Source organism: Ruegeria sp. CL3, from assembly GCF_056536505.1.
This window is the reverse complement of sequence record NZ_JBQFPT010000001.1, coordinates 335651-391364: the sequence shown is the minus strand read 5'-3', so window position 1 is coordinate 391364 and position 55714 is coordinate 335651. Positions and strand designations below refer to the sequence as shown.

Below are 55714 nucleotides of genomic sequence, written 5' to 3'. Positions count from 1 at the left end.
TTCGATGCGACCGATCTGGCCAAGATCGTGATGGGCGATTCGATCTACTCCAACATGATGGTCTTTGGCGCGGCATGGCAGCGCGGCACTTTGCCTGTCAGTCATGAGGCGATCATGACCGCGATAGAGCTGAACGGAACCGCAGTCGAGCGCAACAAGCGGGCCTTTGACGTGGGTCGCTGGGCGGTTCTGCACCCGGAGGAGGCGCAGGCGATGCTGGCCCCTTCGGTCTCGGAATTGCCGAAAACACTGGATCAAATGATCGACTTCCGGGCGCAGCACCTGACCGATTATCAGTCGGCCCGACTGGCGAAACGCTACCGCAAGCTGGTGGACGGTATTGCAGATGAAGCGCTGCGCGAGGCTGTGGCAAAAGGCTACCACAAGCTGTTGTCCTACAAGGATGAATACGAAGTTGCGCGCCTGCTGCTGACCAGCCGGGAAAAGGCTGCTGCCAAGTTCGACGGCGATTTCAACATGACCTTCCATTTGGCCCCGCCGATTTTTGGTGGGAAGGGTAGCAATGGCAGACCGCGTAAGCGCGCCTTTGGGGAATGGATGCTTGGTCCTCTGAAGCTGTTGACCAAGTTGAAGAGTTTACGCGGCACGCCTTTGGATATCTTCGGCTACTCGGCCGAGCGGCGGATGGAACGCGCGCTGATCAAACAGTACGAACAGGACCTGACAGAGGTACTGCCTCTGGCAACGGAAGACACGCGGGATGCGATCGTTGCACTGGCCCGTTTGCCACTGGATATCCGCGGTTTCGGCCCAGTTTTGATGCAAAACGAAGCCAAAGCGGCCAAACGGCGCGAAGAGCTGCTGTCGACGATCCGCAGCGGAGGACCCGAGATGCGCGCTGCGGCGGAATGAGGCGTCACAAACCTGTCACCTTCGCTAGGCAAAATCTCCGCTTAACGTATAATGCAGGCAGTTAGTTCCGGAGTCCTCAGATGCCCTCGCGCCGTCATGTCGTTCGAGACATTTCTTATGCCCATTCCGCCGAAACCAAGGGCGGTCGGATGGTCATCAAGCTGATGGAAAACACCACAGGCCGCATGCGACTGATCAAGCGTGCGGACGGGTACGAACAAGACGTCGCCAAGGGGCGCGATTTCTGGGATGTCATGGTCGAACGCTACGGTTTGACGCTGGATGTTGTAGGTGGGGCGCTGTCTAATATCCCGAAGGACGGCCCTCTGATCCTGATTGCCAATCACCCTTACGGCATTCTGGACGGATTGATGATGGGGCATATCCTGTCTGAAACGCGCGGCGATTTCCGGATTCTGGCCCATCGCGTGTTCCGCAAAGCAGAAGATCTGAACCGCATCATCCTGCCGATCTCTTTTGATGAGACGAAAGAGGCGATGAAGCTGAACCTTGAAACCCGCAAGACCGCCTTGAACTATCTCGGCGACGGTGGGGCGATCGGGATTTTTCCGGGTGGAACCGTCAGCACTGCCCTCACGCCGTTCGACCACCCAATGGACCCCGGTTGGCGGGGCTTTACCGCTCGGATGGTTGCCAAATCGAACGCGACCGTGGTGCCGGTTTTCTTTGACGGCCACACCTCGCGTTTATTCCAGATCGCAAGCCATTTGCACAACACCCTGCGGATGGGTTTGCTGATCAAGGAGTTCAAGAAACGCGTCGATACACCTGTGAGAGTGGTGATCGGCGAGCCGATTACCCGTGATGTTCTGGACCCACTCAGCAAGGATACGCGCAAGATGATGGATTTCCTGCGCAAAGCCACGTATGAGCTGTCTCCGACACCGCTGAAGTCCTATGACTACGGCTATGAATTTGAGGAACGGCATCGCGCCTGAAGGGCTAATGGCAGTAGGTATCTTTGATTCCGGTTTGGGCGGTCTGACCGTCCTGAACGCCGCGCAGCAACGGCTGCCCGACGTGGATTTCCTGTATTACGCGGACAGTGCGCATGCGCCTTATGGCGTGCGCGATGCCGAGGATATCTATCAGCTGACCCGCAAGGCGGTCTACGACCTGTGGGATCGCGGCTGCAATCTGGTGATTCTGGCCTGCAATACTGCCAGCGCCGCAGCCCTGCGGCGAATGCAGGAAGAAGGCGTGCCCGAAGGCAAACGGGTTCTGGGAGTCTTTGTCCCCTTGATCGAGGCGCTGACCGAGCGGCAATGGGGTGACAACTCGCCTCCACGGGAAGTGGCGGTCAAGCATGTGGCCTTGTTTGCAACGCCCGCCACAGTCTCCAGCCGCGCCTTCCAGCGGGAACTGGCGTTCCGGGCGATTGGTGTGGATGTCGAGGCACAGGCCTGTGGCGGCGTGGTCGATGCCATTGAAGACGGCGATTTGATTCTGGCCGAGGCACTGGTGCGCAGCCATGTGGACGCGTTGAAGCGCAAGATGCCCGAACCTCAGGCGGCGATTCTGGGCTGCACGCATTACCCCTTGATGGCCGAGACGTTTCAGGCTGCTCTGGGCGCGGATGTTCAGGTGTTCAGCCAGGGCGATCTGGTGGCTGAAAGCCTGGCCGACTATCTGCAACGCCACCCGACCATGCTGGGTGAGGGAGAAGGTGGCTATCTGACCACCGGCAAGCCCGGTTTTGTCAGCGATCGGGCGACGCAGTTCCTCCGACGACAAATCTCGTTTGAGGCGGCCTGATTTAGGTCAAGGACGCCACCCCTCCGATTTTCTAAATCCAAGACCGTCACAGTGGCGGTCATGATATGTGACACATGCAAAGAAGAGGTCTGACATGACCCATAAAATCGCAATTCTGGGCGCCTCGGGCTATACTGGCGCTGAACTGGTGCGGCTGATCGCCGAGCACCCAAACTTGGAGATCGTGGCTCTGGCGGCGGAACGTAAGGCGGGCCTGTCGATGGCTCAGGTCTTCCCGCATCTGCGCCATATGGACCTGCCAGATCTGTGCAAGATTTCTGAGATCGACTTTTCGCAGATCGACCTGTGTTTCTGCGCGTTACCGCATAAAACCAGTCAGGAAGTGATCCGCGACCTGCCGAAGAACCTGAAAATCATCGACCTTTCTGCCGATTTCCGGCTGGAGGACGCCGATGAGTACGAAAAATGGTACGGCAACCCGCATAGCGCATTGGAGCAGCAGGAAGAGGCGGTTTATGGCCTTACCGAGTTCTATCGTGACGACATCCGGACCGCACGGCTTGTGGCCGGTACAGGCTGCAACGCGGCGACCGGACAGTATGTGTTGCGGCCGTTGATTTCAACCGGTGTGATTGATCTGGATGACATCATCCTCGATCTGAAATGCGCCGTGTCGGGCGCTGGCCGGTCGTTGAAAGAAAACCTGCTGCATGCCGAGCTGAGCGAAGGCGCGAATGCCTATGCCATAGGTGGTACGCACCGCCATTTGGGTGAGTTCGATCAGGAGTTCTCTAAACTGGCTGGGCGCACGGTGCATATCCAATTCACACCGCACTTGATCCCGGCGAACAGGGGTATTCTGGCAACCTCCTACGTGAAGGGCGACCCGCAGAGCGTTTACGAAACGCTGGCGAAAGCCTATGCGGACGAGCCTTTCATTGAGATTCTGCCGATGGGCGAAGCGCCCTCGACTCACCATGTGCGGGGATCGAATTTCTGCCATATCGGTGTTGTTGCGGATCGGATTGAACGGCGTGCTATTGTGATCGCCGCTTTGGATAACCTGACAAAAGGTAGCAGCGGGCAGGCCTTGCAGAATGCCAACCTGATGTTAGGTGAGGATGAAACGCGAGGGCTGATGATGGCCCCCTTGTTCCCGTGAGGACGGTATGAAAACGCTCAAGAAACGTCGTCGAGTTCAGATCATTCTGGTGGCCGTAGCGGCCCTGGCGGTGTCGACGGCGTTGATTGGGTATGCGATGCGCGATGGCATCAACTTCTTCCGCTCGCCCAGCCAGGTGATCGCTGAGCCGCCTGCGCCGACCGAGGTGTTTCGCATTGGTGGTCTGGTCGAAGAGGGCTCGATCGTCCGGGGGCAGGGTGAAACGGTGCGCTTTGTGATCACCGATGGCGGAGAAAGTGTTCCGGTGGCGTTTACCGGGGTTCTGCCGGATCTGTTTTCGGAAAATGAGGGTATGGTTGGGACGGGTCGCTATGTGAACGGTGTGTTTGAAGCGACTGAAATTCTTGCAAAACACGATGAGACCTATATGCCGAAAGAGGTCATGGATGCCTTGAAGGAACAGGGCGTTTACAAGGATCCTGGCGAAAGCTGAACGCAGCTGCGCTGCGTGCCTCCGGCGGAGGTATTTTTGAACAAAAGAAGCAGGGGCGTTGCGCGCGGATGGCAGGCGGCGCTCTGTTTCGTTTGGGGTTGTTAAGGAGTTTGCAGGATCGTGCCCTCGACTGATGCAGGTGGGGGTCGTGATGCAGACGGTTCGACAGATTGCCGAAGAGATCGTGCAGCGGGAAGGCGGGTTTGTAGATGATCCGGATGACCTGGGTGGAGCCACCAATTTCGGCGTGACCATTCACACGATGCGGCGCCTGGGGTTGGATTTGACGCGGGACGGGGTGGTCAATGCCGCCGACGTGCGGGCGCTCAGTCGAGCGCAGGCGGTTGATATCTTTGTGCAGCATTATTTCGAGAAACCGAGAATCGCCGCTTTGCCCGAGGCGCTGCAGGCTAGCGTGTTCGACATGTATGTAAATGCGGGCGCGCAGGCAGTGCGCATTTTGCAATCGCTGTTGGTGAAGATGGGTTTTAACGTTGTAGTAGACGGGGTTATCGGCTCTCAGACCATAGGCACCAGTCAGGACGCGGCGCGCCCGAATCCGGTTCAGTTGCGGGACGCCTATGGGGTGGCGCGGCGGAATTATTACTTTCGGCTCGCAGATCGGCGGCCCGCTTCGCGAAAGTATGCGCGCACCCGTGCGGGCGGAAAAGGCGGTTGGATCCGACGGGCGGAAGAGTTCCTGTCTGATCGCTATCACCTGAGCGATGAGGCGTTTCAGAGGAGGGTTGCGGGATGGGATTGATCTCGGGCGTTTTGGGTTTCTTGTTCGGTGGCGGGCGCAACGTGGTGCGCGAAACCGTAGAGGTCTTTCGGGAAAACGTCGATGCGGGTGCCCAGCGCCGAATGGTGGCGCAGACTCAGGCCATGACCCAGTTCGGAGCTGAGTTTCAAAGACCGCCCAAAGGCATGTTCGACCGGTTTATGGACGGGTTGAACCGGCTTCCGCGTCCGGCCTTGGCGCTGGGAACACTGGGTCTGTTCGCTGCCGCCATGATCGATCCGATCTGGTTTTCGGCGCGAATGCAGGGGATCGCGCTCGTGCCCGAGCCTTTGTGGTGGTTGCTGGGTGTGATTGTCTCGTTCTATTTCGGGGCTCGGCACCAGGCGAAATCGCAGGATTTGCAACGCGAGATCTCGGCCGTGATGGCGCGGACTCCGACGGTTCTAGCTAACCTTGATGCGCTTGGAAATATGCGCAGCGACCGACCCGGTGTGGCAGATACGGGGCCGGATGCGCGCTTGGCGCAAGAGAGCCTGCTGGCTGATGCGAACCCGGCGTTAGAGGATTGGCGACGCGAAAGGGGCTGAGTTGCGACACTATGTGCCCCGAAATCAAACGAAAGTGGTTGGCGATTGCCGTACCTCCGGCATATATCCTGCCCTATGGTTACAGAGCTAGGTCACTTCGCGCTAATCCTCGCCTTCTTCGTCGCTATCGTGCAAAGCGTGGTGCCCCTGATCGGGGCATCGAAACGCTGGGCTGGATGGATGGCGTTTGCGGAACCGGCGGCAATCTCACAATTCCTGCTGACGGCATTTTCCTTTGGAGCGCTGGTTTGGGCGTTCACTACATCTGATTTCTCGCTGAGGATCGTGGTTGAGAACAGCCATTCGGCGAAACCGATGATCTACAAGATCAGTGGGACTTGGGGGAACCACGAAGGCTCGATGCTGTTGTGGGTGCTGATCGTGACCCTGTTCGGCGCAATGGCCGCGTTTTTTGGCGCAGGCCTGCCGCCCACGTTGAAAGCGCGCGTGTTGGCTGTGCAGTCGGCTGTGGCCGTAGCGTTCTTCGCTTTTATCCTGTTTACCTCGAACCCGTTTGATCGGCTGGCGATTGCTCCGTTCGATGGGCGCGATCTGAACCCGCTGCTGCAAGACCCGGGCTTGGCGTTCCACCCGCCGTTTCTGTATTTGGGCTATGTCGGCCTGAGCATGGCGTTCAGCTTTGCCGTGGCCGCATTGATCGAGGGCCGTATTGATGCGGCCTGGGGCCGGTGGGTACGGCCGTGGACGCTTGCCGCCTGGGTGTTTCTGACCATTGGGATCGCTCTGGGGTCGTGGTGGGCCTATTATGAGTTGGGCTGGGGCGGTTTCTGGTTCTGGGATCCGGTCGAGAATGCCTCGTTCATGCCATGGTTGTTGGCGGCGGCGCTATTGCACTCGGCCATTGTCGTGGAGAAGCGCGAGGCGCTGAAGAGCTGGACAATCCTGCTGGCGATCATTGCCTTCGGGTTCTCGCTGATTGGGACATTTATTGTGCGCTCGGGGCTTCTGACCTCGGTACATGCCTTCGCGACAGATCCAGAGCGGGGCGTGTTCATTCTGTTGATCCTTGTGTTCTTTATCGGCGGTGCGCTGACGCTGTTTGCGGCGCGGGCGCAGGCGATGGAGGCGAAAGGCGTCTTTGGCATGGTCAGCCGTGAGAGCGCGCTGGTCGTGAATAACGTTCTGCTGGCCGTTAGCTGTTTCGTGGTGTTCGTAGGCACCATGTGGCCGATGGTTGCCGAGATGATGTTTGACCGGAAGCTCTCGGTCGGACCGCCGTTCTTTAACTCGGCCTTCACGCCATTCATGGTGCTGTTGGGGCTGGTCCTGCCAATTGGCGCGATGTTGCCGTGGAAGCGCGGAAAGCTGGGCAAGACAGCGTGGTCTCTGCGTTATGCGTTTGTGTTGGCTGTCGCCCTTGGCGTGCTGATCTGGGCGATGCAAACGGGACGCAGTGCTTTAGGACCTGTGGGTCTGTTTCTGGGCGCGTGGATCACCTTCGGCGCCGTTCTAGATTTGTGGAGCCGGACGGGACGCAACGGTAGTCTGAAACGCCTGTTCCGCCTGCCAGGGGCCGATTGGGGCAAAGCGGTTGCCCATACGGGGTTGGGTGTGACCATCTTCGCCATCGCCGGTCTGACCGCGTGGGAGGTTGAGGATATCCGCGTCGCCCAACCGGGGCAGCCTTTTGAGGTTGGTCAATTCACCCTGACGCTTGAGGATGTCAATCGCGTGCAAGGGCCGAATTATTTCTCGACCATGGCGGATGTGAAGGTGGAGACCAACGGGCGCATGATCGGGACGCTGCATCCCGAAAAACGTGACTATCCGGTTGCGCGTATGCCCACCACCGAGGCGGCGATTGACTACCGGGTGATGCGCGATCTCTATGTGGTGATCGGGGATCAACAGGCGGATGGGGGCTGGGTCTTGCGGACCTATATCAAACCCTTCGCCAACTGGATCTGGGCCGGATGTCTCATGATGGCGTTGGGCGGCGTCCTCAGCCTCTGCGACCGACGTTTCCGAGTTGCGGCTGGCGCACGCAAAGCCCCCTCTGCCGGAGTACCCGCAGAATGAAACGTCTGATCCTGATCCTTATGCTTTTGGCGGCACCGGGATTTGCTGTGCAACCGGATGAAGTGCTGGACGATCCGGTGCTGGAACAACGGGCCCGCGACCTCAGCACCGGGTTGCGCTGTCTTGTATGTCGAAACGAGAGTATCGATGAAAGCAACGCCGATCTAGCGCGCGACCTGCGCTTGCTGGTACGCGAAAGGCTGGTGGCCGGGGATACGGATGAAGAGGCGATCGCCTTCATCGTCGACCGCTATGGTGAATATGTGCTGCTGAAGCCGACGGTTACGGGCTCGAACCTGATGCTGTGGCTGGCCGGGCCGATCATGTTGCTGATTGCGGCCGGTGTCGGCTTGGTCTTTCTGCGCAACCGGGCCAAGGCGCAAGCATTGGGCGAAAGCGACGGGCTGAGCGACGCCGAAAAAGAACGCCTGCGCCAAATTCTGAAAGACTGACGCGTGGTTCCGCTTTTCCTCGGCCTGTGAATACGGCAGTGTCCGCTCACGCACAGGCGCGAGGGAGAGCTTTAATGGACTACGAAACGATCCTGCTGGACATCACGGACGGGCTGGCGGTGCTGACGCTGAACCGCCCCGACAAGATGAACGCGCTGACCACGCAGATGCGGGCTGAGATCACCCATGCGATGAAGCACGCAGCCCGAAATGCGCGGTGCATCGTGTTGACCGGGGCCGGACCGGCCTTTTGTTCCGGGCAGGATCTTGGTGATGCGTCCTCAACCGGAAAGATCGATCTGGAACGCTCTTTGCGCGATGAATACGAGCCGATGCTCGAGACCATCCATGACAGCCCGGTACCTACCATTGCCGCCGTCAATGGACCGGCAGCCGGGGCAGGGGCCAACCTTGCGCTCTGTGCAGATGTGGTGATCGCGACCGAGAGCGCCTATTTCCTGCAGGCCTTTTCCCGCATCGGCTTACTGCCAGATGCTGGTGGCACATGGTTCATGCCGCGCCAAATGGGGCTGGCCAAGGCCATGGGTGCCGCGTTGTTTGCCGACAAGATTACCGCGCGTCAGGCCGATGATTGGGGGCTGATCTGGGAAGCGGTCGCCGATGATGCGTTTGATGGCCATTGGCGCAGCCGAGCCGCGCATCTGGCCCAAGGTCCGACGGCGGCCTATGGCGCGATCAAACAGGCGCTCCGCGGTACCTACGAAAAGACCTTGCCGCAGCAATTGGCGACCGAGGCGCATTTGCAGGGTGAATGTGGACGCTCGCGCGATTTTGCCGAAGGCGTGGTGGCCTTCATGGAAAAACGCCCCCCGAAATTCGAGGGGCGCTAACTCAGGCGCGGCGGCGGCGTCGGGTGCGCCGCTCGGGCGCGGCGTCGTCGCCGGTGCCATCCGAGGCGGATGAGAACGGTCCAAGCGCATCGGTGATCTGATCAAGAGTCGGGCGCGCGCCACGTTCTGTGCTGTCCAGCGCTGCACGCATTTTCTCAAGATGTGCAGGCATGGTGCCACAGCAACCACCGATGATCTTTGCGCCAGCATCGCGGGCCATCACGGCATAGTCGGCCATCAGATCGGGCGTGCCGTCATAGTGGATGTGACCGTCGACATATTTGGGGATCCCCGCATTGCCTTTCGAGATCAAGGGCCGCTCGGTTCCTTGCGCGGTGAACCCAAGTACAGTGCGTAAGATATCCGACGCTCCGGTGCCGCAATTCGCGCCAAACGCAATCGGAGGGTTGGGCAGTGTTTCGACCAACAGAGCCAGATCAGCCGAGGTGACGCCCATCATGGTGCGCCCGGCAGTGTCAAAGCTCATGGTGCCGCACCAAGGCATATCGGCCAGAGCGAAGGCCTCGGCCGCGGCGCGGAACTCTTCGGGGGCGCTGATCGTCTCGACCCACAGAACATCGACGCCGCCCACTTTGAGGGCTTCGGCCTGTTCGTGGAACATCTCGACCGCCTCGGAATGCGACAGGCTGCCGACCGGCTCCATGATCTCACCGGTTGGACCAACCGAGCCAGCAACCACGATGGTGCGTCCGGATTTGTCCGCGACCTCACGCCCGAGTTCAGCGCCAATGCGGTTCAGCTCACCCACGCGGTTTTGCGCGTCATGCAGCTTGAGCCGGGCCGAGGTGCCGCCGAAGGTGTTGGTTAGAAACAGATCGCTGCCCGCATCGACCGAGCCCTGATAAAGCGCGCGGATCTTATCTGGCGCATCCACATTCCAAAGCTCAGGCGCATCGCCGGATTGTAGACCCATGTTGAACAGATTGGTTCCGGTCGCACCATCGGCTAGAATGGCCTCTTTGGTCTCTAGAAGCTGAGTCAACGCGTTTGTCATGGGCTTGGTCCGACGTGTTTGGCGCAAAGCGCCAGTATGAATATGAGACGCCCCGTGTCTCATGACCGGGGCGTCAAATCAAATTCATATTACTCATGAAGATCATGAGGTGACCGGTGGCTTAGTCAGTCTCGCTCATGACCTGAGCTTTGGCTTCGGGCAGAAGCTCGGCCATTTTGGCGCGAATTTCGTCATCCGAGGACAGACCGCCCAGATCGGCAGAAACCTTGCGCACGACATCTTCGTGGCCTGCCTCTTCCATATCGGCGATCACGACGGTTTTGGCGTAGTCGTCCGCGTCAGAGCCGGTTTTCCCAAGCTTTGCCGCCGCCCAAAGGCCCAGCAGTTTGTTGCAGCGGGCCTGGGCCTTGAACTGCATTTCTTCGTCATGGGCAAACTTGGCTTCAAAGGCGTTTTCGCGTTCGTCGAACGTGGTCATTTTATTGGGACCTCATAGCGTGGACATTCCTCATCTAGATAAGAAACGAATTTCGGAATGTATAGCGAAAATGGGCTTTGCGCGACCAAATGCGCTGTGTTGCTGCACGCAGGCTGTTCGGACAGGTTCTGAGGGGGCGCAATACAGTGTGGGGAGCTATTCAAAAGCGCAGGCTCTAATGGAAAGCAACCAGACAACTTGCGGGTTGAGGCGGGCTGCTCTATGAGGGCCGCAGCCGCGCGATCTGCGCGTGTTGCCGATATGGAAGGGGCCCCGATGGCGCGTCGCAAGAAAATCTACGAAGGCAAAGCCAAGATTCTGTATGAAGGCCCCGAACCGGGCACAATCGTGCAGTACTTCAAGGATGACGCAACCGCGTTCAACGCGGAAAAGAAAGACGTGATCGACGGCAAAGGCGTTCTGAACAACCGCCTGTCCGAGTTTTTCATGAACGGCCTGACCCAGATCGGTGTTCCAAACCACTTCATCCGCCGCCTGAACATGCGCGAGCAGCTGGTGCGGAATTGCGAGATTGTCCCTCTGGAAGTGATCGTGCGCAACTATGCCGCCGGTACGATGTCCAAGCGTCTGGGCATTGCCGAGGGCACGCAGTTGCCGCGTCCGATTGTCGAATACTGCTACAAAGACGACTCTCTGGGTGATCCGCTGGTCACCGAAGAGCATATCGCAGCCTTTGGCTGGGCCAGTCAGCAGGATATGGATGATATCCTGAGCCTCGCACTGCGGGTGAATGACTTTATGAGCGGCGTGATGCTGGCCGTGGGCATTCGACTGGTTGATTTCAAAATCGAGATCGGCCGCGTATTCGACGGTGACTACCAGCGTCTGATCGTGGCTGATGAGATCAGTCCCGACAGCTGCCGCCTGTGGGATATCGAAACCGGTCAGAAGCTGGATAAGGATGTCTTTCGCCGCGATCTGGGCAACCTGACCGACGCTTACTCCGAGGTCGCGCGCCGCTTGGGCGTTCTGCCGCAAAGCAATGTGACCAAGCCGACGCTGATCAACTGATCTCGGCGTCTGCCTGATAGAATTGCAAAGCGCCGCCCCCATCTGGGCGGCGTTTTTCGCACGAGGGCAGGGTATGTCGTTCGACCCGCAACACCCGCCCGGTCCGATTTGAGACACGCCCCTTCACACCTTTTCAATCTTCGCCTCAAACAGGGTTGTCCCAAAGGCACAACCGCGCTATCCCCCGCGCAACGAAATGGGCCTGCGATTGTGGCCCTCAGGTGGAGTTGCGAAGATGAAGGCACGGGTGCATGTGATGCTCAAGAACGGGGTGCTGGACCCTCAGGGTGAGGCGGTCCGCCACGCATTGGGTGCCATGGGCTTTGATCAGGTCGAAGGTGTGCGCCAGGGCAAGGTCATTGATCTGGAACTCGCCGAAGGCGCGACCGAGGCAGACGTGACCGAGATGTGCGAAAAGCTGTTGGCCAACACCGTCATCGAACGCTACGAGATCGAACTGGTCTGATTGGATGCGGGCAGCGCGTCTGATCACCTATCGCCAGCCGCTGGAGCTGACCACCATTCCCGACCCTGAACCGGCCGAGGATGGCGTCGTCGTCCGGGTGCTGGCCTGCGGCGTCTGCCGGTCAGATTGGCACGCTTGGTCGGGTTCGGACCCGGATGTGATCCTTCCGATGACTCCCGGTCACGAATATTGCGGCGAGGTGGTTGCGGTGGGCAGCCGCGTCCACCGCTGGAAAATCGGTGATCGGGTGATTGCGCCTTTCATTCTGGCCTGTGGTCATTGCCAGGACTGCGCCCAAGGCAATCAAACCACCTGCGCCGACCAGGTCGTGCCGGGGTTTACCTGTGATGGTGCGTTCGCCGAGTACATCGCGGTTGCGCATGCGGATGCCAATCTGACGGAACTGCCCGAGACACTCGCGCCCGAGATCGCGGCGGCGCTGGGATGTCGGGTTACGACCGCGTGGCAGGCGCTGGTTGGTCGCGCTCAACTGCAGGGCGGAGAATGGCTTGCCGTGTTCGGTGGGGGCGGAGTAGGGATCTCGACCCTGTTGTTGGGCAAAGCGCTTGGCGCACGGGTGGTGGTCGTCGATATTTCGGACGACAAATTGAGTTACGCCAAATCTCTGGGCGCGGATGCGGTTGTGAACGCTGCAACATGTGACGCGTCTGAGGCGGTGAAAGATATCACCGGCGGTGGTGCCCATGTGGCGATCGAGGCGCTGGGGATTGAATCCACGACCGTAGCGTCGATGCGGTCCCTGCGCAAACTGGGCCGGATGGTTCAGATCGGCATGCCTGCGGGCGATCATGCGGCTATGACGCTGCCGATGGATGTGCTCTATTCCGGCCAGCTTTCTGTATATGGAACACGAGGGATGCCCAGTTGGCGCTATCCATCGCTTCTGTCGTTGATCACGGGATCGGATCTTGATCTCAGCCCGCTTGTGACACGACACGTATCTTTGAACCAGGTGAGTGAAGAACTTGCCGCTTTCGACGCTCCTGCACCTCCCGGTGTGGCGGTGGTCACTGATTTTACTTGCTAGGAGGGTCCGCCATGCGCGCAGCCGTCATCGTATTCCCCGGATCGAACTGCGACCGGGACCTTGCCGTAGCCTTTGAACAGGCCGGCTTCGCCGTTGACATGGTCTGGCACAAGGATGCCGCGCTGCCCGAGGGTATCGACATTGTCGGCGTTCCCGGTGGCTTCTCTTATGGCGACTACCTGCGCTGTGGGGCCATCGCGGCGCAATCTCCGATCTGCAAGGCCGTGGTCGATCATACCGAGCGTGGCGGCTATGCCGTTGGTATCTGTAACGGTTTCCAGATCCTGACTGAGACCGGGATTCTGCCCGGCGCGCTGCTGCGCAATGCCGGTCTGAAATACATCTGCAAGACGGTTGGCCTGAAGGTCGAAACCAGCGACAGCGCGTTTACTCAGGGCTACAATGCAGGCGACGTGATCGGCATTCCGATTGCCCACCATGACGGAAACTATTTCGCCGATGACGCCACCTTGTCCGCACTGAAGGATCAGGACCGGATCGCGTTCACCTATACCGAGAATCCAAATGGCTCGGTCGGGAATATCGCAGGCATCTTGTCGGAAAACCGTCGCGTTCTTGGCATGATGCCGCACCCCGAACGCGCAGCGGATGAGGGGCATGGCGGCACCGACGGGACGGCATTGTTCCGCGCATTGTCCGGCGTTCTGGCCCCGGCGTGACTTGAGGTCGCCGCTCAGCCCGCGTAACTTTCGGGAATGAGTTCAGGCCTTCACTCGATCAAGGACAAGATGACCCGTCCATTTCGCGGCGCCCCCTTGGGGTGGCGTCTGCGTGTGGCTGTTATTCTGGTCCTTCTGACCGCCGTTGCGACGATCTGGGTGACCAACCGGTTACTGACTGACCGGTTCACCGAGTCGACCCGCAACCGCGCCGAGCTGCGCCTTGCCTTGTATTCCGGCAACCTCCTTAGCGAATTGCGGCGTAACGCGATTGTGCCGCAGCTTCTGTCGCGCGACCCGACGCTGATCTCGGCGCTGCAATCCAGCGACTACCTGTTGTCTAGCCAGCGTCTGATCTCTTTCGTTGAAGAGATCGGGGCCGCGTCCTTGATGCTGATGGACGGCGATGGCGTGACGGTGGCGGCTACTGATCGTAACCGCCTTCTCGAAGGGCATCGCAATGCGCCCTATTTTGTGGACGCAATCCGCTCGAACGCGACGATTTTTACGGTCAGCCCGCGCGAAACCGGCGACTACAGCTTTATCTACTCGCGCAGGATTGAAGCGAATTCCGAGATTCTCGGCGTGATCGTGGTTGAGGTCGACCTGCAGAAATTCGAACGCGCTTGGGCCGGAATTTCCGACGCCGTGCTGGTGCGAGACAGCACCGGCAACATCATCCTTTCGACCGAGCCGCAATGGCGTGGGCTGGACGAAAGCTCGGCCATGCTTCGGCAGACGCCGGAAAGCGCGATCCAGCGCGCGCTGCGGGCGACGGCCGATTGGTCCGCGTTGCCGCCGGATGGCTATCTGGAAGGTGAGGCCGTCATACGGCTTGAGACTCGCATACCGTTCCGCGGCTGGCAAATGGCCTCGTTCACCACCTATGACTCCATCCGCGAAAAGGTGAACAGCGTACTGGCGCTGGAAATCATGGGCTTTGCGATTCTCCTGGCGGCGGCGTTCTATCTGCTGAGCCGTCGTGCGGCCTCGCGCGTGGTTCTGTTCCAGCGCGAGTCGGCAGAGCTTCGCGCATTGAACGCAAGGCTGCAGCGAGAAATCGCTGAGCGCGAACGGGTTGAAAAGACGTTGGATTTGGCGGAACAGACGCTTGCGCAAAGCTCGAAACTGGCGGCCTTGGGTGAGATGTCGGCGGCGGTAAGCCACGAGCTTAATCAACCTCTGGCTGCAATGAAAACCTACCTTGCCGGGGCGCGTCTGCTGCTGCGCAGAAACCGACCGGAAGAGGCCCTTGCCAGCTTTGGTCGTATTGATGGTCTGATCGAGCGGATGGGCGCGATTACCCGGCAGCTAAAGTCTTACGCGCGTAAGGGGGCGGATGCGTTTTCGCCAGTAAACCTTGGCGAAGCGCTGGCCTCGTCGCTGTCGATGATGGAGCCTCAGTTGCGGCAGCGCCATGTTAAGATCACGCAGATCCTCCCCGAAGACCCTGTCATTGTTATGGGCGACCGGATGCGGATCGAGCAGGTGATGGTCAACCTCTTGCGCAATGCGCTGGACGCCACCAAATCTGTAGCAGAGCCAGATGTCGAGATCATCCTGGCGGCGGGCGATATGGCGGTGCTGACCGTGCGCGACAACGGGTATGGTATCAAGGATATCGAAAGCCTGTTTGAGCCCTTCTACACCACCAAGCAGCCCGGTGACGGGGTCGGGCTGGGGCTTGCTATATCGTCGGGGATCGTAAACGACCATGGTGGACGGCTCACCGCACGCAACGGCCAGAAGGGTGGCGCGGTCTTCGAGATGCAACTGCCACTGGGAAGCGACGGCCTCCAGGCCGCTGAATAACACGAGGGAATACTATGGCACAGGCCATGAAAATCGCCATTGTCGATGACGAACAGGACATGCGCCAGTCGATCAGCCAATGGCTGGCACTGTCGGGATATGACACCGAGACCTTTGCCAGCGCCGAAGACGCGCTCAAGGTTCTGGGGCCGGATTATCCGGGGATCGTGATCTCGGATATCAAGATGCCGGGTATGGACGGCATTCAATTGCTGAAAAAACTGATGGGGGCGGATAGCACGCTGCCCGTTATCATGATCACCGGCCACGGCGATGTGCCGATGGCGGTTGAGGCGATGCGCGTTGGCGCGTTTGATTTCCTCGAAAAACCCTTCAACCCCGACCGCATGTCAGAACTGGCCAAACGCGCCAGCAACGCACGGCGGCTGACGCTGGACAACCGCGCCCTGCGGCGCGAGCTGTCGGGTGGTACTCAGATCATGAACAAGCTGATTGGCGCCAGCCCGGTGATGGAGCGTCTGCGCGAAGATATCCTCGATCTGGGGCAGGCGGACGGCCATGTGCTGATCGACGGAGAAACGGGCACCGGCAAGACGCTTGTCGCACATGCTCTGCACGCGGTGGGCAGCCGAGCGGGTAAGAAATTCGTTCTGGTGTCCTGCGCGGCGTTGGAAGAAGAAGTGCTGTCGAAACGCCTGTTCGGCCCGATGATGCCCGAGGATGCGCAGCTTCCCGCGATTGAAGAGGCGCGTGGCGGGACCCTGGTTTTGGAAGACGTTGAAGCGTTGAGCGACACGTTGCAGGCCCGGTTGCTAAGCGTGATGAACGAGCAGGGCACCCCTGCGGAAACGCGGATTGTCGCGATCTCGAACTTGCAAGAGGCTGGTAAGACCTCCGAGGACGTGCTGCGCCCGGACCTGTTCTATCGTCTCGCTGCCCTGCGGATCACCATGCCACCGCTGCGACAGCGAGGAGAAGATATCCTGACGCTGTTCACGCGTCTCAGTGAGCAATTCGCCGAGGAATATGGCTGTGATGCGCCTCAGGTCAGTGCGCAGGAAGCGGCGCAGCTGTTGCAGGCCCCTTGGCCGGGCAATGTCCGCCAGTTGATCAACATCGCCGAACGCGCGGTGCTGCAATCGCGGCGTGGCTCGGGGACGATTGCGTCCTTGCTGATGTCCGATCACGAGGAAATGCAGCCGGTGATGACCACCGAGGGCAAGCCTCTAAAGGAATACGTGGAAGCGTTCGAGCGGATGTTGATCGACAACACCATGCGTCGCCACAAGGGCTCAATCGCGTCGGTGATGGATGAGCTTTGCCTGCCGCGCCGGACACTGAACGAGAAGATGGCCAAATACGGTCTGCAGCGGTCCGACTATCTTTAAGAACCATTTAGGCGCTTATTCAACGCTCCGATCACTCAGTTGGTCGGGGCGTTTTTTATGTTGAAAAGGCCCGTGCTGGGTTTTTGAACGTATCTTAAAGAGATTTTAACCCGTTATAGGGGAAATCTGTTATACTGCATTCACTTATCGTTGATGCGGATTTGAATTTAGCAGTGGCGTTCCTAGGTTAAACACTCAAATACGTGGGTGTTTGTTTGGCAAAAACCCGGCGGTTCGCCTTATTTGGAGACGTGTATGAAGCCCCTCTCGGCCCTTATTGTCGCTGCGACGATAGCGATGACCAGCCCGGCCTCGGCCGAGGACTGGACGGGGGCCTATGCGGGGTTCAGCTTTGGCTATGCGGATGCGGACGGGTCCGGCGGCGCGGGTGGCAACGATACCGTTTTCGGACCTCATGTCGGGTATGACCGCGATTTCGGCGCCTTCGTTCTGGGCGGTGAGCTGGAGTATAACCGGCTTTCTCTCAACCTTGGTCAGGATCAGGGCAGCGTAGACAGTATAACCCGGCTGAAGTTTCGCGGCGGGTATGATTTTGGCGCGGCAATGGGTTATGTCGTGGTCGGCGCTGCTCGTGTTGAAACCTCGGAAGAAAACGACACAGCGGCGGTTTATGGAATCGGCATTGCCTATCCCATCGGCGACAACTTCGTGATCAGTGGCGAAGCGTTGCGGCAGGATTTTGACGATGTCACACGCTCGGGCGGTGGGTTGGACACGAATATCTTCAACCTGCGGACAACGTTCCGGTTCTAAGCGCCTTCACTCAGCGGCTTGCTGACCTGCCACTTCGGATGCGAAGGCACAGATCGTCTTCAGAGCCGTTTCGAAACGATCGTCATCGACAGTCATGGCAACGCGGACGTGTCCTGCAGCGGCTGTACCGAAGCTCTCTCCGGGCATAACGGCAATCGCGTGTTTATCGAGAAGGGCATTTGCAAACCCCTCACCGGTCAGACCGGTCGCGCGGATATCCAACATCAGGTACATCGCGCCATCCGCAGGGACGAGGCTGATGGTATTCTGTTCGGCCAGCACCTCTAACGCGCGCGCGCGGCGGCGACGGAAGGGGGCCGCGATCTTGTATTCGAGCGTTGTGCCCGCGTTCAGGGCAAAGCTTACGGCATCCTGAATGAAGCCTGGGACGCCATAGGTGGTGTGGGTGGCAAGGTTGATGAGGTGGCTGATGACCTCTTCTGGGCCAATGATCCAGCCGCAGCGTGATCCGGTCATGGCGTGCGATTTGGACATGGAACCGACGACCAGAGTGCGATCGGCCATACCGGGCAGCGCGCGCGGAGACAGATGCGCGCCATTCCATATCTGTGTGTCGTAAACCTCATCCGAGATCAGCCACAGGTCGCGCCTCTGGCAAAGATCGGCGATGGACTTCAGTGTCTCGGGTGAATAAACAACTCCGGTCGGGTTGTTCGGCGTGTTGATCAGCAAGGACACAGCGCCATCGGCCATGGCCTCGATCTGTTCGGCACGCGGTTGAAAGGCATCTTCAGCCGAGGTCTGAACCGCCCGCGCCACAGCGCCGGTTCCGCGAATGGTGCCGGGATAGGTGGCGTAGTAGGGGTCAAGGAACAGCCCGACGTCGCCGGGGTTGCACACGGCCATATGAACCGCAAACAACCCCGCCTGTCCGCCTGGAGTGATCAGGACATTGTTTCGGGTGGTTGGTACTCCGGTCCGGGTCTGAACCCGTGCGGCGACCGTGTCGCGCAGCAGATCGGTGCCCGGCACCATGGCATAACCGGTATGGCCGTCGCGGGCCGATCGGTTCATCGCATCCAGGATCGAGGCATCGGTGCCGATGTCATGTTCGCCGATTGTCAGCTGCGTCACGGCGTGGCCTTCGGCGACCATGCGACGCGCGCGATAGAACACATCCCACCCGTCGCTGCCGCCTCCGGTGATCTGCGTGATGCGATCTGACAGTTTCATGATCTTGCCTCGGTTTGTATTTGTGGCGACAGGGACAGAGCGATCCGAAATTGTCAATCAGCTTCGCGCAGGAAGGGTGGCCTGAACCTTTTTCGTGAGCGATGCCCGTACCAGATCGTAAGAGGCGGCAAGGCGGTACCGCATTTCGTCCTCATCCGCGTCAAAGGGCAGGCGAACCCAGCTGCGGTGGAAATAGGGGGCTTTCACACCGACACCCGCATCGATCAGCATCTGCGCGGTTTCGATATCGGGTGTTTTGACCGAAACGCCATCATTTGCGGTCCCGATACAGGCGAACATCTTATCGCCGACCTTCCACGCATCATGCCCGCCGCCCCAGGGGTCAGACCATTCGGCCCCCGGCAGGTCGCGGCAGATTGAGTTGACGAAATCCCTGCTCATGCGCGCAGAGTGCTGGAGAAGACGCGCGAACTCAAGCCTTGGCTTGGCGCATGACGCATGATATGCCGAGCAAATGAACCGGATGATCTGCACCATTATTTGCTGCATTACCTGCTGAATTCTCACGCGGGCCGGTTTCTTTCGTTTTCATCCCTGAGACAAGTTGCTAAGCCCGCGCCAACGCGCAAGCTTTAGGAGCCCGAGTGATGACGACAATCAAGCTGCACAATACACGGACGCGGACGAAGGAAGACTTCGTTCCGATCGATTCCGACAACGTGCGGATGTATGTCTGTGGACCCACCGTCTATGACCGGGCCCATCTGGGCAATGCGCGGCCCGTGGTGGTTTTCGATGTCCTGTATCGGTTGCTGCGCCATGTCTACGGTGCGGATCAGGTCACTTATGTTCGTAATTTCACCGACGTGGATGACAAGATCAACGCCACAGCTCTAGCCCGCAAACAGGCCGGGGCCGAGGGATCATTGGAGCAGTTGGTGCAAGAACGGTCTGATGAGACTATCGGCTGGTATCTGCATGACATGGGCGCGCTTGGGGCGTTGGAACCAAGCGCGATGCCGCGCGCGACCGAGTATATCGCGCAGATGATCGAGATGATCGACGGGCTGATCGCGAAGGGTCATGCCTATGCCGCTGAAGGCCATGTGTTGTTTGCTGTCGATAGCTGGAAATCGGGGTATGGCAAGCTTTCCGGTCGCTCGGTCGATGACATGATTGCCGGAGCGCGGGTTGAGGTTGCGCCTTACAAAAAGAACCCGATGGATTTTGTGCTGTGGAAGCCCTCGACCGATGAGCTTCCGGGGTGGGATTCGCCTTGGGGTCGGGGCCGTCCGGGGTGGCATATCGAATGCTCGGCCATGAGCTACGAACTGCTTGGGGCAAGTTTTGACATTCACGGCGGCGGTAATGATCTGATGTTCCCCCACCATGAGAATGAGATCGCCCAGAGCTGCTGCGCCCATCCAGAGGGTGAGTTTGCGCGTGTCTGGTTGCACAACGAGATGCTGCAGGTCGAAGGCAAAAAGATGTCCAAATCGCTGGGCAATTTCTTCACAGTGCATGATCTCTTGGAACAGGGCGTGCCGGGTGAGGTGATCCGCTTTGTTTTCCTGCAGACCCACTATCGCAAGCCAATGGACTGGACCGAGAAAAAGGCGCGTGAAGCCGAGGCCACCTTGCGCAAGTGGCGGGCGCTGACAGCGGGCATGGAGCCCGCCGCCACCGCGGCCCCCTCGATCATCGAGGCGCTGGCGGACGACCTGAACACTGCGGGTGCCATCGCGGAACTGCACCGTTTGGCTGCGGATGGAGATACGGCGGCTCTGCTGGCCAGCGCACAAGTTCTCGGGCTTTTGGGCGACGATATGGGCGCTTGGGCCGAAGCAGTGGATCTGAGCACTTTCGCTGCCAGATTGGCAGAGGCGCGGGCTGAAGCGATGCAAAGCAAAGACTTCTCAGAAGTGGACCGTTTGAAATCCGCGTTTGTCGCCGCAGGTCTGGAGGTGCGTATGAGCAAAGAAGGCGTTGAACTGGTTCCGGCTGCGGGATTTGATGCCTCGAAACTGGATGATGTTTGAAGGAAATCCGCGCGCCACGTGGAAAGATCGACTACTCTGGGCCAGCGGGAGCAAGCCATGACCAAGGAACGCCTCTATCTCTATGACACGACCCTGCGTGACGGGCAACAGACGCAGGGTGTGCAGTTCTCGACGGCGGAGAAAGTGCAGATCGCGCAGGCTTTAGACACGCTAGGGGTGGACTATATCGAAGGCGGTTGGCCCGGTGCGAACCCCACGGACAGCGCGTTTTTCGAGGTCGCTCCGAAGACCTCTGCCCGGTTGACAGCCTTCGGCATGACCAAACGCTCCGGACGGTCGGCCGAGAACGACGATGTCCTGGCGGCCGTTATGAACGCCGGGACGCAGGCTGTCTGTTTAGTGGGTAAATCCCATGACTACCACGTGACCCATGCGCTTGGCATTTCGCTGGAGGAGAATCTCGAGAACGTCCGCGCCTCTGTTGCGCATCTTGTGGCGCGGGGGCGTGAGGCGCTGTTCGATGCGGAGCATTTCTTTGACGGCTACAAGGACAACCCGACCTATGCGACCGAGGTGTGCCGGGCCGCTTTGGACGCCGGCGCGCGTTGGGTAGTTTTGTGTGACACGAATGGCGGTGCTTTGCCCTCCGAAGTCGGGCGCATTGTGTCCGAGTTGATCGCCGCAGGTCTGCCTGGGGATCGGCTGGGTATTCACACCCATAACGACACGGAAAACGCCGTGGCGTGTTCACTGGCGGCTGTCGACGCAGGCGCGCGCCAGATTCAGGGAACTCTGAACGGGTTGGGAGAGCGCTGTGGCAATGCCAATCTGACCGCTCTGATCCCGACATTGCTGTTGAAGGAGCCTTATGCCTCAGGGTTCGAGATCGGTGTCGATCCGAAGGCTCTGGCCGGTTTGACGCGGGTGAGCAGGATGTTGGACGATATCCTGAACCGGGTGCCGAGCAAGCAAGCGGCTTACGTAGGGGCCTCGGCTTTTGCGCACAAGGCGGGGCTTCATGCGAGTGCGATTCTCAAGGACCCATCGACCTACGAACATATCGACCCGGCGACGGTAGGGAACACGCGGATCATCCCGATGTCGAACCAGGCCGGGCAATCGAACCTGCTCAAACGGCTGACCGACGCAGGCCTGATGGTTGAAAAGGGCGATCCCGCCCTTGGCCGTATCCTCGACCGGATCAAACAGCGCGAGGCTGAGGGGTATTCCTACGATACCGCTCAGGCGAGTTTTGAGCTGCTGGCGCGTGATGAGCTGGGGCAGATGCCCGAGTTCTTTGAGGTCAAACGCTACAAGGTCACCGTTGAACGCCGCAAGAACAAATACAACAAAATGGTCAGCCTGTCCGAGGCCGTGGTTGTGGTGAAAGTGGACGGTGAAAAGAAGCTCTCGGTCAGTGAATCAGTGGATGATCAAGGCAGCGACCGAGGTCCGGTGAACGCGCTCTCCAAGGCGCTGGCAAAGGACCTGGGGCAGTATTCGCAGGTGCTGTCGGATATGCGTCTGGTCGATTTCAAGGTGCGGATCACCCAAGGCGGGACCGAGGCAGTCACGCGCGTCATCATCGACAGCGAAGACGGGCAGGGGCGGCATTGGTCGACCGTAGGTGTAAGTGCCAACATAGTCGACGCCTCGTTCGAAGCGCTGCTGGAGGCGATCCAGTGGAAACTGGTCCGCGATAGTGTGCATCGGAAAGCGGCGGCCGAGTGACCGCCGTCTTTGACGAAGACGTAAAGGCTTGTGCGGCCCTTGTGCAAAAGGCCGATCCGGACCGATTTCTTGCCGCCATGGCCTCGCCCGTCGAAGCGCGGGCCGTTCTGTTTCCGATTTATGCGCTGAATGCCGAAATCGCGCGCGCACCGTGGGTTACGCAAGAGACGATGATTGCCGAAATGCGCTTGCAATGGTGGCGCGACGCTTTGCAAGAGATTGCCGAAGGGCAACAGGTGCGGCGGCATGAGGTGGTGACCCCTCTGTCCAGGGTGTTGTCGCCACATCTGGCCGGTTTGCTGGATGAATACGTGGCTGTCAGGCGGTGGGATATCTACCGCGATCCGTTCGAAGATACCGAGCATTTCGAGAATTACATCGATCAAAGCGCTGGCACATTGATGGTAGTAGCTGCGCAATCTCTCGGGGCAGCGGATGAGGGCGTTTTGCGCGATTTCGGCTACGCAGTCGGTGTGACAAACTGGTTTCGGGCCATTCCGGAGTTGGAGGCCCGAGGGCGGATTCCCTTGCTCGACGGCACTGAAGACGGAGTACGCGCGTTGGCAGACACTGCGTTGAGGCGGTTGAAGTCCGCGCGCAGCAGGCGATCTGAGGTTTCCCGCGCCGCTCGCCCGGCGCTTTATGCCGGATGGCAGGCCGAGTGGGCTTTGCGGAAGATTCTGGCCAATCCCGCACGGGTCGCACGCGGGGATCTGGCGCAGGGGGAACTCGGGCGCAGGATCTCTCTGATTTGGACGGCCAGCACGGGCCGTTGGTGATCAGGCGGTGTCCGGCTCGGCCGGGCGCATGACCAGCCACAACAGTGCGCCTCCGGCCAATGTGAGCAGGGGAACCATGGCAAGGTTCACAGCCGTCCATCCCTCGACCGGGGACCCACCTGAACAGTTCATCAACCCGCCCGAGGCCAGCGAGGCAAAGGTCACGCCGCCAAACACCAGAAGGTCGTTCATACCCTGCATCCGGCCACGCTCGCTGACGTCATGAGAGTCGGCCAACATCGAGGTCGCGCCGATGAAGCCGAAATTCCAGCCGATTCCCAGCAGGATCAGCGCGACGAAAAAGTTGCCAAGCTCCACCCCTTGAAGGGCGACAACGCCTGCGGCGCCGAGAATGGCAAGGCCGAGCGCTACGATCTTTTCAACGCCGAAACGGGCGATCAGGTGGCCGGTGAAAAAGCTGGGAATATACATGGCAAGCACGTGGCCGGTCACTACATCTGCGGCATCATTGGCCGTGTATCCGCACCCGACCACAGCCAAAGGGGTCGAGGTCATCACCAGGTTCATCAGAGCGTAGGACACCATGGCGCAAATGATGGCGACGGCGATCCGAGGAGTCTTCAACATCTCGATTCTTGACCGGCCTTTTGGGCTGTCTTCGCTCGCGCGAGGGGGTGTGGGGATGTCCAGAAAGAAGAACAGCGCTGAGCCTATAACGTTGATGCCGATCACGGCCAGATAGGTGCCCAGAAACGGAATGACATAGGCCGTTGAGGTCAGTTTAACGATCTGCGGGCCAATAATGGCAGCCGCTAGTCCGCCCGCCATCACATAGGAAATAGCTTTGGGCCGAAACGCGTCGGATGCGGTGTCCGCCGCCGCAAAACGGTAGAACCCGTGTGCGCTCATGTAGATACCGGTCAGCAGGCTGCCGATCAGGAAGATCGGGAAAGAGCCCAGATACAGACCATATGCTCCGATCAAACCGCCAAGCGCACCGGCGGTTGTTCCGACCAGAAACCCGGCGCGACGGCCCCAGCGTTGCATGATCGCAGAGATAGGCGTTGCCGCCAGCATCGATCCCAAAACGATCAGCGAAATGGGCAGCGTCGCAAGGCAGGCGTTTGTGGCCAGCGATTGCCCGGCCAGCCCTCCGACAATGAACATCATCGGCATTTGCGCGCCCAGAACAGCTTGTGCTGCCACTAGTACGGCAACATTGCGCTTGGCCTGATAGTCGTTCGGAGTCTCTGAAATCACAGTCATGACGCCATGCGTATCGGCGATCTGCGGCTTGCACAAGCGGGTTGCATACGCGGCAAAGGGCCCTAACGTGCAAGTGACCCAAAACACCGGAGCGCACATGTCCGTCGGACGCATCATCGAAACCAACGCCTGTGTGTCCGAAGGGGCCGAGTGGCTTGCCCAATCCTGTCCGCGTATGGCCTATGCGATGGAACAGACGGGGCCTCTGCCTCTACGTCGCAAACCGGATGGTTTTGCGCAGTTGTTGAGCGCAATCGTCAGTCAACAGGTCAGCGTGGCCTCGGCCAATGCGATCTGGAAACGGATGCAGGACGCGAAACTGACCGGCCCGCGCAAGATCATGTGGGCGACTGATGAGGATTTGCGGGCCGTCGGGCTAAGCCGACAGAAGATCCGCTATGCCCGCGCTCTGGCCGAAGCACGTATTGATTACAAGGCGTTACGCGACGCGCCTGATGCAGAGGTCATCTCGACCCTGACCGAGGTGTCCGGCATCGGTGTCTGGACCGCCGAGATTTACGCCATGTTTTCGCTGGGCCGCGCCGACGTGATCGCTCCGGGCGATCTGGCCCTGCAAGAGGCCGCGCGCGTTCTCTACGATCTACCCAAACGTCCAACGGACAAAGATCTGCGGCAGATGGCCGAGGCATGGTCGCCCTGGCGGTCGGTTGCGGCGCGGGTTTTGTGGGCCTATTACCGGGTGGCCAAGCAAAGAGAAGGGATCAGATGACACGGGTTTTGAACGCGCTCAGGAAAGAGCCGGTTTCGGGCGACACACGCTCGGTCGTGGTGTTCGTACACGGCTATGGGGCGAACGGGGCCGATCTGTTGGGCCTTGCCGACCCACTGGGCGAGCATTTGCCCGATACGTTGTTCGTAGCCCCCGATGCGCCGGAACAAATCCCCGGAATGCCAAACGGGTTTCAGTGGTTCCCGATCCCGTGGATCGACGGATCGTCCGAGGAAGAGTCCCGACGCGGCATGGAGATGGCAAGCGACGACTTCAACGCCTTTCTCGACGCGCTTATGGTGGACGAAGACGTGCTGCCTGAGCAGGTCGTACTGTTCGGGTTCAGCCAAGGCACAATGATGAGCCTGCACGTAGCGCCGCGGCGTGAGGATCCGGTGGCGGGGATCGTCGCCTTTTCGGGTCGTTTGCTGGAGCCTGATTTGTTGCCGGATGAAACTGTCAGCCGGATGCCGATCCTGTTGGTCCATGGTGATGCCGATGACGTGGTGCCTCCGCAGTCTTTGCCTGAGGCGGCAGAGGCCCTGCAAGCGGCGGATTTCAAAGAAATCTACGCCCATGTCATGAAAGGCACCGGCCACGGCATCGCGCCTGATGGCCTGAGCGTTGCGCTGGCCTTCATGCGCGACAAGTTGAGCCTGTAGTCATGATTGCGGTTCGCCCCATGATGCCCGAGGATGTGGCCGACGCCTGCCGCATCCTAAACGATATCATCGCCGCAGGTGGGACAACCGCACATGAAATTCCGTTTTCGGAGGCGTTGTTCGCACAGAGCTATCTGACCGGGGCCGACAAGATTTGCTGCCATGTCGCTTTGGACGACCAAGGCGCGGTGGCCGGGTTTCAGTGGCTGGGTACTCATGATGCACTGCCCGAAGATTGTGCGGATATTGCCACCTTTACCCGGCGCGATCCTCCGTTGCGTGGTGCAGGGCGTGCGTTGTTTCAAGAAACCTCGAAAATTGCGGCGGCCGTGGGGTTCAATGCGATCAACGCCACCATACGAGCGGACAATTCGCCGGGCCTTGGCTACTACGGAAAAATGGGGTTCGTAGACTATTCTGTGGACTATGGCCGCCCACTGCGGGATGGCACACCGGTCAATCGAATTTCGAAACGCTTTGATCTTGGAAAGGGCAGCGCATGTTGATTGTCACCGGAACCGTCGAAGTCTCGGCCGATCATGTGGAAAAGGCGGCTGAGGCTGCAAGGGTGATGGTTGCAGAAACGGTGAAAGAGCCGGGCTTTCTGATCTATGAGTTCAGCCAGGTTCTGGGCCATGCGAACCTCTTCCGGGTTTATGAAGAATGGCAGGATCAGGCGTCGCTGGAGGCGCATTTCACCACCCCACATATGGCTACATTCCAAGCCGTATTGGCTGAGGCTGGGGTGATCTCAAGCAAGATCTATCGCGTTGTGGGTGGTGAAAAGCAGCCCTTGCGCTGACGGTTTCAGGCCCAAAGGTGCCCTTCGGCAAATTCGACTGAGTTGCCAGAAGGATCGCGCACGTAAAGGGACCGCGCGCCGTTTGGCCAATCGAACTCGGCATCCAGGGGGATGTTCCAATCCAGAAGATGCTTTCGCATTGCAGCCATCTCATCCCGCGTCAGGACGAGGCACACATGCCCTGGCCCAAGCGCGCCGTGCGGAGGGACAGGCAGGTCTGGGTTCAGCGGTGGCTGTTGGGTCTTTTCAGGATTGAAGATCAGCAGAACAGAGGCTCCGACCCGATAAAACACGTGGCGGTCCTCAATGCGCTGTATCTTTTCCAGCCCCAGAACCTCACCGTAGAACCGTTCGGCGGCGTCCAGATCATCGACATAAAGCGCCGCTTCCAAGATGGCAGAGGGGGCCGGTATCTCGGGTGTCACCTTCATGCGGTTCAGTTTAGCCCGGCGCGTGTGGTCTGTCACCGTCGGGGGCGTCGATCCCGTTTGCGCTGTGCCGTGGCCTGAATCTGCGGTAACGGTAGGCTGTCCCACTGGCCCGTCTTGAGCCCTTCAAGCGTCCAGTCTCCGATGCGACAGCGGATCAGGCGCAGGGTCGGCAGGCCAACCGCCGCTGTCATGCGGCGCACCTGCCGGTTCTTGCCCTCGCGAATCGTCAGCTCGATCCAGCTGTCCGGCACAGTCTTTCGTTCGCGGATTGGAGGGGTGCGAGGCCATAGGTCTTCGGGCTCATCAATTTCTCGCACCTTGGCGGGGCGGGTCAGGCCATCCTTCAACTCGACCCCGTCGCGCAGGGCCTTAAGGGCCGCCATATCCGGCTCGCCCTCGACCTGTACCCAATAGGTTTTGGCCATCTTGTGCTTGGGGTCTGATATCTGCGCCTGCAGCTTGCCATTGTCGGTCAGCAACATCAGTCCTTCGCTGTCACGGTCCAATCGGCCGGCGGGATAGACGCCGGGCAGATCGATGAAATCCGACAGGGTGCTGCGCGGCGACTCGGCGTTTGCGCGGTCGGTGAACTGCGGCAGCACGTCAAAGGGTTTGTTGAATCGAATGAACCAGCTCATACCTCCGCCATAGCCTGCAAAACACGCTGCGTGCAACCTGTGGATAACTGTCATCTGTCTGTTACGGATTCGGCTTACCCAGTCTGCGACATATTGTAGAAACTCAGGGCTTGTCAGAGTTTTAACACGATATATAGTTATCTTAAGACCGGAGCGGGTGCTCTCCGCTCTGGTGTCACAAACGGGCAGCTGAGAGCGAGGAGCGATTCTGTGATGGACGGAGACTTCAGGACCGATTTTGTAAGAGAACCGGGTATGCTCAAACAGCATCCGGCCTTGGTTTTGAATGCCGATTACCGCCCTTTATCCTACTATCCCTTGTCTCTGTGGCCGTGGCAGGAGGCGGTAAAGGCGGCCTGGTTGGACAGGGTCGATATCGTGGCTGAATATGACGAAGTGGTCCGCAGCCCGAGCACCGAGATCCGAATACCGTCGGTGGTTGTCCTAAAAGACTATGTAAAACCCAGAAAGCGCGTGGCCTTCACGCGCTTTAATTTATTTCTGAGGGACGAATTCCGCTGCCAGTATTGCGGAAGCCGCGACAACCTGACCTTTGACCACGTGGTGCCGCGTGCCGCCGGAGGGGTAACGAGTTGGCAGAACGTGGTTGCCGCGTGCAGCCCGTGCAACCTGCGCAAAGGCTCCAAGTCGCTACGCCAGGCAGGCATGAACCTGCGCAAACCGCCGCGTCAGCCCGATGCAGAGGCATTGCGCAACATCGGACGGAAATTCCCGCCGAACCACTTGCATGACAGCTGGATCGACTTTCTCTACTGGGATGCGGAACTGGACGAGGCTTAAGCCTTCGCCCGCCACGCGGCCAGCCAGAGCAGAACAAGAACCGCAGAAAGGGCTGCGTTCCAGCCGGCCATGGACAGGCCGAACATTTCCCACGGAATCTCATCGCAGCGCACCAGCGGGGCGGCCATGATCTGGTTCATCAGCTCTTCTGCCGACAACCCTCCGATATCGCCCGAGGTGCAGGTTGAGGGGCCTTCCCACCATCCTTGCTCGACACCCGCGTGAAAGAAGCCAATTCCGGCTGTGATCATCGCTGCCAAAGCTCCAATCAGCGGTAGCGGCTTGAGTTTTGGCAGCATCAAGGCCAAAGCGCCGATCACGACCGCAGCAACATGGGGATAGCGTTGCCAGATGCACATTTTGCAGGGTGCGAGACCGCCAATATGCTGAAATCCCCAAGCGCCCAACAACAGGGCCGCCGACCCTCCGGCTGCGAGGATCACGTAAGTCGATCGATTTGTCATAGGTATTTGACCGCCAGAAACCCACCAAACAGCAGGATGATGAACAGGGTGAACATAAGCCCGAGGCGCTTTTCGATGAAGTCCCGGATTGGCTCTCCGAACTTCCACAAAAGGCCCGCCACAAGGAAGAATCGCAGCGCGCGCGCCAGAATGGATGTTGCGATGAATGTGCCCAGCGGCATGCCGGTCCAGCCGGACATGATGGTGATCACCTTGTAGGGGAAGGGGGTCACACCGGCCGCCAGCACGGCCCAGAAGCCGAAATCGTTGAAGCGGGTGTTGAACTCTTCCATCGCGTCGGCCTTGCCCATTGACTCGAGAATGGGTTGTCCGATGCTTTCATAGGCAAAGGCGCCAATCGCATAGCCCAGCATGCCGCCCAGGACCGAGGCCACCAAGGCCACGCCTGCAATCAGCCACGCCTTCGAGGGGCGCGCCAGAATCATCGGGATCATCAGAACATCAGGCGGAATCGGAAAGAACGAGCTTTCGATAAAGGCCACGACAGCAAGCGCCCATAGGGCATGAGGGTGCTCGGCCAGCCGAATGGTCCAGTCATACAGGGATCGAAGCATCACACTCTCACAGTCGCGTCTTGGGTCGTGACAGGCAAACCACGGGTGTGCGGAAGGGTCAACTGCCGCGCGGCCAACAATCGACGGGGCAGTGTGTTTTTGCCTCTGGACCTTCCCAGTCAGGGGCGCTAATCCAATGTCCGTGGCCCAAGTGGCGGAATGGTAGACGCAGGGGATTCAAAATCCCCCGGTAGTGATACCGTGCCGGTTCGAGTCCGGCCTTGGGTACCAAAGTAAAAACAGAGGGTTAGGAGAACCTGCTCTCTGTTTTTTCTTTTTCAGGTGATATCTTGCTACGCATGTGCACCCTTATTGGGCATTTAACCCGCGATCCTCTGAATAAAACGGTTTTATCTCGCTGCGGGTAAAATGGCTTAGAAGCCGCCGCTCGATGGGGAAAGATTTGAAAACAACCTCATATCTGATGCGAGAGGCGTTCTGTTGAAGGGCTGGCCTTGACTTTCAGCGTATCTGAATGAAACCTCGGACCTGTTGGGAGATATCGGAAAATCTATACAGCTGGCCCTGTTGCAATGCGGATTGATCTGACCTATCGGCACAATCCCCAATGCGGGTCCCGAAAGGGAGGCGTCAGCCTTTTCCCGCCCAAGTCATAATAATGGGAGTTCTTAAATGAAAAACAGCAGCAAGCTTAGCCTCGGCGCGTTTGTGACCGCTGCAATGATGGCACCTGCCGCCTATGCGGAAGAGTTCATCACCATCGGCACAGGTGGCGTAACCGGCGTGTACTATCCCACCGGTGGTGCGATCTGCCGTCTGGTCAACAAAGGCCGCAAGGAACACGGCGTACGTTGCTCGGTCGAATCGACCGGCGGCTCGGTCTACAACATCAACACCATCCGCGAGGGTGAGCTGGAGTTTGGTGTGGCCCAGTCCGACTGGCAGTACCACGCATATAACGGCACATCGAAATTCGAAGAGGCCGGCCCCTTCGAAAATCTGCGCGCCGTATTCTCGGTACACCCCGAGCCCTTCACCGTTGTGGCCCGCGCCGATTCCGGCATCGCCAGCTTTGAAGACCTCAAAGGTAAGCGCGTCAACATCGGTAATCCCGGTTCCGGTCAGCGCGGCACCATGGACGTTGTTCTGGAAGCCATGGGCTGGACTCTGGATGACTTCGAACTGGCATCCGAGCTGAAAGCGGCCGAGCAGTCGGCAGCTCTGTGCGACAACCAGATCGACGCGATGATCTACACTGTTGGTCACCCGTCGGGTTCGATCCAGGAAGCGACCACCGCATGTGATTCCGTTCTGGTGAACGTCACTGGCGACGCGATTGACGGCCTGATCGACGGCAACTCGTACTACCGTACTGCGACCATTCCGGGTGGCATGTATCGTGGCTCGGACGGTGACACCACCACCTTTGGTGTTGGCGCAACCTTCGTGACTTCGGCAGATGTGTCGGAAGATGCTGTGTATGCAGTTGTCAGCTCGGTTTTCGAGAACTTCGACGATTTCAAAAAGCTGCACCCTGCATTTGCAAACCTGAAGCCGGAAGAGATGATCGCGGACGGCCTGTCGGCTCCGCTGCATCCGGGCGCTGAAAAGTACTACAAAGAAAAAGGCTGGGTTCAGTAAACCAGACCTGAAGCAGGGTGCCCAAGGGCGCCCTGCAACTCAAGCCCGGATCGAACGGGCAAAAATAAGGCCAAAAAGGCCACATGACGGGGAGACATTTATATGAGTTCCGACACGCAATCCAACCGACCGCTATCCGAAGAAGAGCTGCAGGAGCTTGTAGCCTCCTCCGATGCCGGCGGTCGTAACCCGGTCGGTAGTGTCGGGGTATTTCTGGCGATTGTCGCCGCGCTTTGGTCAGTGTTTCAGGTCGTTTTGGCCTCTCCAGTATCAAACGTCGTTTTGCCCGGCAGCGTGGTCAACAACTCGCGCCAGATCCACTTGGCCTTTGCGATGTTCTTGGCTTTTGCGGCCTATCCGGCGCTGAAATCCAGTCCTCGGAACTATATCCCCGTGCAGGACTGGATCATGGGCCTGCTGGGCGCGTTTGTGGCGCTTTACGGCTATTTCTTCTACGACAAGATCGTGAACGCGGGCGGTCTGGCGGACGACACCGATAAATGGGTCGCGCTGGGTGGGTTGCTGCTACTGTTCGAGGCCGCGCGTCGTGCGCTAGGCCCGGCCATGGCGATTATTGCGACGATCTTCTTAGCCTATGTCTTCTTCGGCTCGTCCGAATGGGTGCCTGAGGTGATCCGCTGGAAAGGCGCGAGCCTGAAAAAGGCCATGAGCCACATGTGGATAACGTCCGAGGGCGTGTTCGGTATCGCGCTTGGAGTCTCGACGAAATTCGTCTTCCTGTTCGTGCTATTCGGGGCATTGCTCGATAAGGCCGGGGCAGGGAATTACTTTATCAAGATGGCCTTCGGCGCCCTCGGCCACCTGCGTGGTGGCCCGGCCAAGGCGGCCGTTGTGGGGTCTGCGGCGACCGGTCTGATCTCTGGCTCGTCGATTGCCAACGTTGTGACCACCGGTACTTTCACCATTCCGCTGATGAAGCGCGTCGGCTTCTCCAGTGAGCAGGCGGGCTCGGTCGAGGTCGCCTCATCCGTGAACGGCCAGATCATGCCGCCCGTCATGGGGGCCGCGGCCTTCCTGATGGTGGAATATGTGGGTATTTCCTATGTTGAGGTCATCACCCATGCCTTCCTGCCGGCGGCGATCTCTTACATCGCGCTAGTCTACATCGTGCATCTGGAAGCCGTGAAGCGGAACATGCCGACACTGGGCAACCGTGAGGTTCACCTCGCGCGGACCGTGGTCGGGATGCTGTCCTTCTTCATCGTCTTTGCTGGTCTGTGCTACGGCTCGCAATACCCGGTCGAAGCGGTCACCAGCATGGTGCCAACCGCCGCTGGCATGGTGCTGAGCCTGATCGTCTGTGCGGTCTATGTGGCGCTGCTGTATCTGGCTGCGCAGGTCCCCGACCTTGAGCCGGATGATCCCAACGCCAAAGAGGTTGAGCTGCCGGTCATCGCCGACATCTACAAGGCGGGTCTGCACTATCTGCTGCCGATCATCGTGCTCGTCTACTTCCTGATGATCGAGCAGAAATCGCCGGGGCTGTCTGCCTTCTGGGCAACGGCGCTGCTGTTTGTGATCCTGCTGACGCAGAAACCGCTCAAGGCGATCTTCCGGGGAGAGAGCGAGGTCTACAACCGCTTCATCGACGGTGTTGCCGACCTCTGGCAGGGCCTGATCGACGGTGCGCGCAACATGATCGGGATCGCCTTGGCCACGGCCACAGCGGGCGTGATCGTGGGCACCGTGACGCTGACCGGTGTGGGCCAGGTGATGGCCGATCTGGTCGAGTTCCTGTCGGGCGGCAACCTGATCCTGATGCTTGTGATGGTTGGTATCCTCAGCCTGATCCTCGGTATGGGCCTGCCGACCACAGCGAACTACATCGTCGTCAGCTCTCTGATGGCGGGTGTGGTTGTTGAACTGGGCGCGCAGAGCGGGCTGATCGTGCCGCTGATCGCCGTGCATCTGTTCGTGTTCTACTTCGGGATCATGGCGGACGTGACGCCTCCGGTCGGGTTGGCGAGCTTTGCGGCTGCGGCCGTGTCCGGCGGTGATGCGATCCGTACTGGTTTCACGGCCTTTTTCTACAGCCTTCGCACCGTCGCGCTGCCGTTTGTGTTTATCTTCAACACAGACCTGCTGCTGATCGACGTGACATGGGTCGAAGGGATTACCGTCGCCATATTCGCTACGATTGCGATTTTGGTCTTCACGGCGGGTACCATGGGTTATTTCCTGACTCACAACCGCATCTACGAAAGCGTTGCTCTGATCGCGGTGGCTTTTGCCCTGTTCCGGCCAGACTTCTTCATGGACCGGATATCGCCACCCTTTAGCACGGTCGAGCCAGCCGCCTTCGTGGAAACCATCGGAGAAACGCCTCCGGGCACCGAGGTCCGCGTTGTTGTAAGCGGTCCTGACTTCGACACGCTCGAGATGACGGACACTACCGTTGTCGTGACTGTCGGCGATGAAGAGGGCGGTGCCGCGCGCGTTGACGCCATGGGTCTGCTGTTGTTGGAAGAGGACGGACTGGTCAAGCTCGAAGAGCCTCTGTTCGGTTCGCCTGTCGCGGATGAGTTGGGCATTTTCGACTATTACGGCGATGACGCGGTGCGTCTGAGCTCTGTCAGCCTGCCGTCCGGCCAGCCTCCGAAACAGCTGATCTATATCCCGGCGATGCTCTTGTTGGGCTTGATCGCCTTCCTGCAACGCGGCCGGGCCGCCAGACAAGAAGAGGTGGCGGCATGACACAATCGGTTCTCTGCGCCGTAGATATCAGCAATGGTGATCTTGACAGCCCTGTATTGCAGAAAGCGGCCGCACTGGCGAATATGGACGGCGCACAACTAGATGTGGTGACGGTCCTGCCGGACTATGGTGAAAGCTGGGTCTCGGGGTTCTTCGAGGCCGACCACCACGAGAAGGCGTTGGAACAGGCACAGGCTGAGTTGACCGAGCTATGCGTGGCGACCTTGGGAGCTGAGCGCAATGCCTCTGTCCGGCATGTCGTGGCCACTGGGACCGCCTATCAGGAGATCCTGAAAACGGCGGAAAGCGCGGGGTCGGACTTGATCGTAATCGGGGCGCACAAGCCGGACCTGAAAGACTATCTTCTGGGGCCGAATGCCGCCCGTGTGGTGCGGCACGCAAACGTCTCAGTCTACGTCGTGCGGTAGATCAGTATCCGGTCATCTCCAGATAGCCGCGCCCGGCGTGGCTGCCTGAGACGGTGACCGGGCCTTCCCAGTACTCAAATCGTGTTCCCATCCACGCATCGGGGATCAAGGCTGCGACCTCAACATCCAAGTCATAATCCGGCAGTGCGACGTTCCAGCGTATCGGTACGTCGCGCCCGGCGACCGGCGCGGTTTCAAGCGGCGTGAAGGAGGCGGACCCGTCGGGCAACGCCCGCGTGCTGCCATCCGCATTGATCCAAGTGGCCGCCGTATAGTCCTGTCGATCGCCGCGCAAGCGAAATGCCATTAGATTCTCGCCGGTGTCAAAGCTGAGCGAGAACCAATCCCATCCGCTTTGATCCTCGGCCAGCGGCTGCGAGGACCACTCGCGATCCAACCATGCCTGGCCGGTGACCGTGACGTCCCGGTCCGGCAGGTGCAACGTGCCTTCCACAGCGTAGAACGGTTGTGAATAGTAGTAGCTTGCCTGACCGTCCGCGGATTTTACCGAATAGCCATCGTCCCCATGAAAAACCAAAGGCCCTTGCGCGCTCAGCGATAGGTCATAGCCAAAATCCGCGCCATGGGCCGTCAAGGACAGAGTATTGAAGTCCGGACCACTCATCCGCCATTCGTCGATCCAGGCCGCAAACGGTTGCGCCGTGACACCGGCCTGTCCAACACCACCGCGCGACAGGCGTTCCGCAAAGAAGTGGCGTTCGGGTGTGGTGACTGCGGCATGGCCCATCCAAATCTGAGGGCTCTGCCAGCCTTCGGTTTCAAAGGGTTTCAGGGCTGATCGGAACAAGGTCCATTGAATGCCATAGTCTTTCCCGTCATCGCCCTTCAGGTTGGCCGTCAAGTACCACCACTCGATCCGATACGCGGGATGAGGGCCATGATCTGCTGGGAACTCGAACGTGTAACCGCGCTGAGGGACTTCGAACCCTTCTGCGGAACCCCCAAGCCCGGCATAGCCTTGGGCCATCGCGCCAAAGGGGAGTAGAAGCAGCAGGGCTATCAAGAGGGCCTTAGCGTTCATTGGCAAATACTCTCAGCAAGTCGGCGGGTGGCAGCCGTAGCAGACGCAGGGCGGGCAGGGCGGCCGCGGCCAGCGCGGCAACTAGGGTCAGCAGGAAGAGAACCAGCCAGTCCCATAGGAAGACAAACATCGGCAGCCGCCAACCGAAGGCTTCAACATTGATCACGGCCAGCAGCACCCAGGCAAGGATCAGCCCAAGCGGAAGCGCAAGGCAAGCCGTCATCGCGGCCAGGATGGCGCTACGCGAAAGCTCTAGCCGCGCCAACTGCGCACGGTCTAGTCCAAGCGCCCAAACCGGAGCGATCTGGGGCAGTCGCTGCGTCCAGAGCGTCAGGAGGCTGGTGAGGATGGCAAACCCGGCAACCCCAAGCGTCAGGACATTGAGGGCCGAAGTTACCACAAAGGTCTTCTCGAAAATCGCGCGGGATTGCGCCTTCATCGCAGCCTGCTGGACGACGGCCTGTGGCGCAAGACCGAACCGCTCGCGCAGGGTTTGCGCCAACTCGGTTGCGCGGTTTGGGCCGAGGCGAATGCCGAACCGGCGCGCCTCTTGTCCCGGTGCGATTTGTTCCAGTTGCGCCATCGAAACGATCGCTTGCCCAGTCGGGTTGCCATAGTCCGAGTAAACCCCTGCGACTGGCAATTGGTGGTTTGGGCCAAGGCGCAGCACGTCACCGGGCCAAAGATCGGCGCGTCTTGCAAGCTGTTCGTTTATCAAAACCGCATCACCCGACATGACCCGATCCCAACTATCATCTGCGCGCGCGATCAATGGCCAATACTGGCGGTAGGTCGGGTCGTCGACCACGCCATACAGGAACAACGGCCCGGTTTCATGCGCCAGTTCCACGTTGCGGATGGGGAGGATTGCGGTGACTTGCGGCTCTAGCCACTGGGCGATCTCACGCCCCTGTTGGTCGCTTTCGGCCGTCAGGTAAAGCTCGGATGTCAGTCGTTGATCCAACCAACCGACAAAGGTGAGGCGGAAGCTTGAGACCATCGTTCCCACGCCGATATTCGCCGCCAAGGCCAGCAGCAGCGCCATCAGGGCGAGCGACAGACCAGGCAGTTGCGCGCGCATGTCGGCCCAGACCCATTGCGCGACCGGGCCGCGGGCACGACTGGCGCAGAGGCTTAACGCAACAGACAGGCTGAGCGGCAACAGCAACGCCGCCCCCGTCAACAGGCCCGCCAATAGTGCGAAACCGCCGAGGAGGCCTCCGACCGTGGTGTAAGCGAGGCCCCCGAAGACAAGCAGCGCCAAGCCGCAGTAGGCCGCTAGCCGTTGGCCTTGCCCGCTGCCGCGCCAGGCTTGCAGTCCGGGGCCCGCCAACAGTGGCATGCGTGACAGGCGCCAAAGGGCTTGTGCGCTGGCGATCAGAGTGCCTCCGAGCGCCATTCCTAATCCGGCCAACGCCCATGTGGGTTGGAGGGTCAATTGCCCGGTAACAGGTGCGCCGTAGAGGCCGCGCAATGTGGCGGCCACATCTGGTAAAAGCGCTCCGGCGAGGAAGAAGCCCAGGATCAGGCCGATGATGCCTCCGATCAGGGCCAGCAGGGTAAGTTCAGCCAAGATCAACCAGACCAGCCGCCGCATTGAGACACCGAGTGCCCGCAGCGTTCGGATCATGCCACGACGCTGCGCGAAGGCCAGACCGACTGTGCCGTTGACGATGAACAGGCCCACGGCAAAGGCAAGCATTCCAAACGCGGTCAGGTTCAGGTGGAAACTATCGGTCAGCTGCGCAGTATCGACTTGTGAGGCGGGGCTGACCCGCTCCAACTCGGGCGCGATTTCCGACAGTGGAGGGACCGAGCGAGGTTGGTTCGGTAGAACCACAAGGCGAGAGATCTGGCCGGGCGCGTCCAGCAAGGTTTCGGCGACTCCAATGTCGGTCAAGATGACGTCGGGTGGAAGTTCGGTCGTGATCAAGACCGGCGGCAGATCGTCTTGTGCTTGCAATAGGGTGGCCAACTCAGCAGAGGCCAGCAAGCGGCCCGGGGCCGTCAGGATATCAGCGGGATCGGTCTCTGCCTCAGTCTCAGTGATCGCAGGTAGGGCCGGATAGGCGACCATGTCGACGCCTAACATGCGCAGCGTTCGGCCGTGGATGCGATAGGGCCCTTCGAGAACCGCTGCGACCTGCCACCCAGCGCGGCGCAGGTCGGCATAGCGGGCCAAAGGGATTACCCCGGAAGGGTCGCGCAGCTCATCAAATTGACCCAAGGCAAGCTGCGCATTGGCACGGGCGTAGCTGGCGCGGGCCTCAGCATTGATCGCCTGAACCGCCGACCAAAGCCCTGTTGCCAGCGCGATCCCAATCAGCAGCGTTGCAAGCTGCAACCAATGGCTTCGCCAATGAGATAACAGCGCCTGTATTATAGCTGCCGTCATTGAATGCGTCCGCCTGCTAGGTGAACTCTGCGATCCAGTTGGCCTGCGATGTCTTGCGAATGTGTCACGAGCAGCAGCGCGGCACCTGTTTCAGCCACGAGGGACAGCATCAGATCCAGAACGGCCGCGCTGGCGGTTTCATCCAGATTGCCCGTTGGCTCATCCGCAAGTAGCAGCTTCGGCCTAACGGCCATTGCGCGCCCAATGGCGACGCGCTGTTGTTGACCGCCGGACAGACGCTCGGGGAAGCGGGACAGAAGATCGCTCAGGCCGAGGCGATCTGCCAGATGCGCCTCCCACTCTGGGTCGTGACACCCGGCCAGTCGCGCGTGGAAGGACAGGTTCTGGGCGACCGTCAGCGATGGGATCAGGTTGAACTGCTGAAACACCAGTGAGACGTGTTTCCGCCGCAACCCGGCGCGCCCGGAGTCATCCAGACCCGACAGAGCAATACCGTCCAACGTGATCTCTCCGGCGTCGAAATGATCCAGCGCGGCCGAGAGGTTCAGCAAGGTGGATTTGCCACTGCCGCTTTCACCGGTCAGCGCCAGGGTCTGGCCGTGGTCCAGCGACAGCGAAACATCCTGCAGCACAGGCCGTCCACCGGGATAGGTCTTGTGAACATGTTCAATCGACAACAGCATGATCCGCCTCGCTTTTTGTCCTAGATGTGCAACTGTTTGATCCGCTGTCCAGTGCCGACAGGGTCTTGATACGTGACATCGGCCTGTGCCCTTGTGCTTGCGGGCCGCAAAGGTCATGCTGAGACGACCTTATCGCAGCTTGATTCAGGACGTAAAAACATGACCTTGCTACATCAGATTGTCTGGGGAAGCACGTTTCTGGGCCTTTGTTTTCTGGTCGAAATCCTGCTTTTGACGTGGTGTACTGTGGTGATCATGAAGATGGAAACCAATCTGGAAAAGAGAGGCGTGTTTATGGGCACGGCGATGCCGATTGCGGTGGCTCTCGTTTTCATTGTCGCGATCCACACCATTCAGGTTTGGATTTGGGCGATCGTCTGGGTGTTGCTCGACGTTCTGCCGGATTGGAACACCGCGATTTACTTTTCCTTGGTGACCTTCACGACCCTGGGCTACGGCGACATTGTTCTGGGTGAGGCACTTCGGATTTTCGGGTCTTTCGCTTCCGTGGCGGGGCTGTTGGCCTTTGGCCTGTCGACCGCTTACATGGTTGCCATGATGACGCGCGTATTTCAGGACCGAATTTTCTCTTAAAGAATAGGGGCAAAGAGCCGCGCCAGAGGGGCGCCAAAGCGGATATGGGCTGGTTGCTGGGACATTGATCGCGTTAGCTCGTAGCAGTTCTCGAAATCGGCTGACAGCATCTGACTGACGGCTTCCGCGGCGCGTGGGTCGAAGAACAGCGCCATCGCCTCAAAATTCAGCCGGAATGAGCGGTTGTCCAGATTTGTCGTTCCAACCGCAGCCAGAGCATCGTCTACCACAAACGCTTTTTGATGCATGAACCCGTCAGTATAGCGGAACACGCGCACGCCGCAGTCTCGAATCTCATCGAAATAGGCGAAGGCGGCCAGCCAGGGCAGGCGGTGGTCGATCACGTCTGGTAGCAGAATACGAACGTCGACCCCGCGCATGGCCGCGTGCTGCAGGGCGGTCATGATATCGATGTCCGGCACAAAATAGGGCGAGGCGATCCATAACCTTTCCTTGGCCTCGGCGATGGCTGCAAAGAACAGCATTGCGCCGGTTTCGGTGTCATCTCCCGGCCCGGTTGCCACCAAAAGGGCATTCATTTCCTGCTCGGCCTCGCTTCCTGCCCAATCAAGGTGGTCAATCAGATCCTCATCGCGCGCCCAGTGCCAGTCTTCGCAGAAAATCAGCTGTAGCTGCCGCACGATGTGGCCGGTCATTTTCAAGTGGGTGTCGCGCCAATGGCCAAAACGCTCACTTTGGCCCAGATACTCGACCCCTACATTGTGGCCGCCGATGAATCCGGTTTCGCCATCAATGATCACCGTTTTGCGGTGATTGCGATAGTTCAGCTGAAACCGGAAGTTCGGGCCACGTTGTTCTTTGGGGTCGGCCACATCTATCCCGGCCTCGCGCATCGTTTCGAGATACGTTGTCGGAAGGCCGTAGCTGCCGACAGCATCCGTCATGAACCGAACATGCACACCGCGCTTGGCAGCGGCGATCAGCTTTTTCTGCAGCTCTTGCCCAAGCGTGTCATCCCGGACGATATAGAACTGGATCAGGATGTAGTTTTCAGCCGCATCAATGGCCTTGAAAATCGCATCAAACGTGGCCTGCCCATCGACCAGCAACTCGGCTCCATTCCCGCGTGAGACGGGCAGGTGGGCCAGAACCTCGAACGGACGCGGGTTGAGTGTCATGGTCGAGGGATCGGGTTTCGAATAGTCGGCAAAGGTCTTGATGCCCTCGACGACGCGCTCGCTTTCCTGCCGCGCGATGCGGTAGCCGCGAAAGCGGTGGTGGCCTAGAAACAAATACATCGGTACCGCAAAGAAGGGGGCGGAGATCAGGAAGACCACCCAGCCCACTGCCCCCTGAGGGGTACGCGCGGTTTGCGCCGCGCGTAGCGAGAACACACCTGCTGTCACGTAGAGACAAAAAACGAGGGCAGAAACAAGCAATGTCCACATAGGGTTGAGGGCCTCCGGCGCAGGTTAGTTAGCGCCAGTGTAGATGCGAGACCAGTCCTGCGCCATATCCACAATGACCCAGCCCATGTCGGGGCCTTTATCCAACCCATCAACCAAGCGCCCAATTGGGCTTTCGCGGTCATAGGCCCATTCTCGTTCCGCATCCGTGTGGTGGACAAGGACCCCAAGACGCGGACCATCACCGGCCGTGGTCCACTCCATCATGGCGAAGTCGCCGTCCGAGTTACCCCCGGCCAGAATGGGGCGCTTGCCGAGCGTGCGTTCGATGTTGATCGGCTTGCCCTCCTTGTCGTCGATAAAGGCGATACCCGGTTCTTTGACGATGGTCGGAACGCCATCGACCTGCGCATAGCTGGTGGTGCCATAGGTGCCCAGAACCTGTTCAGGCGGGATACCATAGGCCTGTTCGGCAAACACCCGCATGAAATGAAGACCGCCGCCCGAGACAATGTACGTCGTGAACCCCTCATCACGCAGATAACGCAGCAGCTCGACCATTGGTTGGTAGGTCATCTGATCAAAGGGTAAACCAGTATCGGGGTGCTGTGTTGTGGCAAGCCAGTCTTCTACGGCCGCCTGAAACGCCTCGACGCTGACGCCGGAATGCGAGGCGTTGACGACCTCGATCAACGCGTCGTGCCCCCCTTCCAGGACGGTCGCAAGATCACCCTCTGCAGCGGCTTTCAAGGTCGGAGTGGTCAGGATGCTTGGGTCCTGCTCAGCCATCTCGGCCAGCCGGTCCATCGCAAAGATGAACTGGAAATAGACGGGCTGTTCCGCCCAAAGCGTGCCATCATTGTCAAAGACCGCGACCCGATCTGCAGGGGTGACATAATCCGGGCCGTCAGGGTCGGTCACGGCCTGGACAAACTCTACAATCGCGGCTTTCGAGTCACTTTGCGTCCAGCTGGGCAGGGGGTCCGCCAGCGACGCAAAGGGGGCAACAGACAAAAGGGCGCTAAGAACAGCGTGTTTCATGAAATTCTCGGTGGTTTTGGAATGGAAAAGGGCCGCCCCATGACGGGCGGCCCGGTATATTTGAACGCCGGTATTAGTTGTTGGTCGGCGTTGTCAGCTTCTCCATAACCTGATCTAGGTTGAAGCTTGCCGCTTTCTGGCGCGGTGGGAATTCCTCAAACGTGCTCAGGAACGTACCGACATATTGCTGGGCGGGAACCAGGAAATAGGCCCGATCCAACAGCCAGTCATAGTAGGTGTTCGAGGTCCGATAGGCGCGCTCATACGGGTCGCGGCGCAGGTTGATGATCAACGGGATGCGCAGCTCGGTCCAGGGTTCGATCCAGGCGCGCAGGGTTGCCCATGCTTTCTGCTCTAGGAAGATCAGCTTCCAGTCTTCAAAACGAAGCGCCGTCAGGTCGCCATCATCCGAGAAGTAGAAGATCTCTTTCCGGGGGCTTTCGGTGGACTCACCGGTCAGCAAGGGCAGGATGTTGTAGCCATCAAGATGCACCTTGTAGTCACGGCCCATACCGGACGAACTATAGCCCGCTTTCAGCTTTTCCTTGATATCCGGATCGCCGGCAACCGCAAGGTAAGTGGGCAGCCAGTCCATATGGTGGACGATCTCGTTGGTGACAGAACCGGCCTCAATCTGGCCCGGCCAGCGCACCATCGAGGGCACACGCCATCCGCCTTCCCAGTTGGTGTTCTTCTCACCCCAGAATGGCGTTGCGGCGGCATCCGGCCACGTGTTCATGTGTGGGCCGTTGTCGGTGGAGTAGTGAACAATCGTGTTGTCGGCGATGCCAAGTTCGTCCAGCAAATCGAGCAGTTGCCCGACATGCATGTCATGTTCAATCATGCCTGCGGTGTACTCGTCGGCCACGCGACCCGAGATTTCGTTGGCCTTGGTGCGCATCTCGTCCTTGACGTGGGTCCGGAAGTGCATTCGGGTCCCGTTCCACCAGACATAGAAGGGCTGACCCTGCTCATGCGCTCGGGTGATGAAATCGATGGCGGCGGCCACGGTCTCATCGTCTACGGTTTCCATGCGCTTGCGGGTCAGAGGGCCGGTGTCTTCGATCGTGCCATCTGATTTGGATTTGATCACGCCACGCGGGCCGTACGCCTCGCGGAAGGTGCGGCCATCGGCCAACACGCGATCACCGGGATAGTCTTCGTTTTCCGGCTCTTCTTCGGCATTCAGGTGGTAAAGGTTGCCAAAAAACTCATCAAATCCGTGGTTTGTCGGCAGGTGCTCATCCTTGTCACCCAGGTGGTTCTTTCCGAACTGACCCGTCACATAGCCATGGTCTTTAAGCAGGCCGGGAATGGTCGGATCCTCGACCTGCATTCCCAGATCAGCACCGGGAAGGCCGACCTTGGACAAACCGGTCCGGAACACGGACTGACCCATGATGTAGGAGGACCGGCCCGCAGTACAGGACTGCTCACCGTAATAGTCGGTGAAGATCATGCCTTCTTTGGCAACGCGGTCGATATTGGGTGTCTGATATCCCATCAGGCCCATCGTGTAGGCCGAGATATTCGACTGACCAATGTCGTCGCCCCATATCACAAGAATATTGGGCTTTTGATCCTGCGCCCAAGCCGGCAGGGCAAGGGCAACGGCTACGGTGGCAACAGCGACCCTGCGCACTGCACTGCGCCAATTGTTAGCAATCATTCGTGGAGGTGACATGTAGTACTCCTCAGTAAACGGGAATTAATGGCCCGGTAATTTTATCGTTAATGGCAGCGGCCGACTTAAGGAGAAGACCGCGAGCAAGGTGTTGATTGTCGGACAAAAAACTATCTATTGGTCCAAGAATCGAACAGAACTAGATTAGGCTATGAAACGTATCGAAAACCTATCATATGATCGCTTTGAAAGATACTAATGTTTGATGTTGATGAGGATATCCGAACGCTCACCCAGTCGGATTGGTTCGGCGCGCGCGGCCACAAATTTCAGAGCGATCTTATGACCTGCGCCGTGCGAAAAACCTTTGATGCGGGGGAAACGCTTTATCTCTACGGCGATGAGGCAAATGGAATTCACGCGGTTCTCAGCGGCGCTGTTCAGATCACCGCCCCGGCCGATGACGGGCAGGAATTTGTCGTTCATCGCGATGGACGCGGGTTTTGGGTTGGCGATTTGGCCCTGTTTGCCGAAGCGCGACGCCTGATCAGTGTGATGGCAACCCAAAAAACCCGAGCCTTGTTCTTTCCCACCTCACGGGTCGAGAGGCTAGTCCAAGACAACCCGGAATACATCCGCGATTTCTACGCATTGACGCGTGAGAACATGAAAACCTCTCTGCGCATCATGGCCAATCTGGCCGTCACCGGCACCGAGAAACGCCTTGTTCTACGCCTGTTGCATTTGGACGAGGGGGCCGCGAAAGCCGACGGATGGATCATTGTATCGCAAGAGGAGCTGGCCGCGATGGTTGCGGTTTCTCAGCCGACCTTGCATCGCAACCTGCATCGTCTGGTGGATCTGGGACTGGTCGAGCTTGGCTATGGGCGCCTGCGCCTGATCGACCGCAGCAAACTGATTGCCAATTGCCAGAGCTGATCTAGGGGTTGAGCGGAGGCAAAGCATCCTTGTCGCGCGCGACCGCATCTTTCAGCGAAGTCAGGCTTAGCAACGCGAAACTCCAGTCTTCCGATTGATCGCGACCGGAGTACCGGGCAGCACCGATACGGGTCAGGCAGTCTTCCAGCTTTTCTGCATTCTTAGAGTTGCCGCCACGCGATCTCCAAAGCTCCAACGCTGTATAAGTGGCATTTAAATCATGAGCTTGTACTGCAGTCTTCAAAGCGTCTTCAGCATATCTCCGCGACGCGAGATATCGATCACGGTGTGCCTCTCTCAGATCGCGGATGCGTGGGGAAAGAAAACGCCACAAAGCACCAGTCGCAAAAAGGGCGATTGCGGTAAAGGCAACGAACTTTAGAACTGCGTCCAGACTTGGCGGCTGCCATTTTGGTGGCGCAAGCGTCAGGTCCGTCGCGGGAACTGAGGCGGTTTCGATCTGGTTGGTCTGTAGGTTGAACCAGTCGATGGAAACCTCGGGCAACTGCGCGACACCTTCTTGCTGCGCGATATACACGACCTCTTCCTGACGTTGGCCGGACAACACTCCACGTTCTTCAGTTTCTGAAATCCGGGGTTCTTTGGGATAGGCGCGCAACAGCGGGCTTTGCTGTTGCGGTGTCAAAACCGGGATCAACAGCGGCGTTGTGCCAGAGATACGCGCAGTCAATTCTCGCGTGATGGCGTCACCAGCCTGCATGTCGGTTGGGCCTTCGAGTTTCTGCTCGAGGGTAAAACCGGTTGCGATGATCAACGGATCAAGGCCTTCGGCTCCACCAGGTATTTCGGCTGTGATTTTGACCGGAGGCAGGTCGACCGTGGCTTGAACCGAGGCACTTGTGTTGGGATCGGCATAGGTCACTGCAACTGACTGCGCGTCGAAGGTGATGTCGCCAGCGATCAGAGGATACACACGATAGCTGCGCTGAACACCCGACCATGTCTCGCCGTTCACGGTCACGCTGGCTGGCCCCGAGGCTCGTTCAGGCAGTCGCACCAAGAGGTTTTGTTGCTCCAGAGAGGGAAACTCGGGCGGTTGAGGCATGAAAGTCGGCACCAGAACCTTGATCCGAACAATCGCTGGTTGGCCGACGATGACGGGCTCCTCCGGAGCCTCCACGGTGATCAGCGGGGCGGTTTCTTCGTTGCCTTGCGCGAAGACGGAAACGGGGAAGAGGAGAATGAAGAGGAGCGCGTATCTCATTCCGTTCTCTCCTGATTTTCCAACAAGAAGCGGTTGCGCAAGAAATCCTGCATGTCGGTATCAATGGTGCTTATCCATTGCTCCGCATTCAGCGTTTGCGGTCCGTCCTTGGGTGCTTGGACCGTGGTTTCGCTACCGCGCGCGTCGTCATTGTCGAACACCGTATCGTCGGCGCCGATGCCAGCTTCCTCGCCCGTGTCAGACTGTTCCCGGGTCGTTTCGACATAGTCCAAGATGGCCTTGGACACCTCAAGGTTATGTTGCGCCTCTGGCCAATCCGGGCGACGCTCCAGAGCGGTTTCGAACGCCGCGATTGCCGGGCGGTATTCGCGGTTTCGGATTCGGGCCATACCTTCGGCAAAAGCGGCCTCGGCCGTGTTCAAACTGGCGAAAATCTCAGAGGCCTGTTCATATTGTCCGTCTTTGAGATATGCATAGCCCTTGTGATACGGGTCCTCAAACAGTTCAGCCGCGTCCCCAAACTGCTTCTGGTTCATCGCAATTTGCCCCTGCTGATCCGGTGTCAGGAGCCAATCCCGCCATCCCTCGGCACGCACACCAGAGGGCGGAAGGACGAACAACGCCAAAAGCGCCCATCTGATCACCCAACCTTTGCGGAACCAAAAAAGCGACAGCAGCGCAGCGGGCCAGGCCAGCATCCAACCCTTGTCTTGCCAGTCCAAACGATCGTCATCGTCCAAGGCTGCGGTATAGGCCGTCTGAATTTGGCGTTGCAGCCGAGAAATATCCCGGTCGTCATCCGTAAACGCAACAGTCGAAGCACCTTGGACACTTCCCAGCTGCGCAATCCGGTCGCCATCTGGCAGCATGGTCAGGAAGAAAAGATCATGAGTTGAGGTGCTTAGAGCAGGAACCTGAGACGGATCGAGATCGTCCAGAACAAACAAAACTGCGCCCGGGCTCTCGCTTTCGTCCAAAATGGATTGTGCTAGCGCTAGGGCATCGGCGGCCGCATCACCTTGCTTGGGCATCACGGCTGGCGTCAGACCCTCAAGCAGCGGGCGAAGGATGTTTGCATCCTCGGTCAGAGGCGCGACGCGGTGAGGGGTACCAGCATAAGCGATCAGGGCGGTGCGCGCTCCGGCGCGTTCGGTGATCAGATCGGCGATTTTGAACTTGGCCCGGTCTAAGCGCGAAGGCGCAAGATCGGTGGTCTCCATACTTTCGGTGACTTTGAGAGCGATCACCAGCGGCGCGGTATCCGCGATCAACGGGTTGGGCGCGCGCGACCATGTCGGCCCCGCCGCCGCGAGAGTGATCAGCGTGGCGATGATCATGGCCACGTCGATGGGATGAAACCGACGGGTCTCCTCCCCGCCCAATTGCAGGGCGGCAGCAAGATGTGGTGCGATCCCTGCAGTCTGAATGGATTGACGGGTAGGCTTGGGTCTGATCCTCCACCACAGGAACGCCATGGGGATGAGGAGCAACAGGTAATACACTCGAATAAAATGGAAATCTGTGAGGTCCATTGTCAGCTCGCTCCCTTTTTTCGGTGGGAGAAATGGAACCCTGCTGTGCTGACCAGAAGGACCATCAGCGCCAGCAGCAAGGGAATATGGGACAAGCTTTGCCGGGGGCGATAGCTTTGGGTTTGAACGGTTCGTGGGTTCAACTCATCAATGCGCGCGTAGGTTTGCGCCAAGGCTGCTGCGTCGTCGGCAAAGAAATACTCTCCGCCCGTTCGGTCAGCTATGTCTTGCAGGGCCTGTAGGTCGACGCGATCTTCGCCCGAGGCGTTCGGATCTCCGACCCCGATCGTATAGATGACCACATTTTTCTCGGCTGCTATGGCTGAGGCATTTATCGGCGTCATACGGCTTGAGGTATCCGCCCCATCGCTGAGAACGATCATCAGGCGCTGATCCACTTCGCTGGAGTCGAATGTGCGAATTCCTAGACCAATCGCATCGCCAAGCGCCGTGTTTGGACCGGCCATACCGACTTGAGTTTGATCCAGGAACCCATTCAAACTATTGAGGTCTTCGGTGAAGGGGGCCTGAATGAACGCGCGAGTGCCAAAGATGATCAGGGCCATCCGGTCGCCATCGCGTTCGGCAATGAACTTTTTCAAGACGCCTTTGACAGCGTCCAGCCGTTGCATCGGCGCGCCAGAGTCAGTCTGAAAGTCGCGCTGATCCATCGAGCCTGAGATATCCAATGCAAGAACAACATCGCGGGCGGATTTCTCAATCACAATTGGCTCGCCCAAACGCTCCGGTCTGGCGAGGGCCAGAACCAGCAGCAGCCATGTGACGACGACGCTGGCTGTTTGCAGTCTGGCACGGTTTCGGATCACGGAGCCAGATTTGGGCTCAACACCAGCAGCTTGCACGACGCGGCGAAAGAAGGGAATGCGAACCGAAGCCGTTTTCTCACGCCGAGGCGGGGCGAGGAAATAAACGACTGCGGGCAAAGGCAGCAGGAGAAAGACCCAGGGAGCGGCGAAGGAAAACATCATGCGCTCCGATACGGTTTGTGAGACTTGACCCAATGCCGGGCCATTTGCCTGAGGTCTTCGTTCGAGGGTGTTGTCGTGTATGGCGCTTCGGTCAGTGCATGGCTCAATTCTTGGTTTAATGGCTTGATATCTGATGATTGGTTCAGAAACATAACCCATTCGTCACCATATAGACCTGCGACCTGGTCCCTCGGGTATGCGGCCAAAGCCGTCCGCCGTAGCACCTCGGCGATCTTTGCTGACGGGATATCCGGTACCGACAGCTCTGCCAGAGCAGCTCGGCGATAGGCGTTGGCGCGTCTATGTTTGCGAACGACCGAGACCGCGGTGAATAAGACGATCAGCAACAAGATCGCCAAAGCAGCCCATCCCCATGTCTGGGGCGACATTGCAATGGGCAAAGGCTCGGGCGCGGGTTCGAGCATGTTCAGCAAGTCGACCAGAGATTTCCCGGTGGTGTCGATACTCATCGCCGTGCTCCGCCATGTCCGAACAAGCGCAGCAACTGGTCCAGCGCCGGTTCCGAGGTCGTCAAGGGAACCACAGGGAAACCGTATCGGCGCGACCATTTGTGGAGCTGCGAAAGTCGGTCCTCCATGGAGGCGCGGATTTTCACGGAAAGCTCGGGATCGGAGCTGTCGATTTCGATCTGCGCATCCCCGTCCGAGACGGTCAATTTAAGGTCTGGTGCCAAGCTGCGCGACGTTGGATCAGCAACGTTGAACACAATCAGATCGTTCGACGCCGCAAGACGGCGGAGCAGGGCTTCCGACCGGTCATCCAGCCCGTCGCAGTCCGAAAACAGGCAGATCAATCCGCTGGTTTGGCAGACACGCGCGGCCTCGATCAGCATATCGTTCAGGGATACAGTCGGTTCTGGCGTCAGGCCGGCATGCAGAGCGGAGTTGGCCGCTGCTATGGAAGATAACAGTCGCGTAAGGGCCGTTGCGCGGCGCTGAGGACGATGTTCGGCAACGCTGGTATCGCTGAAGACGAGGCCGCCTACGCGGTCTCCCTGACCCAATACGCGATGCGCTGCAACCGCTGCGGCCTCGGCGGCGATGACGGATTTCATGTAGGCGACGGTTCCAAAGAACATCGAAACACGCTGATCAACCAGCAACAGAGCCGGGCGGTCGCGCTCTTCGGTATAGACTCTAACGTGGGGGTCTCCGGTGCGGGCGGTGACTTTCCAGTCGATGGTCCGGATGTCGTCACCGGGCAGATAGCCGCGCAGTTCTTCGAAGTTCAGGCCACGTCCACGCAGACGCGAGGCATGGCGGCCATTCAGGATCGACCGCGCGGGTTGACGGGGCAACAGGCTGAGCGCTCGGGCGCGGTGGCCAAGACGGACAAGCTGGTCCGCATCCACATGGATGCGCGGGTCTTTGGAAAATGGCGCAGTCTGAGTCATGCGGCCGGTATCCTTGAGGGTCAGGGCAATGCAACCAAACGCAACAGCTCGGCGATCACGTCATCTGCGGATTTTCCCGCGCCTTGCGCCTCGAAGCTGAGGGTTACGCGATGGCGCAGCACGTCATGGGCAATGGCGCGGATATCTGCGGGGTCGACATAATCGCGTTCATTCATCCACGCATGCGTGCGCCCGCATTTGTCCAACGCAAGCGAAGCACGGGGGCTGGCACCGATCTCGATCCAACTGGCCAGTTCGGGGCTGAGTGCCTCGGGCGTGCGGGTGGCCTGCACGATATCGGCCATATATCGGTCCATCGCATCCGAGACATGGATCTGTCCAATCTCGGATCGCGCGTCAAAGATGGCGTCTTGCGGGATCGCTGGCGGATGCTCTTTAGGGGCATCTTTGCCTGCGGCAATGTCCTCGCCACGTACGAGGCGGATGACCTCAACCTCATCCTCGACCGGAGGGTAGGTGATCTGCACATGCATCAGAAACCGGTCCATCTGCGCCTCGGGCAGAGGGTAGGTGCCCTCTTGCTCGATCGGGTTCTGGGTGGCCATGACGATGAAGAGCGGCTCCATCTTGTGGGTTGTGCCGGACACGGTGACCTGCCGTTCTTCCATCGCCTCAAGCAGAGCGGCCTGAACCTTGGCGGGCGCACGGTTGATCTCGTCGGCGAGGACGATGTTGGCGAAGATCGGGCCGGGTTCGAATTTGAATTCGCTGCCTTTGTCCGTCTGTTGATAAATCTCGGTCCCTGTCACGTCCGAGGGCAGCAGGTCCGGCGTAAACTGAATGCGGCTGAACTGAGCATCCATGTTCTTGGCCATGGCCTTGACCGCGCGCGTTTTTGCTAGACCCGGTAGCCCTTCGATCAGCAGGTTGCCGTTGGCTAGAAGACCGATCAACAGGCGATCAATCACCTCGGTCTGTCCAATGATCGACTGCGCCATGCGGGATCTGAGATCCATGATCTGATTGAGTGCGCTCATAAAAATATCCCGTTCCGGCCCGAAAGGCAGGCCGTGCAGCCTAGTACCTGCAGGGACCCGGATTCGGGATTTTCAAGTAATGAGAACATGTTATCAGCGCGACACCACGCAGACCAACAGGAATTCTGACTTCCTTATATTTGATTGTTTTGGAGCCGCAGCGGAATTAGCCGGAAACTGCGCCGTTGCTGTCATCCCCAAGCCTGCCATCCAGGGACATCAGGATCGCGACAGGTCTAAGCGCGGGGATGTGGCTGAAGACGATCAGGATACAGACGGTTAGGGGGACGCTCAGGAAGGCTCCGATCAGGCCCCATACGGTGGTCCAGAACATCAGGGCGAGGATGACCAGAAAGGTCGACATGTTCAGCGACCGGCCCAGCAACGCCGGATCGAGAAAATTGCCGATCAGGAACTGGATGGTGCCGCAGCCCAAAACCACCACCAGAAATGGCGCGATGCTTTCGAACTGCACCACGGCGATCATCGCTGGGAAGATGACGGCAATAATCGACCCGATCGACGGGATGAAGTTCAGCGCAAAGGTCAGCACGGCCCATGTCTCGGCATATTCAAGGCCCAGCACGCGAAAGATGCTGTAGCTGATGCCCGCCGTGATCAGGCTGATCAGGGTTTTGACCCCGACATAGCGTTGCAGACTAAATGAGATCGCATCCAGCATGGCCGCGAATTCTCGACCGGTTTGAGGGTTTCCGGCGGCCATCTGGATTTTCTTTCGAAACGCCAAACGCTCGGCCATCAGAAACGCGACATAGAGGCTGATCAGGAAGAACTGGTTCAGCAACGATGTTGCGCTGCCCAGTAGGATGCGGGCGACATAGGACATGTCGATGCTGACCAGATTATCCCGGATAAAACGCGTCACGTCGCTGCCGACCAATCCAGCGACGCGGTTCACGGCATTGTCGAATTGCTCCTCATAGGTGCCGACGGTGCGGGCGAACTGGGTGGCCTGACTACCGAGGATATACATGATCATGAAAAGGCCAGCCAGAACGACGGTGACGCCGGCGATGTTGGCGAGCCAGACGGGGACACGTGTCAGGGCGGCGATCCGGTCGCTCAGCGCGATGATCAGGACGTTGACCAGAAGGGCCATGGTCAGTGGGATCAGGAACGCGGCCCCGGCATATAGCCCCAAAACCACAAGGGTTGCGACAATACAGGTGTCACGCACCACAGGCAGTGTGGCGCGGGGTACATCCTTGGTGGTGTTCGGGTCCAGAGGCATGTGCAAACCTGACTGAGGCAAGGTACTTGTTGCGATCCTGCACAGGGCGAAGAGTTTATGCAATGCGCTCAATTATTTATATGATTGATTTTCCGCTTGGGTGGCTTCTACCCGTAGGGTGCGCAGGGTAGAGTTCCGTATGTCCAGTGCTGCGAATCCCATATCAAGCCGTTTGATAAAGGCGTTTTTCCTGGCCGTTCGGCGCTTTGGCGAGAAGAACGGCTTTGTCATGAGCAGCCATGTCGCCATGTCGATGATGATGGCGCTCTTTCCCTTTGTTCTGTTCACCGTGGCGCTGGCGGGCGCCTTGTCTCAGGGCTATGTGAACGATGAATTGATCGAGCTGATTTTCGGCGCGTGGCCACAAGATGTGGCTGAACCGATCGTCTCCGAACTGCGCGCGGTGTTGCAAAGCTCCAGCTCGGGCGTGATTACCATCGGTGGTCTGCTGGCGGTCTATTTCGCCTCGAACGGGGTGGCTGCGGTGCGGGCAGCGATGAATCAGGCCTATCATGATCAGGACAGCTGGCCGTTCTGGAAAACGCGGCTGCTGTGCATTGGCCTGGTTATTCTGGGCGGCGCTGCGATCCTGATCATCGCCGCAGTCGAGGTTGTCTTGCCCGTCTACACGCAGCTCGTGTCCGAGCATACGGATGTGGATGTCTCGAACTGGTTGTCGGTGGACCGGCTGCGCTGGACTTTCACGATTGCGGTTCCGGCCGGCACGATCCTGCTGGCGCATCTGATCCTGCCGACCGGTCGCCATCGGGTGACGCAGATCTTGCCCGGCGTTGTTCTGACACTCGTTCTGCTGGGAGCCGGAGGGTGGGGTTTTTCCATCTATATCGGCCAGTTCGCCAGCTACAGCGCCACCTATGCCGGGTTGGCAGGAGCCATGGCGGCGTTGATTTTTCTATACCTGTGCGCGGCGATCCTGATTCTGGGTGCCGAGTATAACGGAGCCCTGATGGATTTGCAGCGCGACCAAGAAAGCGCTTCGGCATGAGGTGGGTTTTGCTCTTTGTTGCATTGGCCGGGGCCGCCAACGCACAGTCCTACGTGGGTTCTGATCAATGCACTGCCTGTCACGTGGAGGAGGCCGAGGCCTGGGCAAACTCTCACCACGCGCTGGCCTGGACCGAGGTCGGGGCAGGAAAGATGGTTGCCGATTTTGATGGGACCCGTTTTCAGCATGACGGCATGTCGGTCCTGTTCGACCATAGCGGCGAGGTCCCAACCGCTCAGGTCACTGAAAAAGACGGTGCGATGACCGAATATGACATCCACTCGGTCGTCGGCATTGAACCCTTGCAGCAATACCTGTTCGAAACCGATCCTGGCCGGCTACAGAGCTTTGACGTGGTCTGGGACACCGAAAACAAGCGCTGGTATCACCTTTACCCGGATCAGAATTTGCCCCCGGATGACGGGCTGCACTGGACCGGGCCCTACAAGAACTGGAACGCCCGGTGCGCCGAATGCCACGCAACTGGCTTTGAAAAGAATTACGACGCGCAAACCCGCAGCTACCAGTCTCGCCAAGCTGAAATCGGCGTCGGGTGTGAGGCCTGCCACGGCCCCGGCTCGGCGCATATCGACTGGGTCAATGGTCGCGTTCTGCCAGAAGGGGTAGGTGAGGCCGGTTTCGTAATGTCATGGGGCAAAGGCCAGACCGAGGCAGAAATTCAGCAATGCGCTGGGTGCCATTCCCGGCGCGAGGCGCATGAGCAGGGCAACCCTCTGCCCGGAACGCCCTATCACGACGCCTACAATCTCGCGCTTCTGCGACCGGGGGCCTATCACCCGGACGGTCAGATTCTGGATGAGGTCTATGTTTACGGATCCTTCCTGCAATCCAAGATGTATGCGCAGGGCGTGGGCTGCATGAGCTGCCACGAACCCCATAGCGCAACGCTGAGGGCCGATGGCAATGGGGTCTGCACGCAATGCCATTCACCGGCGGGTAATCCGGATTTCCCGACCCTGTCTCGCAAGGAGTATGACACCCCTGATCATCATCAACACCCCGAAGATAGCACAGGCGCGCAATGCAAGACCTGCCACATGATCGAGCGTGTCTATATGGGCGTCGACGGTCGGCGGGATCACAGTTTCCGTGTGCCGCGCCCTGATCTGGGTCTTGGTCAGGACGCCTGTACTGATTGCCACACAGACAAGGACCAGCCATGGGCCGCGGCGCAAATCGAGGGCTGGTTTCCGGACTCAACCCATCGCGGCCCGCATTTCGGATCGGTCTTCGCTCCGGCAATGGCGGGGCAGGCGGACAGTCCTGAAGGGCTACTGGCGATTGCCACCGATCCGTCTCAGGCCGGGATCGTGCGCGCAACAGCGGCATATCTGCTACAACCCTTCGGCTCCCGTCAGGTGGCCGACGCAACAGCAGAATTACTGACGGATGCCGACCCGCTGGTTCGGGCCAACGCTGTGACGTTGCAGCGTCAGGCCTCTCCCCGAGATCAGGTGAAGCGGTTGGAGCCGCTGCTCTCAGACCCGCTGCGCAACGTTCGGATTTCGGCGGCGAAAGAGGTCCTGACAATCCCGCCCGAGGCGATGACCAAGGAACAGCGGGTTCTGGCAGGGCAGGCCACTGCCGAGTGGCAAGGGGCAATCACAAACCGTCTGGATTTCCCTGAAACCCACATGGTGCTAGGCGGTATGGCACTGACCTTTCGCAACGCATCCGCCGCCGAGCGTGCCTTTCGCGAGGTCGTGACCCTCGACCCTCAACGCGCCGAAGCCTGGCCGATGCTGGTGCAGCTGGCACAGATCAATCGCGGGCCGCAAGCTGCGCGTGAAATCGTACAGGAAGGCCTACAGCGCATTCCAAATGATCCGAACCTTCAAGAGCTGTCCCGGCAACTCGGGCCATAAGAACGGCCTTTACGCGCCCGTTTCGCGCCATCATCCCGGCAGATTTGACCGCTAGACCTGTGTCCGAGGGTGTCAGGCCATTAGGTCGTAAAAGGTGTCACATGTCGGAACATGTTTTGAAACAGCCTGCCTCAAGGGGCAGGCAGGTCTCAATGGATCAACGGATCGCGGAGCTTCGGGACCGCAAGCCGATTGATCTAAACCATGGTGAGGGGCTGATGCTGCAAGGTATCGCAACCGCGTCGCTTCGCGAACAGCGGCTGGCTGGTCAGATCGCGCTCGAGGACTAGGCGCCGCCCCTGAACCCGGTCGCAACCACGAATTTCTCGGAACTGTCCGAACGCGATGCAGGCGGTTTGACGTTTGCAACTTTCTCGAACTTCTGCTTGAGCAGCTTTTGCAGATCGCCCTCGGCGCCACCGGCCAGAACCTTGGCCACAAACGTGCCGCCATCCTCCAGCACGTCAAAGGCAAAATAAGCGGCGGTTTCGCACAATGCCATGATCCGCAAGTGGTCGGTCTGCTTGTGACCCGAAGACGCGGCAGCCATGTCCGACATCACAACGTCAGCCTTGCCGCCCAGCCACTCTTTGACCTTGAGGTCCGCGTCATCTTCCATGAAATCCAGCACATGAGCCGTCGCGCCTGCAACAGGTTCGACCTCCTGCAGGTCAACACCCAGAACGGTGCCAATACGCTTGCCGCTTTTCTCGCCCAAGGCATTCACCCGCTTGACCGCGACCTGCAGCCAGCCACCGGGCGCACAGCCCAGATCAACGACGCGCGCGCCGGGGACCAGAAACCGGAATTTGTCGTCCAGTTCTAGGATCTTGAACGCAGCGCGCCCACGATAGCCTTCGGCATTCGCGCGCTTGACATAGGGGTCGTTCAACTGCCGCTCGAGCCACCGGGTCGAGCTGAGCTTGCGCCCACGCGCCGTCTTCACCTTGACCTTCAGGTCGCGTTGCCCGCGGCCTGAAGTGTTTTTTCCACTCGGTGTCTTCGCCATCAGAACGGTCCGTCTTCCAATACGCCGTCCGCACTCATCTGCGCATAGAGCAGACCTTCACGCAGCCCCCGGTCCGCCACAGACAGGCGGTCGGTGGGCCAGCAACGCAAAAGGGCCTGCAAAATGGCCGAGCCGGACATGATCAGGGCCTGCCGGTCATCCCCAATCCGAGGGTCCCGGCGTCGCCCGTGAGGGCCGAGTTCTAAATACCCGCGTATGACTTTGTCAATCTGATCGCTGGTCATGCGCAAACCGTCCACCTTGGTCCGGTCATAGCGCTTCAGGCCCAGATGGGAGGCCGCAACGGTTGTTACGGTACCGCTGGTGCCGACGATCTGGAAACCCGCTCGGGTCTGTTCGTCCTTGTAGGGGGCAAAATCGGCGAGATTTTCCTCGAAAAACCAGCTCATGAGGGCAAACCGGGCCGAGTCATCTTCGACGTCATGAAACTGGTCGCGTAGGGTTGCGACGCCCAGCGGGACGCTAATCCAGTCCACGACCTTTGCGGCCGGGAAGGGGCTGTCGGCGGTGTGAAATCCGTTG

General features: G+C 59.1%; 57 protein-coding genes and 1 tRNA gene (2 of these 58 cut by a window edge). 34 read left to right on the top strand and 24 right to left on the bottom strand.

Annotated features, from left to right (window positions below; translation table 11 throughout):
- The 10 genes from ACR0NO_RS01995 to ACR0NO_RS01950 all read left to right on the top strand — a co-directional run.
- Positions 1-873, top strand: the end of a protein-coding gene (locus ACR0NO_RS01995; RefSeq protein WP_480722791.1) for an indolepyruvate ferredoxin oxidoreductase family protein. It extends 2547 nt beyond the left edge of the window; only the last 873 of its 3420 coding nucleotides appear in the window; the start codon falls outside the window, past its left edge; the stop codon is at positions 871-873.
- An 80-nt stretch (positions 874-953) separates the two neighbouring features.
- Complete coding sequence (locus ACR0NO_RS01990; protein ID WP_480722790.1) at positions 954-1832, top strand: lysophospholipid acyltransferase family protein; 879 nt, start codon at positions 954-956, stop codon at positions 1830-1832.
- A gap of 7 nt (positions 1833-1839) precedes the next feature.
- On the top strand, positions 1840-2649 hold the full coding sequence (locus tag ACR0NO_RS01985; RefSeq protein WP_170373618.1) for a glutamate racemase: 810 nt from the start codon (positions 1840-1842) through the stop codon (positions 2647-2649).
- 94 nt (positions 2650-2743) lie between these two features.
- Positions 2744-3772, top strand: coding sequence for an N-acetyl-gamma-glutamyl-phosphate reductase (argC, locus tag ACR0NO_RS01980; protein ID WP_480722789.1), 1029 nt, complete (start codon positions 2744-2746; stop codon positions 3770-3772).
- Between the two features lie 7 nt (positions 3773-3779).
- Positions 3780-4226, top strand: coding sequence for a cytochrome c maturation protein CcmE (gene ccmE / locus ACR0NO_RS01975; protein ID WP_480722788.1), 447 nt, complete (start codon positions 3780-3782; stop codon positions 4224-4226).
- Between the two features lie 151 nt (positions 4227-4377).
- Positions 4378-4989, top strand: a complete 612-nt coding sequence (locus tag ACR0NO_RS01970) for a holin-associated N-acetylmuramidase (RefSeq protein WP_480722787.1) — start codon at positions 4378-4380, stop codon at positions 4987-4989.
- On the top strand, positions 4980-5555 hold the full coding sequence (locus ACR0NO_RS01965; RefSeq protein ID WP_480722786.1) for a holin family protein: 576 nt from the start codon (positions 4980-4982) through the stop codon (positions 5553-5555). The genes ACR0NO_RS01970 and ACR0NO_RS01965 overlap by 10 nt, the downstream gene beginning before the upstream one ends.
- A 75-nt stretch (positions 5556-5630) precedes the next feature.
- A complete protein-coding gene (locus ACR0NO_RS01960; RefSeq protein ID WP_480722785.1) occupies positions 5631-7595 on the top strand; it encodes a heme lyase CcmF/NrfE family subunit in 1965 nt (654 codons plus the stop codon).
- Positions 7592-8047 carry a cytochrome c-type biogenesis protein gene (locus ACR0NO_RS01955; RefSeq protein WP_170467085.1) on the top strand — a complete coding sequence of 152 codons (456 nt, stop codon included), beginning with the start codon at positions 7592-7594 and terminating at the stop codon, positions 8045-8047. Before ACR0NO_RS01960 ends, ACR0NO_RS01955 begins: the two co-directional genes overlap by 4 nt.
- Positions 8048-8121: 74 nt before the next feature.
- Complete coding sequence (locus ACR0NO_RS01950) at positions 8122-8898, top strand: enoyl-CoA hydratase-related protein (RefSeq protein WP_170483971.1); 777 nt, start codon at positions 8122-8124, stop codon at positions 8896-8898.
- Position 8899: 1 nt separating this feature from the next.
- Here the strand turns inward: ACR0NO_RS01950 and bmt are convergent, their stop codons facing one another.
- The gene (gene bmt / locus ACR0NO_RS01945; RefSeq protein ID WP_480722784.1) at positions 8900-9913 is read right to left on the bottom strand and encodes a betaine--homocysteine S-methyltransferase; all 1014 of its coding nucleotides are present in this window, start codon (positions 9911-9913) and stop codon (positions 8900-8902) included.
- A 121-nt stretch (positions 9914-10034) separates the two neighbouring features.
- Entirely contained in the window at positions 10035-10352 is a 318-nt protein-coding gene (locus tag ACR0NO_RS01940; protein ID WP_170373627.1) for a DUF1476 domain-containing protein, read from the bottom strand.
- 276 nt (positions 10353-10628) lie between these two features.
- On the opposite strand from ACR0NO_RS01940, the gene purC reads away from it, so the two are divergent.
- The 7 genes from purC (at position 10629) to ACR0NO_RS01905 (ending at position 17513) form a co-directional block, all read left to right on the top strand.
- The gene (gene purC, locus ACR0NO_RS01935; RefSeq protein WP_170467720.1) at positions 10629-11384 is read left to right on the top strand and encodes a phosphoribosylaminoimidazolesuccinocarboxamide synthase; all 756 of its coding nucleotides are present in this window, start codon (positions 10629-10631) and stop codon (positions 11382-11384) included.
- Positions 11385-11619: 235 nt separating this feature from the next.
- Complete coding sequence (gene purS / locus ACR0NO_RS01930) at positions 11620-11850, top strand: phosphoribosylformylglycinamidine synthase subunit PurS (protein WP_170374301.1); 231 nt, start codon at positions 11620-11622, stop codon at positions 11848-11850.
- Between the two features lie 4 nt (positions 11851-11854).
- Positions 11855-12898, top strand: coding sequence for a zinc-dependent alcohol dehydrogenase family protein (locus ACR0NO_RS01925; RefSeq protein WP_480722783.1), 1044 nt, complete (start codon positions 11855-11857; stop codon positions 12896-12898).
- 11 nt (positions 12899-12909) lie between these two features.
- Positions 12910-13578, top strand: a complete 669-nt coding sequence (purQ, locus tag ACR0NO_RS01920) for a phosphoribosylformylglycinamidine synthase subunit PurQ (protein WP_480722782.1) — start codon at positions 12910-12912, stop codon at positions 13576-13578.
- A 36-nt stretch (positions 13579-13614) separates the two neighbouring features.
- Positions 13615-15390 carry a sensor histidine kinase gene (locus ACR0NO_RS01915; protein WP_475216144.1) on the top strand — a complete coding sequence of 592 codons (1776 nt, stop codon included), beginning with the start codon at positions 13615-13617 and terminating at the stop codon, positions 15388-15390.
- A 14-nt stretch (positions 15391-15404) separates the two neighbouring features.
- The gene (locus ACR0NO_RS01910) at positions 15405-16739 is read left to right on the top strand and encodes a sigma-54-dependent transcriptional regulator (protein ID WP_170373631.1); all 1335 of its coding nucleotides are present in this window, start codon (positions 15405-15407) and stop codon (positions 16737-16739) included.
- Between the two features lie 255 nt (positions 16740-16994).
- Positions 16995-17513 carry an outer membrane beta-barrel protein gene (locus ACR0NO_RS01905; RefSeq protein WP_170467077.1) on the top strand — a complete coding sequence of 173 codons (519 nt, stop codon included), beginning with the start codon at positions 16995-16997 and terminating at the stop codon, positions 17511-17513.
- A 6-nt stretch (positions 17514-17519) separates the two neighbouring features.
- Here the strand turns inward: ACR0NO_RS01905 and ACR0NO_RS01900 are convergent, their stop codons facing one another.
- Positions 17520-18707 carry a pyridoxal phosphate-dependent aminotransferase gene (locus tag ACR0NO_RS01900; protein WP_480722781.1) on the bottom strand — a complete coding sequence of 396 codons (1188 nt, stop codon included), beginning with the start codon at positions 18705-18707 and terminating at the stop codon, positions 17520-17522.
- Positions 18708-18764: 57 nt separating this feature from the next.
- A complete protein-coding gene (locus ACR0NO_RS01895; protein WP_170548904.1) occupies positions 18765-19109 on the bottom strand; it encodes an MmcQ/YjbR family DNA-binding protein in 345 nt (114 codons plus the stop codon).
- A 206-nt stretch (positions 19110-19315) separates the two neighbouring features.
- Between ACR0NO_RS01895 and cysS the strand changes: the two genes are divergently transcribed.
- Genes cysS through ACR0NO_RS01880 form a run of 3 tightly spaced genes read left to right on the top strand, consistent with a single transcriptional unit; the run spans position 19316 to position 23178 of the window.
- Positions 19316-20707 (top strand): cysteine--tRNA ligase, encoded by a 1392-nt coding sequence (gene cysS, locus ACR0NO_RS01890; protein WP_480722780.1) that lies wholly within the window; start codon positions 19316-19318, stop codon positions 20705-20707.
- Between the two features lie 57 nt (positions 20708-20764).
- Complete coding sequence (gene cimA / locus ACR0NO_RS01885) at positions 20765-22399, top strand: citramalate synthase (protein ID WP_480722779.1); 1635 nt, start codon at positions 20765-20767, stop codon at positions 22397-22399.
- Positions 22396-23178 carry a squalene/phytoene synthase family protein gene (locus tag ACR0NO_RS01880; protein WP_170665180.1) on the top strand — a complete coding sequence of 261 codons (783 nt, stop codon included), beginning with the start codon at positions 22396-22398 and terminating at the stop codon, positions 23176-23178. The genes cimA and ACR0NO_RS01880 overlap by 4 nt, the downstream gene beginning before the upstream one ends.
- On the opposite strand, the gene ACR0NO_RS01875 is transcribed toward ACR0NO_RS01880, so the two are convergent.
- Entirely contained in the window at positions 23179-24405 is a 1227-nt protein-coding gene (locus ACR0NO_RS01875) for an MFS transporter (protein ID WP_480722778.1), read from the bottom strand.
- A 97-nt stretch (positions 24406-24502) separates the two neighbouring features.
- On the opposite strand from ACR0NO_RS01875, the gene ACR0NO_RS01870 reads away from it, so the two are divergent.
- Genes ACR0NO_RS01870 through ACR0NO_RS01855 form a run of 4 tightly spaced genes read left to right on the top strand, consistent with a single transcriptional unit; the run spans position 24503 to position 26599 of the window.
- Positions 24503-25135, top strand: a complete 633-nt coding sequence (locus ACR0NO_RS01870; protein ID WP_480722777.1) for a DNA-3-methyladenine glycosylase family protein — start codon at positions 24503-24505, stop codon at positions 25133-25135.
- Positions 25132-25797, top strand: a complete 666-nt coding sequence (locus ACR0NO_RS01865) for an alpha/beta hydrolase (protein WP_475216125.1) — start codon at positions 25132-25134, stop codon at positions 25795-25797. Before ACR0NO_RS01870 ends, ACR0NO_RS01865 begins: the two co-directional genes overlap by 4 nt.
- 2 nt (positions 25798-25799) lie before the next feature.
- Complete coding sequence (locus ACR0NO_RS01860) at positions 25800-26303, top strand: N-acetyltransferase family protein (RefSeq protein ID WP_480722776.1); 504 nt, start codon at positions 25800-25802, stop codon at positions 26301-26303.
- On the top strand, positions 26297-26599 hold the full coding sequence (locus ACR0NO_RS01855; RefSeq protein WP_480722775.1) for a putative quinol monooxygenase: 303 nt from the start codon (positions 26297-26299) through the stop codon (positions 26597-26599). The genes ACR0NO_RS01860 and ACR0NO_RS01855 overlap by 7 nt, the downstream gene beginning before the upstream one ends.
- A gap of 5 nt (positions 26600-26604) precedes the next feature.
- On the opposite strand, the gene ACR0NO_RS01850 is transcribed toward ACR0NO_RS01855, so the two are convergent.
- Positions 26605-27030, bottom strand: a complete 426-nt coding sequence (locus ACR0NO_RS01850; RefSeq protein ID WP_170676145.1) for a VOC family protein — start codon at positions 27028-27030, stop codon at positions 26605-26607.
- A 32-nt stretch (positions 27031-27062) separates the two neighbouring features.
- Positions 27063-27668: an rRNA large subunit pseudouridine synthase E gene (locus ACR0NO_RS01845; protein ID WP_480722774.1), complete on the bottom strand. Its 606-nt coding sequence runs from the start codon at positions 27666-27668 to the stop codon at positions 27063-27065.
- 213 nt (positions 27669-27881) lie between these two features.
- On the opposite strand from ACR0NO_RS01845, the gene ACR0NO_RS01840 reads away from it, so the two are divergent.
- The gene (locus tag ACR0NO_RS01840) at positions 27882-28469 is read left to right on the top strand and encodes an HNH endonuclease (RefSeq protein WP_170458136.1); all 588 of its coding nucleotides are present in this window, start codon (positions 27882-27884) and stop codon (positions 28467-28469) included.
- Here the strand turns inward: ACR0NO_RS01840 and ACR0NO_RS01835 are convergent.
- Positions 28466-28933 carry a disulfide bond formation protein B gene (locus ACR0NO_RS01835; RefSeq protein WP_480722773.1) on the bottom strand — a complete coding sequence of 156 codons (468 nt, stop codon included), beginning with the start codon at positions 28931-28933 and terminating at the stop codon, positions 28466-28468. The two genes, ACR0NO_RS01840 and ACR0NO_RS01835, sit on opposite strands and share 4 nt — an antisense overlap.
- Positions 28930-29508, bottom strand: coding sequence for a YqaA family protein (locus ACR0NO_RS01830; RefSeq protein ID WP_170373645.1), 579 nt, complete (start codon positions 29506-29508; stop codon positions 28930-28932). The genes ACR0NO_RS01835 and ACR0NO_RS01830 overlap by 4 nt, the downstream gene beginning before the upstream one ends.
- 145 nt (positions 29509-29653) lie before the next feature.
- Here ACR0NO_RS01830 and ACR0NO_RS01825 point away from each other — a divergent pair.
- From ACR0NO_RS01825 to ACR0NO_RS01810, 4 genes are all read left to right on the top strand, one after another.
- A tRNA-Leu gene (locus ACR0NO_RS01825) sits at positions 29654-29739 on the top strand.
- A 402-nt stretch (positions 29740-30141) separates the two neighbouring features.
- Entirely contained in the window at positions 30142-31110 is a 969-nt protein-coding gene (locus ACR0NO_RS01820) for a TAXI family TRAP transporter solute-binding subunit (RefSeq protein WP_170373646.1), read from the top strand.
- Positions 31111-31212: 102 nt separating this feature from the next.
- Entirely contained in the window at positions 31213-33825 is a 2613-nt protein-coding gene (locus tag ACR0NO_RS01815; RefSeq protein ID WP_480722772.1) for a TRAP transporter permease, read from the top strand.
- Complete coding sequence (locus ACR0NO_RS01810; protein ID WP_170665170.1) at positions 33822-34253, top strand: universal stress protein; 432 nt, start codon at positions 33822-33824, stop codon at positions 34251-34253. Before ACR0NO_RS01815 ends, ACR0NO_RS01810 begins: the two co-directional genes overlap by 4 nt.
- Before the next feature lies 1 nt (position 34254).
- Here the strand turns inward: ACR0NO_RS01810 and ACR0NO_RS01805 are convergent, their stop codons facing one another.
- From ACR0NO_RS01805 to ACR0NO_RS01795, 3 genes are read right to left on the bottom strand one after another with little or no spacing between them, the layout of a single operon-like run.
- Positions 34255-35295 carry a lipocalin-like domain-containing protein gene (locus ACR0NO_RS01805; protein ID WP_480670787.1) on the bottom strand — a complete coding sequence of 347 codons (1041 nt, stop codon included), beginning with the start codon at positions 35293-35295 and terminating at the stop codon, positions 34255-34257.
- A complete protein-coding gene (locus ACR0NO_RS01800) occupies positions 35285-37690 on the bottom strand; it encodes an FtsX-like permease family protein (RefSeq protein WP_480722771.1) in 2406 nt (801 codons plus the stop codon). The genes ACR0NO_RS01805 and ACR0NO_RS01800 overlap by 11 nt, the downstream gene beginning before the upstream one ends.
- Positions 37687-38334 (bottom strand): ABC transporter ATP-binding protein, encoded by a 648-nt coding sequence (locus ACR0NO_RS01795; protein ID WP_480722770.1) that lies wholly within the window; start codon positions 38332-38334, stop codon positions 37687-37689. Before ACR0NO_RS01795 ends, ACR0NO_RS01800 begins: the two co-directional genes overlap by 4 nt.
- Before the next feature lie 159 nt (positions 38335-38493).
- Here ACR0NO_RS01795 and ACR0NO_RS01790 point away from each other — a divergent pair, with 159 nt between their 5' ends.
- Complete coding sequence (locus ACR0NO_RS01790) at positions 38494-38928, top strand: potassium channel family protein (RefSeq protein ID WP_170373652.1); 435 nt, start codon at positions 38494-38496, stop codon at positions 38926-38928.
- Here ACR0NO_RS01790 and cls read toward each other — a convergent pair.
- The 3 genes from cls to ACR0NO_RS01775 form a co-directional block, all read right to left on the bottom strand.
- Complete coding sequence (cls, locus tag ACR0NO_RS01785; RefSeq protein WP_480722769.1) at positions 38925-40337, bottom strand: cardiolipin synthase; 1413 nt, start codon at positions 40335-40337, stop codon at positions 38925-38927. The two genes, ACR0NO_RS01790 and cls, sit on opposite strands and share 4 nt — an antisense overlap.
- Positions 40338-40361: 24 nt before the next feature.
- The gene (locus ACR0NO_RS01780) at positions 40362-41336 is read right to left on the bottom strand and encodes an HAD family hydrolase (protein WP_480722768.1); all 975 of its coding nucleotides are present in this window, start codon (positions 41334-41336) and stop codon (positions 40362-40364) included.
- A gap of 73 nt (positions 41337-41409) precedes the next feature.
- Positions 41410-43020 carry an arylsulfatase gene (locus ACR0NO_RS01775; protein WP_247748279.1) on the bottom strand — a complete coding sequence of 537 codons (1611 nt, stop codon included), beginning with the start codon at positions 43018-43020 and terminating at the stop codon, positions 41410-41412.
- Between the two features lie 198 nt (positions 43021-43218).
- On the opposite strand from ACR0NO_RS01775, the gene ACR0NO_RS01770 reads away from it, so the two are divergent.
- A complete protein-coding gene (locus ACR0NO_RS01770) occupies positions 43219-43899 on the top strand; it encodes a Crp/Fnr family transcriptional regulator (RefSeq protein ID WP_170373655.1) in 681 nt (226 codons plus the stop codon).
- Position 43900: 1 nt separating this feature from the next.
- Here the strand turns inward: ACR0NO_RS01770 and ACR0NO_RS01765 are convergent, their stop codons facing one another.
- The 7 genes from ACR0NO_RS01765 to ACR0NO_RS01735 all read right to left on the bottom strand — a co-directional run bounded on the left by ACR0NO_RS01765 (position 43901) and on the right by ACR0NO_RS01735 (position 51270).
- On the bottom strand, positions 43901-45124 hold the full coding sequence (locus tag ACR0NO_RS01765; protein ID WP_480722767.1) for a hypothetical protein: 1224 nt from the start codon (positions 45122-45124) through the stop codon (positions 43901-43903).
- On the bottom strand, positions 45121-46617 hold the full coding sequence (locus ACR0NO_RS01760) for a VWA domain-containing protein (RefSeq protein ID WP_480722766.1): 1497 nt from the start codon (positions 46615-46617) through the stop codon (positions 45121-45123). The genes ACR0NO_RS01765 and ACR0NO_RS01760 overlap by 4 nt, the downstream gene beginning before the upstream one ends.
- A 2-nt stretch (positions 46618-46619) precedes the next feature.
- Positions 46620-47603, bottom strand: coding sequence for a VWA domain-containing protein (locus ACR0NO_RS01755; protein ID WP_480722765.1), 984 nt, complete (start codon positions 47601-47603; stop codon positions 46620-46622).
- Complete coding sequence (locus tag ACR0NO_RS01750) at positions 47603-48076, bottom strand: DUF4381 domain-containing protein (RefSeq protein ID WP_480722764.1); 474 nt, start codon at positions 48074-48076, stop codon at positions 47603-47605. Before ACR0NO_RS01750 ends, ACR0NO_RS01755 begins: the two co-directional genes overlap by 1 nt.
- Entirely contained in the window at positions 48073-49020 is a 948-nt protein-coding gene (locus ACR0NO_RS01745; protein ID WP_480722763.1) for a DUF58 domain-containing protein, read from the bottom strand. Before ACR0NO_RS01745 ends, ACR0NO_RS01750 begins: the two co-directional genes overlap by 4 nt.
- Before the next feature lie 20 nt (positions 49021-49040).
- Positions 49041-50018 carry an AAA family ATPase gene (locus ACR0NO_RS01740; RefSeq protein ID WP_480722762.1) on the bottom strand — a complete coding sequence of 326 codons (978 nt, stop codon included), beginning with the start codon at positions 50016-50018 and terminating at the stop codon, positions 49041-49043.
- 166 nt (positions 50019-50184) lie between these two features.
- Positions 50185-51270 (bottom strand): AI-2E family transporter, encoded by a 1086-nt coding sequence (locus tag ACR0NO_RS01735; protein ID WP_480722761.1) that lies wholly within the window; start codon positions 51268-51270, stop codon positions 50185-50187.
- A gap of 139 nt (positions 51271-51409) precedes the next feature.
- On the opposite strand from ACR0NO_RS01735, the gene ACR0NO_RS01730 reads away from it, so the two are divergent.
- The 3 genes from ACR0NO_RS01730 to ACR0NO_RS01720 all read left to right on the top strand — a co-directional run bounded on the left by ACR0NO_RS01730 (position 51410) and on the right by ACR0NO_RS01720 (position 54452).
- Positions 51410-52276, top strand: coding sequence for a YihY/virulence factor BrkB family protein (locus ACR0NO_RS01730; RefSeq protein ID WP_170688632.1), 867 nt, complete (start codon positions 51410-51412; stop codon positions 52274-52276).
- Positions 52273-54162, top strand: coding sequence for a cytochrome c3 family protein (locus ACR0NO_RS01725; protein WP_480722760.1), 1890 nt, complete (start codon positions 52273-52275; stop codon positions 54160-54162). Before ACR0NO_RS01730 ends, ACR0NO_RS01725 begins: the two co-directional genes overlap by 4 nt.
- A 152-nt stretch (positions 54163-54314) precedes the next feature.
- Positions 54315-54452: a hypothetical protein gene (locus tag ACR0NO_RS01720; protein ID WP_480722759.1), complete on the top strand. Its 138-nt coding sequence runs from the start codon at positions 54315-54317 to the stop codon at positions 54450-54452.
- On the opposite strand, the gene ACR0NO_RS01715 is transcribed toward ACR0NO_RS01720, so the two are convergent.
- Together ACR0NO_RS01715 and ACR0NO_RS01710 are read right to left on the bottom strand one after the other, a co-directional pair.
- The gene (locus ACR0NO_RS01715) at positions 54449-55171 is read right to left on the bottom strand and encodes an RlmE family RNA methyltransferase (protein WP_170373665.1); all 723 of its coding nucleotides are present in this window, start codon (positions 55169-55171) and stop codon (positions 54449-54451) included. The genes ACR0NO_RS01720 and ACR0NO_RS01715 overlap by 4 nt on opposite strands.
- On the bottom strand, positions 55171-55714 hold the 3' portion of the coding sequence (locus tag ACR0NO_RS01710) for a Ppx/GppA phosphatase family protein (protein WP_170373666.1). The gene runs 569 nt beyond the window's last position; only the last 544 of its 1113 coding nucleotides appear in the window; its start codon lies off the right edge, out of view; the stop codon is at positions 55171-55173. Before ACR0NO_RS01710 ends, ACR0NO_RS01715 begins: the two co-directional genes overlap by 1 nt.

Bases quoted from the DNA above. Each gene is read 5' to 3' on its own strand.
- ACR0NO_RS01970 (WP_480722787.1), top strand. From the start codon at position 4,378: ATGCAGACGGTTCGACAGATTGCCGAAGAGATCGTGCAGCGGGAAGGC.
- ACR0NO_RS01820 (WP_170373646.1), top strand. From the start codon at position 30,142: ATGAAAAACAGCAGCAAGCTTAGCCTCGGCGCGTTTGTGACCGCTGCA.
- ACR0NO_RS01730 (WP_170688632.1), top strand. From the start codon at position 51,410: ATGTCCAGTGCTGCGAATCCCATATCAAGCCGTTTGATAAAGGCGTTT.
- ACR0NO_RS01775 (WP_247748279.1), bottom strand. From the start codon at position 43,020: ATGTCACCTCCACGAATGATTGCTAACAATTGGCGCAGTGCAGTGCGC.
- ACR0NO_RS01845 (WP_480722774.1), bottom strand. From the start codon at position 27,668: ATGAGCTGGTTCATTCGATTCAACAAACCCTTTGACGTGCTGCCGCAG.
- ACR0NO_RS01950 (WP_170483971.1), top strand. From the start codon at position 8,122: ATGGACTACGAAACGATCCTGCTGGACATCACGGACGGGCTGGCGGTG.
- purQ (WP_480722782.1), top strand. From the start codon at position 12,910: ATGCGCGCAGCCGTCATCGTATTCCCCGGATCGAACTGCGACCGGGAC.
- ACR0NO_RS01990 (WP_480722790.1), top strand. From the start codon at position 954: ATGCCCTCGCGCCGTCATGTCGTTCGAGACATTTCTTATGCCCATTCC.
- ACR0NO_RS01735 (WP_480722761.1), bottom strand. From the start codon at position 51,270: ATGCCTCTGGACCCGAACACCACCAAGGATGTACCCCGCGCCACACTG.
- cysS (WP_480722780.1), top strand. From the start codon at position 19,316: ATGACGACAATCAAGCTGCACAATACACGGACGCGGACGAAGGAAGAC.
- ACR0NO_RS01745 (WP_480722763.1), bottom strand. From the start codon at position 49,020: ATGACTCAGACTGCGCCATTTTCCAAAGACCCGCGCATCCATGTGGAT.
- ACR0NO_RS01960 (WP_480722785.1), top strand. From the start codon at position 5,631: ATGGTTACAGAGCTAGGTCACTTCGCGCTAATCCTCGCCTTCTTCGTC.
- ACR0NO_RS01750 (WP_480722764.1), bottom strand. From the start codon at position 48,076: ATGAGTATCGACACCACCGGGAAATCTCTGGTCGACTTGCTGAACATG.
- ACR0NO_RS01900 (WP_480722781.1), bottom strand. From the start codon at position 18,707: ATGAAACTGTCAGATCGCATCACGCAGATCACCGGAGGCGGCAGCGAC.
- ACR0NO_RS01800 (WP_480722771.1), bottom strand. From the start codon at position 37,690: ATGACGGCAGCTATAATACAGGCGCTGTTATCTCATTGGCGAAGCCAT.
- ACR0NO_RS01715 (WP_170373665.1), bottom strand. From the start codon at position 55,171: ATGGCGAAGACACCGAGTGGAAAAAACACTTCAGGCCGCGGGCAACGC.
- ACR0NO_RS01965 (WP_480722786.1), top strand. From the start codon at position 4,980: ATGGGATTGATCTCGGGCGTTTTGGGTTTCTTGTTCGGTGGCGGGCGC.
- ACR0NO_RS01815 (WP_480722772.1), top strand. From the start codon at position 31,213: ATGAGTTCCGACACGCAATCCAACCGACCGCTATCCGAAGAAGAGCTG.
- ACR0NO_RS01915 (WP_475216144.1), top strand. From the start codon at position 13,615: ATGAGTTCAGGCCTTCACTCGATCAAGGACAAGATGACCCGTCCATTT.
- ACR0NO_RS01840 (WP_170458136.1), top strand. From the start codon at position 27,882: ATGGACGGAGACTTCAGGACCGATTTTGTAAGAGAACCGGGTATGCTC.
- purS (WP_170374301.1), top strand. From the start codon at position 11,620: ATGAAGGCACGGGTGCATGTGATGCTCAAGAACGGGGTGCTGGACCCT.
- cls (WP_480722769.1), bottom strand. From the start codon at position 40,337: ATGTGGACATTGCTTGTTTCTGCCCTCGTTTTTTGTCTCTACGTGACA.
- ACR0NO_RS01870 (WP_480722777.1), top strand. From the start codon at position 24,503: ATGTCCGTCGGACGCATCATCGAAACCAACGCCTGTGTGTCCGAAGGG.
- ACR0NO_RS01855 (WP_480722775.1), top strand. From the start codon at position 26,297: ATGTTGATTGTCACCGGAACCGTCGAAGTCTCGGCCGATCATGTGGAA.
- purC (WP_170467720.1), top strand. From the start codon at position 10,629: ATGGCGCGTCGCAAGAAAATCTACGAAGGCAAAGCCAAGATTCTGTAT.
- ACR0NO_RS01830 (WP_170373645.1), bottom strand. From the start codon at position 29,508: ATGCTTCGATCCCTGTATGACTGGACCATTCGGCTGGCCGAGCACCCT.
- ACR0NO_RS01895 (WP_170548904.1), bottom strand. From the start codon at position 19,109: ATGAGCAGGGATTTCGTCAACTCAATCTGCCGCGACCTGCCGGGGGCC.
- ACR0NO_RS01940 (WP_170373627.1), bottom strand. From the start codon at position 10,352: ATGACCACGTTCGACGAACGCGAAAACGCCTTTGAAGCCAAGTTTGCC.
- ACR0NO_RS01780 (WP_480722768.1), bottom strand. From the start codon at position 41,336: ATGAAACACGCTGTTCTTAGCGCCCTTTTGTCTGTTGCCCCCTTTGCG.
- ACR0NO_RS01955 (WP_170467085.1), top strand. From the start codon at position 7,592: ATGAAACGTCTGATCCTGATCCTTATGCTTTTGGCGGCACCGGGATTT.
- ACR0NO_RS01720 (WP_480722759.1), top strand. From the start codon at position 54,315: ATGGATCAACGGATCGCGGAGCTTCGGGACCGCAAGCCGATTGATCTA.
- ACR0NO_RS01835 (WP_480722773.1), bottom strand. From the start codon at position 28,933: ATGACAAATCGATCGACTTACGTGATCCTCGCAGCCGGAGGGTCGGCG.
- cimA (WP_480722779.1), top strand. From the start codon at position 20,765: ATGACCAAGGAACGCCTCTATCTCTATGACACGACCCTGCGTGACGGG.
- ACR0NO_RS01805 (WP_480670787.1), bottom strand. From the start codon at position 35,295: ATGAACGCTAAGGCCCTCTTGATAGCCCTGCTGCTTCTACTCCCCTTT.
- ACR0NO_RS01755 (WP_480722765.1), bottom strand. From the start codon at position 47,603: ATGTTTTCCTTCGCCGCTCCCTGGGTCTTTCTCCTGCTGCCTTTGCCC.
- ACR0NO_RS01865 (WP_475216125.1), top strand. From the start codon at position 25,132: ATGACACGGGTTTTGAACGCGCTCAGGAAAGAGCCGGTTTCGGGCGAC.
- ACR0NO_RS01725 (WP_480722760.1), top strand. From the start codon at position 52,273: ATGAGGTGGGTTTTGCTCTTTGTTGCATTGGCCGGGGCCGCCAACGCA.
- ACR0NO_RS01770 (WP_170373655.1), top strand. From the start codon at position 43,219: ATGTTTGATGTTGATGAGGATATCCGAACGCTCACCCAGTCGGATTGG.
- ACR0NO_RS01850 (WP_170676145.1), bottom strand. From the start codon at position 27,030: ATGAAGGTGACACCCGAGATACCGGCCCCCTCTGCCATCTTGGAAGCG.
- ACR0NO_RS01740 (WP_480722762.1), bottom strand. From the start codon at position 50,018: ATGAGCGCACTCAATCAGATCATGGATCTCAGATCCCGCATGGCGCAG.
- ACR0NO_RS01905 (WP_170467077.1), top strand. From the start codon at position 16,995: ATGAAGCCCCTCTCGGCCCTTATTGTCGCTGCGACGATAGCGATGACC.
- ACR0NO_RS01860 (WP_480722776.1), top strand. From the start codon at position 25,800: ATGATTGCGGTTCGCCCCATGATGCCCGAGGATGTGGCCGACGCCTGC.
- ACR0NO_RS01795 (WP_480722770.1), bottom strand. From the start codon at position 38,334: ATGCTGTTGTCGATTGAACATGTTCACAAGACCTATCCCGGTGGACGG.
- ACR0NO_RS01765 (WP_480722767.1), bottom strand. From the start codon at position 45,124: ATGAGATACGCGCTCCTCTTCATTCTCCTCTTCCCCGTTTCCGTCTTC.
- bmt (WP_480722784.1), bottom strand. From the start codon at position 9,913: ATGACAAACGCGTTGACTCAGCTTCTAGAGACCAAAGAGGCCATTCTA.
- ACR0NO_RS01985 (WP_170373618.1), top strand. From the start codon at position 1,840: ATGGCAGTAGGTATCTTTGATTCCGGTTTGGGCGGTCTGACCGTCCTG.
- ACR0NO_RS01810 (WP_170665170.1), top strand. From the start codon at position 33,822: ATGACACAATCGGTTCTCTGCGCCGTAGATATCAGCAATGGTGATCTT.
- argC (WP_480722789.1), top strand. From the start codon at position 2,744: ATGACCCATAAAATCGCAATTCTGGGCGCCTCGGGCTATACTGGCGCT.
- ACR0NO_RS01760 (WP_480722766.1), bottom strand. From the start codon at position 46,617: ATGGACCTCACAGATTTCCATTTTATTCGAGTGTATTACCTGTTGCTC.
- ACR0NO_RS01790 (WP_170373652.1), top strand. From the start codon at position 38,494: ATGACCTTGCTACATCAGATTGTCTGGGGAAGCACGTTTCTGGGCCTT.
- ccmE (WP_480722788.1), top strand. From the start codon at position 3,780: ATGAAAACGCTCAAGAAACGTCGTCGAGTTCAGATCATTCTGGTGGCC.
- ACR0NO_RS01910 (WP_170373631.1), top strand. From the start codon at position 15,405: ATGGCACAGGCCATGAAAATCGCCATTGTCGATGACGAACAGGACATG.
- ACR0NO_RS01875 (WP_480722778.1), bottom strand. From the start codon at position 24,405: ATGACTGTGATTTCAGAGACTCCGAACGACTATCAGGCCAAGCGCAAT.
- ACR0NO_RS01925 (WP_480722783.1), top strand. From the start codon at position 11,855: ATGCGGGCAGCGCGTCTGATCACCTATCGCCAGCCGCTGGAGCTGACC.